The following is a 57,671-nucleotide window of genomic DNA, read 5'->3' on the forward strand; positions in this document are numbered from 1 at the left end:
GAAGTCCACGACGCTCCGCTGTGTCGCAGGGCTGGAGACGCCGTCCAGTGGCCAGATCCGATTCGACGAGACGGACGTCACCTACCGCGTCCCACAGAACCGGGACGTGGCGATGGTCTTCCAGGACTACGCGCTCTACCCGCACATGACTGTACGGGAGAACATGAAGTTCGGCTTGGAGGAGGAGCCCGATTACACGGACGAGGAGCGCGAGGAGCGCGTCGAGTCCGTCGCGGACTTACTCGACATCCCCGACCTGCTCGACCGGAAACCCGGCGAACTCTCGGGGGGCCAACAGCAACGGGTCGCACTCGGTCGTGCTATCGTCCGCGACCCCTCGGTGTTCCTGATGGACGAGCCGCTCTCGAATCTCGACGCGAAGCTCCGCGCGACAATGCGGATGGAGCTCCAACACCTGCAGGAGGACCTCGGTGTCACCACCGTCTACGTCACGCACGACCAGACCGAGGCGATGACGATGAGCGACCGGATGGCTGTGATGAACGACGGGGAACTCCAGCAGGTCGGCGAACCTCTGGATCTCTATCACGCCCCCGCGAACCTGTTCGTCGCCGAGTTTCTCGGCGAACCGAACATGAACCACCTCAACGGGACGGTCGACGACGGCCGGTTCGTCGCCGACAGCTTCACCTACCCGTTTGACGACTCGGTGCTCGACGACGTCGAGGACGCGGATGACGTCGTCCTCGGCGTCCGCCCGGAGTCGGTCGAGATCCTCGACGACGACCCGGAAGCGGTGTCACTCGGCGATCGCGAGTTCGAGATGACAGTGGATGTCGTCGAACCGATGGGGAATGAGCACGTCGTTCACCTCGATTTCGCCGCCGACGCGTCGGAGTCGCTCACCGCAATCGCCGACGGAATGCGTCGCATCGAGGAGGGCGAGTCCGTTATCGTCCACTTGCCACACGACGCCGCCCATGTGTTCGATGCGAGAACCGGCGTGGCCCTCCACAACCGGCGGGTCTCGTTCGATGGTTCGAGCGACCAGCTTGACGAGCCGCGCGTCTGAGTAGGCGATCGCCGCGGGACTCCGATGCGTCCCGGGATGCGATTTTAATTTCTCGCAGTCGCTACGACACGTATACGACGACTCGATCGGCCGGACACGTACCTTGACGTCCGCGGCCTCGCGACCGTCTGGTTCGCCCGGCCGAACGGGTTCGCCTGTCTGATCCGCGAAGAACTGTGCGTGCTGACGGCGAACATCAAGGCCGACCGGCTCGCGGAGGGGGAGATCCCAGCTGACGCCGTCGTCGATCACTATCCATGGCACGAGACGGACCTCGTGGACGCGCTCACTGATCGGGATCCGACGCCGACTCAGTGGACGCCGACGTGTCTCGGTTCGAGCGCGGCCGAAGCGGCGCTCACGGGCCAACTGGCCGAGCGCGACGTTCGTGGGCCGGTGGTCCTTGTCGGCGGTGCCGAGAGCGCGGTACGCCACCGCCACTTCACGCCAACAGACACCGAACTTGGCGCGTACGCGCTGGTGTCGGTGACGGCCCCCCGCGGCAGCTTCTTCAAGTGCGGAAATTAGAGTGCTTTCGAGGGAGAAGGTCCGGACCTTTCGGACCGTGACCCGACGCGCCGCTCCGGTCGACTACCCCGTTCGAGGGAGAAGGTCCGGACCTTTCGGACAGTTTCGATCGCGGGCGTCGAAATCGCGTACATGGTCCTCTGGGTGCTCGGTCTGGTCGTCCTCTTCGGCCTTCTCCTCCAACGGACCCGATGCGGACACCACGTCTACGCGACGGGTGACGACGAGTCAGCCGCGAACCGGAGCGGGATCGACACCGACCGCATCAAGATCACGAACTTCGTCATCACCGGAGTCGTCACGGCCGTCGCTGGCGTCCTGTCGATCACGTACTTCGGGTCGATGTTCGAGGGTTCGAGCTGTTGATCATCGCCGCGGTCGTCATCGGCGGCACGAATCTCTTCGGCGGCGAGGGCAGTATCTCCGGCATGTTCCTCGGTTCGCTCGTCATCGCCGTCATCCCCGTTCTCCTGGTTCTGAACGGGATGTCGGTCGCGTTTCAGGAGACGTTGACCGGCGCGGTTATCATCGGTGCGGTCATGATCGATATCTTCCTCCGCGACTGAGCCATCCCTCCGCTTTCGATCCGCACCCCCGGAATCGACGGACTTCCCGTCGATCCATCGGACGGCGCGCTCCCGCTACGCAGACGGCGGCGAACGACTCGCCACGCGCCGATGCCGCCATCGGTATCGATAACGACTCCGCCACGCTCCCGGTCGATCGGGTGGGGCGATCGACGCGATGGTCGGAACGGGTGTCCCACTAGGGTGAACAGACATAAGTGGGTATGCGTAGAAGACCCGGAGCATGGGAACACAGAACTCGACGGTTCAGGCGACCCGGACGAGCATCGCGATCGTAGAGGCGCTCGTTCGACTGGACGGTGCGGGCGTTACCGAGCTCGCGACCGAACTCGACCTCCCGAAGAGCACGGTTCACAACCACCTCGATACGCTCCGTGACATCGAGTACGTCGTGAAGGCGGACGGGGAGTACAACGTGGGCCTGCGGTTCTTGAAGCTGGGCGAGTACTCCCGTAACCGCCTCAAGATCTACGACATCGTGCGGCCGGAGATCGACGCGCTCGCGGAGCAGACCGGCGAGTTGGTCAACCTCTCGGTCGAGGAGTACGGCCGCGGCGTCTATCTGTACCTCGCGCGGGGCGACGAGGCGGTTCATCTCGACACGCACGCCGGGATGCAGGTGCACCTCCACTGCACGGCGCTCGGGAAGGCGATCCTCGCACACACGCCGGAGGAGCGCGTCGAGCAGATCCTCGACACGATGGGGATGCCCTCGCGCACCGAGCAGACGGTCACGGACCGCGGGGAGCTGTACGAGGAACTCGAGACGATCCGAGAACGGGGGTACGCGTACGACCGACAGGAGCGACTAGACGGCCTCCGCTGCGTCGCGGCGCCGATCACGACGTCGGAGCAGGAGATCGTCGGCGCGATCAGCGTGTCCGGGCCGACCAGCCGGATGCAGGGTGAGCGCTTCGATACCGAGATCCCGGACGCGCTTCGCGACACCGCCAACGTGGTCGAGCTCAACATGACTTACTCGTAGACGCGGCCGACGCGCCCGCCGTCAACACGGACGTTCAGACAGAGTGAACGGGGGTCGACGACGAATCGCCTCCGGTTCGGGACACGCGCTCGCCCGCATTCACTCACGGTGACGCGAAACGGCGTGGTGGGTCAGTCGTAGACGTGGCGGCTGCCGGTGCTGTTCGCTTCGATGTAGTCCCAGTCGTACGTGACGCCGAGCCCCGGCCCGTCCGGGACGGGGACGGTTCCGTCGTCGTCGACCGTCTCGAACTGATCCTCGTAGCCGTCGGCGTAGATCGGCGGGGTCGTGTTCGCCGCGTCGGGGTGGACGAGCGCCATCTCGTAGTAGTTGGCGTTGCGGGTGGCCGCGATGCAGTGACGCTGTGCGGGGCCGGGCGCGTGGAACTCCGTGTCGATCCCGAACCCTTCGGCGACGCGTGCCACCTTCATCGCGCCCGTGATGCCGCCGTCGTACTCGGGATCCGCGCGAAGGAAGTCGGTCGACTCCGAGGCGGCGAAGTCGGACTTTATCTCGAGCCCGCGGATGTGCTCGGTCTGGAGGATCGGCGTGTCGAGCTTCTGCCGGAGCTTCCGGTGGGCGTGCTGGCTGATCCCCGCGTCCCGGAAGGGATCTTCGTACCAGAAGAACCCCTCCTCGTCGAGCGCGCGCCCGAGCTTCAGCGCGTCCGCGAACGTCTCCAGCTCGCAGGCCGGGTCGTGCATCAGGTCCATCTCGTCGCCGACGGCGTCCCCGACCGCGTGGACGGCGTCGATCTCGCGCGAGAGGTCGCGCGCGGCGTCGCCGCCGCCCCAGCCGTGGATCTTGAACCCCGCGTACCCCTGTTCGCGCGCCTCCTCGGCGAACTCGGTGAACGCCGCGGGCGAGTCGAGGCCGCCGCGCTCGTCGCCGTGATACGTGGAGGCGTACGCGGGGATTCGCTCCCGATAGGTCCCGAGGAGCTCGTGAATCGGTGCGTCGTAATACTTCCCGGCGAAGTCCCACAGCGCGATGTCGACGGGACCGATTCCCATCCGGTCGTACTTCCGGAGGGCGCGTTTGATCTCGCTCCAGTGTTTCTCCCGTTCGAGGGGGTTCTTGCCGATCAGATAGTCGGCGAACATGTTCACCTGCGCCGCTCCCGGGGAGTTCCCCCCGACGTACTCGCCGGTGATTCCGGTGTCCGTGTGCACGCGGAGCGCGAACAGTTTGCGCGTCGTCGTCGACCCGGGCTCATAGACGAGATTGAACCCGTGTTCGTCCGTCCCCACGTCCGCCAGCTCGTACGCGAATTCGGTGCTGTCGATTCGGGTGATCTCGGGTGCCATACGTGAGACACCCACGGCGGCGCGATAAAGCTTGGTGGCCGAGACCCGATCCGGCGTGTGGACGCCGTATTCGAACAGGCCGACGCCCACGGGCGTGCCTGTGGCGATCACGTCTCCTTCTTCGAGCGTCATGTGTACTACGTGATTTCCGCGATCAGCTCGGGGAGAGAGAAGATGAACCCCGGGACGTGTTCAAGGTCGGCGACAGCATCAAGCGAGGATTCGAACCACGATACGGTGTCTGTCGACATGGCCGAGCCGTCCCATTGACTGTTGGCAATATCTGAACGCGTATCTGGGATCACACTGACGAACACTGGAACGCCGGAAAAAGAGCGACTGGTGACGGCTACTTCACGATGTCGATCTTCTCGCGGTCCATGGACATGGCGACGGCGAGGATGACGACGACGCCGAGGATGATCTCCTGTGTGAACGATCCGACACCAATGAGGTTCATCCCGTTGGCGAGGACCCCGATCACGAGGACGCCGATGATCGTCCGATGCGGACCTCCGACCCCACCCGTGAGTGCAGTGCCGCCCATCACGACGCCCGCGATGCTCTGGAGGAGGAGTCCGGAACCCATCCCAGCGGCGCCCGACGAGATGCGCGCCGTGAGGAGCGCGCCCGCGACCCCACAGAGCAGTCCCGAGAGCGCGAATACGCCGATCTTGTAACGGTCCACCGGGACCCCAGAGAGTTCCGTCACAGTCTCGCTCTCTCCCAGCGCGTACGTGTACCGCCCGAAGGGCGTGTAGAACGCGATGAAAACCGTTATCGCGTAGAACACGAGCCCCCAGATGACGAGATTCGGCACGTGCGGGATCACGTGGCCGATCGCGAACTCTTGGACGAACGGACTCCGGTAGGGCTGCGAACTCCCGTTCGTGATCAGGAGCGCAGCGCCCATGAAGACCGACTGCGTCCCAAGCGTCACGAGGAACGAGGGGATCTTCCCCTTTGCGAACACCACGCCGTTGACGAGGCCGACCGAGAGGCCCGCGATCGGCCCGACCAAAATTCCAACGGGACCGAACTGATTGATCGCCATCGCAGTGAGAACCCCGGAAAACCCGAGGTTCGCCGCGACGGAGAGATCAATGCTCTGCTGGAGGATCGGGAACGTCGCCGCGAGCGCCACCAACAGGAGGATCGTCGAGTTCATCATCACGCTGTTCACGAGGTTACTAAACGTAAAGAACGACGACGAAAGCACGCTGAACAACACGACCAAGATGATGAGCATCGCTATTGGACCGGCGTCGCGTGCCCAGTCCTGCACCGTTCGATCCTCGAAGAGATCAGCGAGCATGGAGTCCGACTGTGCCTCGCTCATGATTCTAGCATCGCTTCGATGAGAGTGTGTTCGTCGGGTTTGTCGTCCGCCGGTGCGGGGACTACCCTCCTCAGTTCACCGTGTCGCATAACGCCGATTCGATTTGACATACCAATGACCTCCGGTAGTTCGTCTCCAATGAGTACGATAGAAACGCCATCGTCGGCGAGCTGCCGGATGACGCGGTACACTTCTTCCTTCGCGCCGACGTCGATACCACGGGTCACGTTGTCCAAGACGAGGACGTCAACGTCGCGCTGGAGCCACTTCGCGATCACCACTTTCTGCTGGTTCCCGCCACTGAGCGTGTGCATGAGCGCCTCCGCGCCCGGGGTCTTGATGGCAAGATCCGCAATGGATGTCTCGGCCATCACCTGCTCGCGGTCAAAGTCGATCAACGGGAAGACCCGGCCAACCACCGGGAGATCACGCTGGATTTTCTCCGTGTTGATCGAGGGGAGCGTGACGTTCTCGCGGAGCGACTGATAGAGGAGGACGCCCTCACTCTTGCGCTCCTTAGGAACGTAGCCGACGCCGGCGGCGACGAACGACGAAACGGACCCCGTCTCGACGGAGTCGCCATGGACGCGAACTGTCCCTGATTCGGTTTCGATCGCTCCGGTCAGCGCCCGTCCGAGCGCCTGCTTTCCGCTGCCCTCGACGCCGACGATGCCGAATATTTCGCCCTCGCAGACGTCCAGCGAGACATCGTGAACGAAGCTATCCACGCAAACGCTCTCGACACTCAGGACGGTCGGTGTGCCCTCGTCAACGGAGCGTTGCTCGTCCGTCCGATAGTACTCTTGGGACGTGCTCCGGCCAACCATCCGCTCCTGGAGGAGTTCCTCAGTCGCTTCGGTGGATGTGAATTCGTCCACCACCATCCCATCCTTCAGGACGTAGATGCGGTCGCTGATCTCGAGGACTTCCTCGAGTTCGTGGGAGACGAAGACGAAAGACGCCTGCTCGCGCAGGTCGTTTATCCGGTCGAAGAGAACCTCGCGGCCCGACTGCTCGAGGGCCGCCGTCGGCTCATCGAGGAAGAGGATCGGGTGCTCGGCCTCTTGGGCGGTGTTGAACGCGCGGGCAATCTCGAGCATCTGGCGCTCGTTGAACTCGTACGTCCGGACGGGCGCGTCAAGGTCGAGGTCGATCCCAAGCGCCGCGAGCACGGCGTCCCCGCGCTCGCGGAGCTCACCGTGGTCGAGCATCGGGCCGTTCGTGTACTGACTGTACCGGCCGAGAAAGAGGTTTTCGTACCCGGTGAGGTTCGAGATAATGCTTTGTTCCTGCTGGACAATCGAAACCCCGTGTTCGGCGGCCTCGGCGGGACTGCCGAAGTCGACTTCCTCGCCGTCGAGGACGACCCGACCCTCGGTGGCATGGTAAACACCGGAGAGGATGTTCAACAACGTACTCTTGCCGGCGCCATTCTCACCGACGAGCCCGACGACTTCGCCCTCGTTAATGTTGAAGGTGATATCGTCCAGCGCGGTGACGTTCTTGAACTGCTTAGTGAGTCCGTCGACGTGCAGGAGCGCGCCGTCACCATCGCCGCTGACGCCGACGTCCGGAGAGGCACGTGGATGTGGTGTGCTCATTGGGAGGGGATGTTCTACTGGTACGGGTCGGTCTGGTGCTGTTTCTGGTAGAGGGTCTCGGCGTCGTCGAAAGAGCCCGAGTCGCTGTATGCGTCCGGGATCGAGTACCCGCTCGGCTTGTTTGACTCCGTCCAGTTGAGCTGGTTGAACTCTTGTTTCCGGATAGGAACGAGCTTGTTCTGCGGATCCCAGCTGTCCGGGTTGAGCGTCCGCGACGCCTTCTTCCAGTCATAGGGAGACTTCCCGTCTGAGTAGGCGACGTTGAGGTATTCATCAGGCTTCGACCAGGACGCGCTGAAGTCCGTCTTCGTCTTCCCCTGGTACTTACTGGGGTCGTCCGTGACGACGACGCCGCCACCCCACATCATCCGCTCGGGGGTCTTAGGCCGCCAGCCGTTGAGCCAGTCGAACGCCTCAACAACGGCGTAGCCGCCCTGCCAAAACGTCTTCGCGGAGAACGAGGCGACCCAATTCGGGCCGTCGCCGTCTGCGCTCGTGGACTTGATGTTGTTGACGGCGTCTTTCGGCCCGTCGTAACCGACCATCGGGACGTTCATGTCGTTGTTCTTCAGAATGGTGTACGCCCCGAGGCCCATCCCATCGTTCTGGCAGTACACGCCGTCGATCTTGTCCCCGTACTTCGATACGAAGGAGGACATGACCTGCCGGCCGGACGGCCGCGACCAATCGCCCGGCTGCATGTCTAGTTTCGTGATGTTTGGGTACTTCTCCATCGCGTTCTCGACGCCCATGTTCCGGTTGCGGCCAGTGGCCCCGTGCGGACCGGTAATATGGACGAAATTCCCCTCACCACCCATCGCCTCGAAGAGAATCTCAGCGGTAAGCTGTCCAGTCTCCGCGACGGCCGGGATCTGATACTGTATAAAGTTCTCGCCCGCGTCGAGCGGCGTGTACCACTTTGCGATGTTCCAGTAGTCGACGAACCCGGCATCGTTCTCCTTGCACTTGCGGACGACGGTTGGGACGCCGGACGCCTGATACGGCGTCCCGCAGATGGCGTTGTAACCGTTCGTGAACGCCGTCGAAAGCTGGCTCAGCATCTTCTGTTGCTGCCCCTCGTTCTGCTTGTGATCGGACGCGGGTGCACCGAGCGCATTCGCAGCTTCCTGCACTCCGCTGGCGAACGCCTTCCACTGGTCATTCTGCAGGTTGGTGACCATCCCGAACGGCTTCACGTTCGTCTGCCTGCTCCCATCTGAAGACGAGGAGGTACCCGAGCCACCGGAACCGCCGTTATCTCCGCCGCCACTGTTACCGCCACATCCCGCGAGCCCCGTGAGTGCCGCCGTGCCGGCGACACCGGAAGCCTTCAGGAAACTGCGCCTGTCGTTTTCAGTCATATAATCTAACCAAGTGGAACAACGTAAACATCATTAATAATTCTATCGTTGATGAACGACAGTGAATAACTGTACATCGAACTCAACCCATGAGACGGGCGTACGACTCGTGGGGTCGGGAGCGTACGCACGCTTCCCGACCGCCACCTCCGGTCAACACAAGATCTAAGAGCGGGAACCGAGACGTAGTTGTCATGCGCTATCAGCAGCTACGCCGGGGTGCCGACAGTCACCTCGTTGCGGAGACGAACGGAACGCACTACGACCTCACAGCCGCCAAGCCCGAACTCGAGGGGTTCCGTGATCTCGCTCGCTCCGCGTCGGTCGCCGACGCCTCGATCGACGCCCTCGCGGCCGATGTGCTCGACGACGCACCCGAGATCGACGCCGGCGACGTCGCGTCCGATCGCGACCTCCCCGTCGTCCCCGAAGAGGTGTGGGCGGCGGGCGTCACGTACCAGATCAGCGAGCAGGCGCGGCAAGCGGAGAGCGACACGCCCGACATGTACGTCGACGTCTACGACGCCGAGCGGCCGGAGGTGTTCTTCAAAGCGACGCCGTCACGGACCGTCGGCCCGAACGAGGATGTCGGCGTCCGCGCGGACTCCGAGTGGAACGTCCCCGAACCCGAACTGGGGATCGTCCTCTACCGGGGCGACGTCGTCGGATACACGATCGGCAACGACGTCTCCAGCCGCGACATCGAGGGTGAGAACCCGCTCTACCTCCCGCAGGCGAAGGTATACGACCGGTGTTGTTCGATCGGTCCCTGTATCGTCAGCACCGGCGACATCCCCGATCCACACGATCTCTCGATGTCCATGTCGGTCACGCGCGACGGTGCGGAGATCTACGCGGACGAGACGTCGACGATCGAGATGGTCCGCACCTGCGAGGAGCTCGCGGACTACTACACGCGGCACAACGCGGTTCCCGAACTCGCCGTCCTCCTCACCGGGACATCGATCGTGCCGGACGAGGGCTTCGACCTCACCGCGGGCGACGTCGTGTCGATCGACATCGAGGGGATCGGCACGCTCACGAACGGCGTCCGGACGGTCTGAAGGTCCGTTCGAGCGGCCGTCGGGTCCCTCGGGGTTCGGGACGGCACGTGGTCTCTCTCACGACGCGCTTACGACGCGCGGACGTTCACGGGACGCGTCCGCGGGCCACTACGTCTCTCGGCGGATTCAGTCGTAGAGCTCGGAGACGTCGAAGACGGGTTTGACCGTCTGGCCGTCGACGAACGCGTCGAAGGCCTCGTCGGCGTCGAGCAGCGAGAAGCGGTCGTCGATGAACGTCTGTGCGTCCACCTCCCGACTCCTGATCATGCGTAGCGCGCGTTCGAAGTCCTCGTACATCGACGCGTACGAGCACTGGAGGTCGATCTCGGAGCGGACGAGCGGCGAGTACGGCATCGTCGTCTCGCCGGTCTGGCCGACGAGCACGATCTGCCCGCCCTTCCGGACTTGCTCGACGGCGGTCGTCAGGCCGGAGGGGTGCCCGGTCGTGTCGAAGACGATGTCGTAGCCGACGCCGTCGGTGACTTCTGCGCGCTTCTCGGCCATGTCCTCGCCGACGGTCACCGTCTCGAACCCGAGTTCGCGCGCGAGCGGGAGTCGATAGTCGGTGTCCGGGCCGACGCCGGAGACGACGACGTCCCCGCCCTGCGCGCGCGCGACCTGCGCGGTCAACTGCCCGATGGGACCCGGGCCCTCGACGAGCACGCGGTCACCGGGGCCGACGCGCGAGTTCTCGATGACGGCGCGCGCGGCGATGCTCGTCGGTTCGACGACGGCGGCGTGTTTCGACCGCACGTCGTCCGGGACGGGGTGGAGGGCGTCTTCGGGGACGGCGATGTAGCGTTCGTACGCGCCGTCGTGGTCGACGCCGGTGATGACCGCGTCCTGGCAGACGTTCGACTCGCCGATGCGACACTGATAACACTCGCCACAGCCCCGGATCGGCCGCTCGACGACGCGGTCGCCGGCGGCGAACTCGGTGACGTCTTCACCGGTCTCGACGACGGTGCCGCAGTACTCGTGCCCGATGACGTTCGGGAGGTCCATGCGCTCGAACGCCGACTCGAACTCGTAAATACCGGCGTCGCTCCCGCAGAGACCGGCGTACTCCACCTCGACGAGCGCCTCGTCGGCGGCGGGCGTGGGACGCTCGCGGTCGATGAGCTCTAGCGCGCCAGCTGTCCGCTCTACTTTCGCCAATCCTCGCATACAGACAGGTCAGTAACCATCGACCATAACTCTATAGGATACGCGTCAATCTTCGGGATTCCACAACGATAATGTAGTACGTTTCCGCAGCACTGGTATGGTCGAGTACGAGCACACACCGGTGAGTGTCGCCGACAAGCGCGCGGTCGTCGTGGGCGGGACGAGCGGGATCGGACAGGCGATCGCGCTCGGCTTTGCGAGCGAGGGCGCGGACGTCGTCGCGACGAGTCGGAGCGAGGAGAAAGTCGCGGAGACGAGCGACGCGATCGAGGCGCGCGGCGCCGAGACGGTCCGCGTCACCTGTGACGTCACCGACTCGGAGTCGCTCGCCGACGTCCGCGAGGCCGCCGTCGAAGCCCTCGGCGGGATCGACATCGTCGTCGCCTCACAGGGCGCGATCTCTCGGGAGACCGTACTCGGCATCGACGACGCGGACTGGGACTTCGTGACCGACGTCGCGCTCGACGGCGTCCGCCGCGTCACGCAGGCGTTCGCGCCCGCGATCGACGACGGCGGGAGCATCGTCAACATCTCGTCGCTGGCGGCTCGGCTCTCGATGGCGAACCTCCCGGCGTACGCGGCGGCGAAGGGCGGCGTCGAGGCGTTCACGCGTGCGGCCGCGAAGGAGCTCGGTCCCGACGTCCGCGTCAACGCCATCGCACCCGGGTTCGTCATCACGCCGCAGAACGCGGAGACGTACGCCGAGGGGACGGAGAAGCGCGAACGCATCGACGAACGCGCGATACTCGGTCGCGTCGCCCGCCGCGACGAGATCGTCGGTGCGGCGGTCTATCTCGCGAGCGACGCGTCGTCGTACGTCACCGGCGAAGTCATCACCGTCGACGGCGGCTTCGCGGACAGCGCGTTCTAACGGGGCGGCCTCGCGCGTTCGGCTCCGCGACGATCGGGACGACGAAACGTCGAGGCGACGCGCGAGGTCGGTCGTTCGGTAAAAATCGAGAGAAACGGACGATGGGGGCGTCGAGAGGGCGCCTCAGTAGTTCTCGTAGACGGTCTTCGAGATCGTGTAGAAATCGAGCCCGGCGTCGCCCTGTTCGCGCCACGTCTCGCTCGAGGAGTTCTTGAAGCCACCGAAGGGCACGTGGAGTTCGAGACCGGTCGTCGCCTCGTTGATCTTCACGACGCCGGCCTCGACGTCGCGCGTGAAGCGGTTGATCTCGGAGTGGTCGTTCGATACGATGCTGGCGGCCAGCCCGTACTCGACGTCGTTACAGACCTCCAGGGCCTCCTCGTAGCTCGAAACGGAGATCACGGCGAGCACGGGACCGAAGACCTCCTCCTGGGCGATCCGCATGTCGCGATCGACGTCGGTGAAGACCGTCGGCTCGACGTAGTAGCCGTCGCCGAAGCGATCGCCGGTGGGCTGACTACCGCCCGCGGCGAGTTCGGCGCCCTCGTCGGCGGCGATGTCGATGTATTCGAGCGTCCCCTCGAGTTCGGACTCGGAGACCTGCGGGCCCATCTCGTACTCGTCGCCCGGGCCGATCTCGATGCTCTCGGCGCGCTCGACGATGGCGTCGACGAAGTCGTCGTAGACGTCCTCGTGGACGATGGCGCGCGACGTGGCCGTGCACGCCTGCCCGGTCACGCCGAACGCGCCGCCGGCGACGATGTCCGCGGCGTCGGCGACGTCGGCGCTGTCCATGACGAGGGTGGGGTTCTTGCCACCCATCTCCATCTGCACGCGCTTCTGGTCGTCCGTCGCCTGCTCGTAGACCGTGTTCCCGACCTGGCTACTCCCGGTGAAGGAGACGGCGTCGACGCGGTCGTGCGTGGCGAGCTCGGTCCCGACTTCGCTTCCGGGACCCGTGACGAGGTTGACCGCGCCGTCGGCGATGCCGGCCTCGTCGAGCGCCTCGACGATGGCGTGTGCCGGCCCGGGGGCGACGGACGCGGGCTTGATGACGACGGCGTTCCCGGCGGCGAGCGCGGGCGCCATCTTCCACGCGGGGATCGCGATGGGGTAGTTCCACGGCGTGATGAGGGAGACGACGCCGACCGGCTCGTCGACCGTGTACAGGTTCGTCCCCGTCCCGCTCGCGGACTTGACGTCGCCGCCCATGTCGCGCGTCTTGCCGGCGTAGTAGTGGAAGATGTCGATCGCCCGCTGGACCTCGCCGCCGGCCTCGGCGTGCGTCTTCCCCTCTTCGGCGGTGAGGAGTTCGGTCAGCTCTTCCTTGCGGTCGGCGAGGATGTCGCCGGCCCGTCGGAGGACGTCGCCGCGCTGGGGCGCGGGCGTAGCTTCCCACTCGTCCGCGGCGGCGGCCGCGGCGTCGACGGCGTCGGCGGCGTCGGCGGCGCTCGACTGCTGGTAGGTGTTGACGACGTCGCTCGGGTTCGCGGGATCGGTCACGTCGACGGTGTCGCCCGTGCTCGCTGCGACCCACTCCCCTCCGACGTAATTCTGGCGTGTATCTACCATACGATATCCCATTGGACGTCATTACAAAGGGGTCTTTCGGTCTCGGCATGCGTCGCCCTGCCACGAAAACCGTTCACTCAGTATGAACGAGATGTCGGTCAGACGGGATACGAGTGGGGATAGTGTCGAGTGGGGGTAGCGACGTGTTCGCGCCGTCGTGCGACGACGCGGCCAGTCCATCGCAGCGCCGGCGATCCGTAGACGGTGAACGCGCCGTCTCCCGAACGGGCGGAAATCGCCCGGTCTTACGTGTATACCCCCGTCAATAACTCAGCGGACGAGAGAGGACGGGGTTCACTCCAGTCGAACGATCGAGCCGCAACGTGACGGGGCGCGGGGGAGGCGGTCCGCGCACGCGGTAACGGACGTGCGAGTACGATCGGCGTGCTGGGAGTGCGGGGACGCCCGCGATAGGCGATCGTCGGACGCTCGGGGACGACGCGGGATCGCCGGCACGCCACCGGCCGACGGACTCGTAGTGTAAAAGGCGGCGTCGGTGGAGGGACGAGCGGCGTCAGCAAAGAGGGGGCGAACGGCCGTCTCAGGCGAGCGGGAGAATCGTGGAGTAGACGAGGACGATGATCAGGGCGGCCACGGAGAGGATCGAGGTGACCGCGGTCCACGTCTTGAACGTCTCGGACTGCGTCAGACCGCCGATCTCCTTGACGATCCAGAAGCCGGAGTCGTTGTACCACGACGTCGTGATCCCGCCGGCGCCGATGGCCATGACGAGGTAGGCGGGGTGGACGGTGAGCTCGGGCACCAGCGGTGCCATGATCCCGCCGGTCGTGATCATCGCGACGGTGGCCGAACCCTGCGCGATGCGGACGATGGCGGCGATGAGCCACGCCGTAATGAGCAGGCCGATACCGAGGCCGCTGAGCGCGTTCGCGATCACCATCCCGATGCCGGAGGCCGCGAGCATCGCACCGAACGCACCGCCGGCCGCGGTGATCGCGGCGATGTTCCCACCGTTCTGGAGCGCCTCGGTGAGCTCGTCCTGCCAGATCTGGCGCGGGAAGTCGTCCATGCGGAGGTAGGTGATGGCGGCGACCATCGCCGCGACGGTGAGTGCGAAGTTCGCGTCCCCGATGAAGTTCGTGAGCGGATCGAGGGCCTGAAGCGACGGGTAGCTACCGGAGAAGGTATCGACGAAGGTCCCGGCGGCGATGAAGAGGACGGCGACGAGGATCGGGAGCAGGGACTCGAAGAAGCCCGGCAGGCTCTCGATCGGTTTCTGGGCCTGGTTCTCGAGGTCCTCTGCGGTCGTGCCCATGGACTCTCGAAGCGGAATGTCCACGCGCTCGTTGATGAAGCGACCGTACGCGACGCCGGCGATGAGTGCAGCGGGGATGGCAGTCGCGAGACCGACCACGATCGTCATGCCGAGGATCGACTCTCCCGCGCCGAGCTTTTGTGCGACGGCGAGCGGGCCAGGAGTCGGGGGGATGAACGCGTGCGCGGCCGTGCCACCGCCGCCGACGACGGCGATGTAGAGGGCGTAGTTATCCCCGATGCGCGCACGCATCGAGCGTGCGAGCGGCGCCATGAGGTAGAACACGTTGTCGAAGAACACCGGGATGGCCAGCACGGTGCTGCTTCCCCAGAGGGCGAAGTCGGCGTTGTCATCGGAGACCAGCGACTGGAACGAGCGAACGACGCGGTTCGCCGCCCCGGATTCGGTCATCGATTTCCCGATGATCGCGGCCATCAGGATGGGGATACCGATTCCGGCCATGTTGTTCCCGAACGCGGTCGCGACATCGCCGGGTATGGATCCGAACGCGACGTCGGGCATGAGGAGAGCGTTCACCAGTCCGACGGTGAACGCCGAGATGACGAGGCCGACGAACGCCGGGAGATCCAAGACGACGAGTAGCAATACGACGACTATGACACCAATAGCCAACGCCGTGAGGGCGGGGAGTGCTGCTGGCATGGGAGTTCTACATCATCCACAATAATGAGGGTGGTATAAAAACACTATGGATATGGTAGTACGTCTTCCCCCGGCGACGGGAACACACTTATCAACCACGAAAATGATGGTGAGGGTATGCAGCGAGGACTGATCGTCGTCGAAGAGACGCCCGCACACGCGGATCTCCTCCGCGAGGCCGAAGAGCACGCACGTGGTGCCGACGCACCGCTCACAGTGATGACGTTCGCCACCGAGCGGGACGTGGGCGAGGGTGTCGAGAAGTTCGAAGCCCTCGGCGGCGTCGAAGGCATCACCTACGACGACGAGGAGGAGTTCATCGACGCCGCGGAGGACGCCCTCTCCGAGTACGTCGAACGAGTCTTGGGTGACACCGAGATCTCGTACGACGTCGTCGTCGAAGTCATCGACGGCGGCTACGGGACGGCGACACTCGCCGCCGCCGACGACCACGGCGCCGACCACGTCTTCATCACCGGCCGGCGTCGCTCCCCGACGGGGAAGGCGATCTTCGGCGATTGGATCCAGCGCGTCCTCCTCGGCTTCGGCGGGTTCGTCACCGTTCAGACGCGCGAGAAGGAGGAAACGTAACGCCGCGATCGCCGAGCTCGTTTTCGATCGCGGACGCGAGTACAGCGATTCTGCCGGCCCCGCTCCCTGCGCCGACCCCGAGGACGAGGCGTGTCGGGTAGTCGATGAGGTACCGTTTCGCTACGCCTCGTCGAGTTGGGCGACGCGAGGCATCGCTTGCCCGGCGAGTCGGGTCACTCCTCGTCGAATAGCGTCTCACCGGCGACCATGTGCTCCTCGACGACGTCGAGGTCGAGGGTGAGGCCGAGGCCGGGTTCTTCGGGGACCTCCATGCGTCCCTCCTCGATGAGGTTCGACTCCTCGACGAGGTCCTCCCACCAGCCGAGTTCGTAGGAGTGGTACTCCAGAGCGAGCGAGTTCGGGATGGCGGCGGCGACCTGCGCGGACGCCATCGTCCCGATCGGCGAGGAGACGTTGTGCATCGCGACCGGGATGTAGTACATGTCCGCGATGTCCGCGATCTTGCGGGTCTCGCGCATCCCCCCGACGCGGGGCAGGTCGGGCGCGACGATGTCGACCGCCTGCGGTTCGAGAAGCGTCCGCTGGCCGAACTTCCGGTAGACGTTCTCGCCGACGGCGATCGGCGTCGACGTCGAGTCCGTCACTTTCTGCTGGACGTCGTGGTTCTCCGGCGGGACGGGGTCTTCGAGCCACCAGACGTCGTACGGTTCGAGCTCGCGCGCGAGTCGCTTCGCGCTGCCCGCGGTGAACGACCAGTGACAGTCGAAGGCGACGTCCGCCCGGTCACCGACGGCCGCCGTCGTCGCCTCCACGATCTCGACTTTGTGGTCGATCTCGGGGTTGCGGAGGTGGCGGTTCGCGCGGTCCTTCCCGTGGCCGCTCGGGACGTCGAGATCGAACTTGATCGCGTCGTAGCCGAGGTCCTCGACGACGCGCTCGGCCTCCGCGGCGCAGGCCTGCGGGTCGGCTTCGTTCTCCGTGTGGAGGTCGCAGTAGACGCGGACCTCGTCGCGGTATTTCCCACCGACGAGCTGGTAGGCGGGGACGTCGAGGAGCTTCCCGGCGACGTCGTGGAGGGCGATCTCGATCCCGGAGATCGCCGAGATCACCTTTCCGGAGATGGATCCCTCGCCGCTCATCTTCTGGACGAGGTGTTCGTAGAGTCGGTCGATGTCGAGGGGGTTCTCGCCCTCGAGGAAGGGCGCCATCCGCTCGATGATCTCGGCGTCACCCCCGCCCCAGTACGACTCGCCGGTCCCGACGACGCCCGCGTCCGTGTACACCCGAACGAGGATCCAGGGGTAGTTGCCGTCCACCATCGTCGTCTGCACGTCCGTGATCTCGACGTCCCGGACCCCACCTCGGTCGTTCGTCACGCCCATCGTCTCCGCGGAGAGATCCCGCATCGTGTACTCCGCGTTCGGGTCGCTTAGCTGGTTGTAGTCGACCATTGCATCTACCCAGTCAGTAACGGTCATGGTAAATCTTCTGCATTGGACACCGACGCCCCATCGGGCTCCCGACGGTCCGCGCGTAGACGGACGGACATCGATCGAACGCGAGGCCGCCGTGTCGCCACCCGCAACGAGCGGGCGCGGGACGTCAACCCACGAAACTCGCGTTCAGTATGAAGGGACGAATGACCGACTCCCCGTCGATCGCTGCCCCACAGTGGACGTGCCGAGGAGCCGAGTGAGCATCTGCTACACTCTCGAACCCATTCGATTACGAAGATATAGATGTAAACCAATAGTGTTCATCTTGGGTGAACGAAGCGTCGATCGAGCGTGGTCGGGGTCGGTGGCCCGGTCGGATCATGCGTGCTGCGACGCGGATCGATTTGTGAACCGAGACGGCTATCGGACGCCCCCATTCGTCCCGTACCGCCACCGATTCGTGTCGGTGCGTACTCGGGGAGCGGCTCTGGGCCAGCGACGGCTCGACATCCGACTCACCACGCCGGTTCAAACAGATTAAATATATGCTAGCTGTACTGTTGTTTATCGTAGATGAGCGCTCGACTGGAGTCGCGTGGGGCGAGTGAAACGACGGCCCACCACCAGGCGACTTCGGGCAGCCCCGTGGTCGGACCGGGAGTCTCGAGATCGACGACAATCGGTGCTAAACGACGCGTGCGGCCCCGTCAAACCGATCGTTCGTCAGCTTCGGGATCCGATCGACGGCGTCACTCGGTGGATCGACGCTGATCACGGTACAGGCGTCGATGCACTCGACCGATACAAAATCATAAATATAAGAATGAGTCGTCTAAACGGTTAGATGGAGAATTATGTGTGGTTGACAAAATCGGGCGACGGACTGTGGGACCTCGTCCGTCGCTTCGGCGTCGCGTGTGCGCGCCGCTCGCGTGCAATGCACGCTCGCTTCGCTTGATGCGGTCCGACGTCGCCCGTCGAGTCGACGCCGTCCCCCACCCCGTGCTGTCCGCTGTAGTGTCGTCCGCGAGGACCTCACCGTGGTCACGTGCATCCGAACGTCTCGCGTCCTGACGTGGACGTCTGTCGGGGCGTCACCGACTATCTCGTCGCACTCGGACGGTGACCGCCAGTTGGGTCGCGGCTACGACCGGACAGCGAATCGTGTATCTCACGGGCGACTCACCAGTGCGTCAGCGACCGCCAGATGCACTTGAATGGTTTCCCGCAGCTCTGGCAGATGATCGTCCGAGTGCGACTCGTCTTGACGAGATCGACGCTCCAGTCCTCGTCCGTCGGGATGCACTCGTCGACTTGGGTCTGCGGGATGTTTCCGGCCGCCTGGTCCTCCCTGTGGGCCCCGCAATGCGGACACCGTAACACACCCTTCACTCGCTTGTCGTCGCTACCTCGCTCGACTCCTCCCATGGGTAATGACTCTCCAGTGTTCGCAAAAAGCTTTGTGAATTTATAAATAGTGGATTGGGGAATCCTCCTGTTCAAGCCTCGAAACCCACGCTACCGTGGTTCTATCGACTCGACACCCCAGATACCTTTCATACGTTATTCCACAAATTGTGGTTGTGTCGGCCGGGTCCACTCCGGGGGTCGTAACGGTCGTCGAGACGGACGGGTACCATCAGGGCGGGGGCCGTGAGTCGCGGGCCGCGGATTCTATCGGAGCAGTTTCTCGCGCTCGGGGTCGAAGAGTGGGCCGGAGCGAACTGTGGCGTCGTAACGCTCGCCCTCGTACTCGATCTCGACGGACCGGCCGACATCGGTGTACTCGGTTGGGAGGTAGGCGTACGCGATGCCGGCGTCGATGCTGTAGCCGTAGTCGGCGCGGCAGGCGTACGCGACGACCTCGTCGTCGACGAGTATCGGGTGGCCGGCGTCGATGACCGTCCCCTCCTCGTCGAGCGTGATGGGGACGATCTGCTCCTCGATACCGTCCTCGCGGGCGTCGAGGAGTGCGTCCTTCCCGACGAAATCGGTGTCGAGGTCGACCGCGAAGCCGATGCCGGCCTCGTAGGGATTGTACTCGGGCGTGATGTCCGTCCCCCAGAGCCGGAAGCCCTTCTCCATGCTCGTCGAGTCGAGCGCTTCCCACCCGACCGGCGCGATGTCGTAGGCTTCGCCCGCGTCGGCGATGGCCTCCCAGAGCCGACCCCCGTACTCGGTCGGCGCGTAGATCTCCCAGCCGAGCTCGCCCGCGTACGAGAGGCGCAGCATCGTCACCGGGATGCTCCCGAGGTAGGTCTCCTGGGCGGAGTAGAACGGGAACGCGTCGTTCGAGAGGTCCGCTTCCACGAGGTCCACGAGCACGTTCCGCGAGTCGGGCCCGAAGACCCCGATGCCGGTCCGACTCGAGTCGTGGACGGTGACGTCGACCGAGCCGTCGTCGGGGGCGTGCTCGGTGATCCACCGCGAGTGGAGGGTGGCGGAGCTCCCGCCGCCGGTGAACAGCACGTAGCGGTCGTCCGCAAAGCGCGCGACCGTCAGGTCCGCGAGCACGCCGCCGTCCTCGTCGAGCATCGCGGAGTAGCGCATCCGCCCCGACGTGACGTCGACGTCGTTCGTCAGGAGGCCCTGGAGGAAGGCTTCGGCACCTGACCCCTCGACCTCGATGGGGGTGAACGTCGTCATGTCCACCATTCCGACCTTCTCGCGGAGGTGCTGGTGCTCGGCGCCGTGAGCCTTCGACCAGTTGCGTGCGAGCCACTCCGGGCGGTCCGGGACGTCGTACTCCCCGAGTAACCCCTCGTTCACTTCGTACCACTGCGGCACCTCCCAGCCGTCGCTGTCGTAGAACTCCGCCCCCAACTCCGCTTGCCGGTGGTAGAACGGGCTCCGGCGGAGGTCGCGCTGGCTCCGTGGCTGCTCGCGCGGGTGGATGAGCTGGTAGACCTCCTGGTACTGCTGGGCGCCACGGCCGTAGGTGTACTCGTGGCTCCCGGTGTGTGGCTGGAAGCGCGAGATGTGCGCGCCGGTCGCGTCGACGGCGTCGCCGTCGAGACGCGGGGTGCCGTGCTCCATCCATTCAGCGACGATGCTGCCGGCGCCGCCCGACTGGGTGACCCAGATGGCGAGCGCCCACCAGAGCCCGTCGGTGCCCTCGTCGGGCCCGAGGATGGGCATCCCGTCGGGCGTGAAGGAGAACATCCCGTTTATCTGCGAGGTCCACTCGCAGTCACCGAGCGCGGGGACGAGTTCGCTCGCGGCGTCGTACGCCGTCCGGTCGTGGTCGGGGTGGGTGTTCTCGTAGAAGTGCTCCTCGGTGAACTCCCGGAGGGAGGGGTACTCGAGGCCGAGGTCGTCGAGTCTCTCCGGGCCGTAGATGTCCTCGGGTTCGACGAGGAGCGGCGCGTGGTTGTACGAACCGATGCCGTAGCGTTCGCCGTGCTGGCGGAAGTAGAGCGAGTGGTCCTGGTGGCGCAGCAGGGGCTGTTCGACCTCGCGCTCGGCGCCTTCGAGCGCATCGATCTCGTCGGAGACGAGGTACTGGTGGGCGCAGGGGACGAGCGGGATGTCGGTGTCGACCACGTCGCCGAGGAGCGGCCCCCAGATGTTGGTGGCGACGAGCACGTCGTCGGCCTCGATGCGGCCGTTCTCGGTCGCGACCGCGTCCACGCTCCCGCCCGACGTCTCGATGTCCGTGACCTCGGTGTTGCCGTAGAACTCGACGCCCCGGTCCCGCGCGTACTCGGCCATGGAGGCGGAGGCGCTGATGGCGTCCGCCTTCCCGTCCGAGGGGAGGTAGTACCCGCCGAGGATCGCGTCCTCGTCGACCTGCGGGACTTCCGCGACGACCTCCTCGGCGGAGAGGAGCTCGCCGCCTTCGAGGCCGAAGGAGCGCCCCCACTCGCGCTTGCGCTTGAGGAATGCCCAGCGGTCCTCCGTATAGGCGACTTCGACGCCGCCGCAGGTGCGAAAGTCACCGAAGCTGTCGTAGAGGTCGCGCGTGTAGGACGCCATGTTCGCCATGAGCTTGTTCCCGGTGGTCTGGAAGACAAGCCCGGGCGCGTGCGAGGTCGACCCGCCGGTCTCGAAGAGCGGCCCGCGGTCGACGACGACGACGTCCTCGCGCCCCATCTCTGCGAGGTGGTAGGCGGCGCTACAGCCGACGCATCCGGCGCCGACGATGACCGTGTCGGCGCGCTCCGGGAGCGTAGACCCTGTGTTCATGTACCATGCAGACGAGGGTCGTCTCCGGGTATATCTTTCCGGGTGTATAATCTGTGCCCTATACGTACCCCGAGCAACATCCGGGGCCCGCGAGTGGTAGAACAGAATATTCGGTGAGGTATTGGTGCTCATTCGGATAGTCTTTCGGCACAATCGTTTTACGAATGCTGTCTGAAACGCCCACGTAGCCGAGTATGTACGACGAGATGCTAATTCCGTACGACGGGAGCGACGAGGGGGAGATGGGCGCGCGACACGGTATCGAGCTCGCCGCCGAGCTCGGCTCGACCGTCCACGCGCTCTACGTCGTCGACCTCCCCGGCGTCCCGCGTTCGCTCTCCCTCCGGGAGGACGAGGAGGCGCTCCGCGAGGAGTACCGCAAGCACGGCGCCGACACGCTCGCCGAGGTCGAGGCGTTGGCCGCCGAGCACGGCGTCGACTGCGTGACCGAGATGCGCAGCGGCTCGGTCAGCGACAAGATCATCTCCTATGCCGAGGACGAGGAGATGGACGTCATCGTGATGGGGTCGGCCTACCGCGGGAAACTCGGGAACGTCCTCGGCGGCACGACCGACAAGGTCGTGCGCTCGACGACGATTCCCGTCGTCTCGAAGCGGATGGACGCCGACGCGCGCTAGTGCACGCACCGAGCTGGACTGATGATGACGCCGTCTCCCGGAGTCGAGTCCGCGCTCAGAGGCGCGATTCGCGCAGGTAGATGAGGACGCTCGCGCCGAGGAAGCTGAGCCCGGCGAACGGGAACTGTTCTCGCGTCATCAGTACGAGTCCGGCGCCGAAGAGCGCGACGACGACGGCGAGCGCGCCGGCGCGGAGGACGGTTACTGTATCGGTCATGTCGGAGCGCGGAATGATAGGTACTGCGGTGATAGTCGAGTACGGGCGCCGCGTGGCGACCCGCGTCGATGCCTGTCTGGTGCGGTCAGTCGTCGCTGACGTCGGCGCCGGTGTCGCGGATGTCCGTCACCACCTCCGTGCCGGAGGTGTTGATGTCGAACTCCTCGTCGGTCATCTCGTCGATGCGCTCCTTGAACTCCTCGGAGGCGAGGACGTCGTACTCGTTCTTGAGGCCGAGGTAGACGGTGTAGCACATCACGACGAGGATGATGGCGAACGGGAAGCCAGTGGCGATGGCGGCGGTCTGGAGGGCGTTGAGGCTCGCCTCCCCGCCGCCGTAGAGCAGGAGCGCGGCGACGCCGCCCTCGGTCATCGCCCAGAAGATGCGCTGGGCGCGCGGGACGTCGTGCTTCCCGCCGGAGGTGAGGTGGTCGACGACGAGCGACCCCGAGTCCGAGGACGTCACGAAGAACGTCACGACGAGCAGGACCGCGACCAGTCCCGATATCGCGCCGATCGGGAACTGGTCCAGCATCGCGAACATCGCGACCGTCTGCCCGACGTCATTGTACGTCGCGAGCACGGAGCCGTTCCCCATCAGGGTGTTGAAGAGGCCGCTGCCGCCGAACGCGGCGAGCCAGATGGTGGAGAACAGCGATGGGAGGACGAGCACGCCGAGGACGAACTCGCGGATCGTCCGCCCCTTCGAGATGCGCGCGACGAACATCCCGACGAACGGCGACCACGCGATCCACCACGCCCAGTAGAACACCGTCCAGGCGTGGACGGTCGTTGCGCCCTCGCCGAGCGCGCCCGTGAAGAAGGAGAGCGTGAGGAGGTCTCCGAAGTACGCGCCGAGGCCCTGCACCCACGTGCTGAAGATGAAGATTGTCGGGCCGACGATGAGGAGGAAGCCGAGCAGCGTGAACATCAGGTAGACGTTCAGCGTGCTCAGACGTCTGACACCGGCGTCGAGACCGGCGGCGACGGACGCGGTGGCGATGAGCGTGATCGCGACGATGAGCAGTATCTGTGGGATGGTTCCGGTCGGGACGTTCGCGACCCCGAGCATGCTGCTCCCGAGGATGTAGGAGAGACCGGTGTTGATCTGGGCGACGCCGAGGCCGAGCGAGGTCGCGAGGCCGAACAGCGTCGCGAACACCGAGACGAGGTCGATGACGTGGCCGGGCCAGCCGTAGATGCGTTCGCCGAGGAGCGGCCAGAAGATCGAGCGGAACGTCAGCGGGAGCCCGCGGTTGAACGAGAAGAACGCGAGGCCGAGCCCGACGAGGCCGTATATCGCCCACGGGTGGAATCCCCAGTGGAAGAACGTCTGCGTCACCGCGGCGATGCCGGCTTCGCCGGTGCCGGCTTCGGCGCTGTAGAAGCCGGGGACGTTCGAGACGTAGTAGAGCGGTTCGGAGACGCTGTAGAACATCAGTCCGATACCCATGCCGGCGCTGAACAGCATGGCCATCCACGAAAACGTGCTGAACTCCGTCTCGGCTTCGACGCCGCCGAGTCGGATCTTCCCGTACTTGCTGACGGCGAAGAAGAGGAGCGTGACGATGAAGATGTTCACCGAGAGGAGGTAGAACCACCCGAAGTTCCCCTCGAAGAAGCCGCGAATGTCGGAGTAGACGGTCGCAGCTTGCTGTCCGAGCACGAGCGTCACGACGACGAACAGCCCGATGATGAGGAGCGCGGCCGGGAAAACGACGGGGTGAACATCGAAGCCCCACTTCTGGATGTTCCCGTCGCCGGGTTCGCGCTCGGTCTCCGGGTGGAAGAGGTCCACCTGTAGTCCCTTCGAGACGCCGTCGCTCGCGTCGTCGCTGTTCGACATCGTTACGCCCTCCGCTCCTGGTCGTCGCTGTCTGCTGACTGTATCATGGGTTCGTCCCTCGTCGTGTTCACTGAGTCGTCCGGCGTGTCTCGGCGGCACTCCGTCTCGATCGAATCGTACGTGTCGGTGTCACGCGTACGGAACGCAGGTCGGTAGCATGACACATAACCCTTTGGCAGAAGATGCGAGGGTGTTTATGACATAGTGGGACAGAAAGGGACCAAATTGGATTCTAGCGTCCTAGATTGGTTGGTATATGTGGTATCTATGGACGATCAGTCGAATCTGTCGAGCGAGAACATGTCGATGTCGTGGTCGCTCTCGCCGTCGACGGCGAGGTCGGCGAGCACCTCGCCGATAGCGCTCGCGAACTTGAAGCCGTGCCCGGAGAACCCCGCGCCGACCGCGACCTGCGGGTGGTCGGGGAGCGTATCGAGGATGAAGTGCTCGTCGGGCGAGTTCGTGAACATGCACGTCGAGAGGCGCATCGTCGGTCCCGCCGCGCTCGGGAAGTACTTCTCCGTGACGTCGCGGAGCACGGCCTCGTCCGCCCGATTCGGCTCCCGATCGAAGTCGTCCGGGTCCACGGTCTCCTCGCGGTGGTGGTACTTCCCGAGTTTGAACCCGGGGACGTCGTGGATGGGGAAGCCGTAGAAGCGCCCCTCGGGGACGCTGAGGTTCCACACCGGGAACGACTCCGGCCGGTAGTCATCGAGCGCGTCCCCGTCCGGCTGGAACCACGCGAGCGCCTGGCGCTCGGGCACCGCGAGCCCGTCGAGGGCGTCCGCGAGCGTGTGGGTCCACGCGCCCGCGGCGAGCACGAGCGAGTCCGCGACGTAGACGCCGCGGTCCGTCCGGACGCGGACGCCCCCGTCGTTCGTCTCCGCCCAATCCTCGACGCGCTCGCGGGCGCGTATCTCCGCGCCGCGCGCCTGGGCGGCCTCCGTGTGGCCGACGATCGCCTGCTCGGGGACGACGAACCCGCCGTCCGCCTGGTACACGGCTCGGTAGTCCTCCGGGAGGTCGTAGCCGGGGAAGCGCTCGTTCACCGCCGCGCCCGACAACACCTCGTGTGGGATGTCATGCTCCTCGCAGGAGCGCTTCGAGCCCGCGAACACCTGATCGTCCGCGGGTCCGGCGTCGATCGAGCCCGTCCGGTGGATGACGTCGCGGCCGGTCTCCGCCGCGAGCTCGTCCCAGAGGTCGTACGCGCGCTCGATGAGCGGCACGTACGCGGGATGCTCGTAGTATGCGCGCCGGATGATTCGCGTGATACCGTGCGAGGACCCCTTTGTGTGCGGGATGTCGTAGCGTTCGAGGCCGAGGACGTCGTGGCCGCGCTCGGCGAGGTGATAGGCGGTCGCGCTCCCCATCCCGCCGACCCCGACGACGATCGTATCGTATCGGTCGGTCGTAGCCATCGTCTTCCCGAGTTCGATATCCCCGTTCTTGAGTCTTCACCCTCGGATGTGAACCGTTTATACGCTCGTCCACCGCGACGTCGCCCCCGCCGCCCTCGCGTTGGTTCTGATCCGTCCATGTTTTCAGTCCCATCTACTGCGATCGGCCGCGTATTCCGCCTTCACTTATACGGGTGCCGTATTCCCGACGAACCATTTTTACCGTTACTGTCTACCGTTCTCACATGACGCGCTGGAACGACGGCCACGACGACGTCGGTGCGGTGAGCGCCGACATCACCGAGGAGACGAACGCCCTCCCGGCAGAGTACTTCACCGACCCGGACGTCCACGAGATGGAGAAGGAGAAGGTCTTCGGCCGCTACTGGGTGTACGCCGGCCACGCGAACCACGTCCCCGAGCGCGGCGACTACTTCACGCGCACCATCGGTGACAAGCAGATAATCGTCACGCGCGACGGCGAGGGCGACGTTCGGGCGTTCTACAACGTCTGCGCGCACCGCGGCTCGAAGATGCTCGAGGACACGCCGATGACCGATCCCGGCACCCTCAGTCGCATCACCTGCCCGTACCACCTCTGGGCGTACGAGCTCGACGGCGACCTCGCGAGCACGCCGAAGAGCTTCGAGGAAGCCAGCCTCAACCCCGACCTCGACGACGACGCCGTCCGCGAACTCGACCCCGAGGAGAACGGCCTCATGGAGGTCACCACCGACTCCATCGGCCCGCTCGTCTTCGTGAACTTCGCGGACGACCCCGACCTCACGCTCGCGGAGCAGGCGGGGTCGATGAAGGACGAACTCGAAGCCCTCCCTCTCGAAGAGTACGAGCATGCGCGGCGCTACGTCTCCGAGGTCGAGTGCAACTGGAAGACGTTCAGCGGGAACTACTCGGAGTGCGATCATTGTCAGGCGAACCACCAGGACTGGGTGCAGGGCCTCGAACTCATGGAGTCCGAACTCGAAGTCAACGACTACCACTGGGTCCTCCACTACCAGCATAAGGAGGACGTCGACGACGAAATGCGCATCCACGAGGAACACGAGGCGAAGTTCTACTACTTCTGGCCGAACTTCACTGTAAACATGTACGGCACCGCCGACGGGTACGGGACGTACATCATCGATCCGATCGATGAGGGTCGCTTCCAGCTCGTCGCCGACTACTACTTCCGTGACTCCGAGCTCACCGACGAGGAGGAGAAGTTCGTCCAGACGAGCCGTCAGCTCCAAGAAGAAGACTTCGAGCTGGTCGAGCGCCAGTACGAGGGGCTGCGCTCGGGCGCGCTCGCGCAGGCCCAACTCGGCCCGAACGAGCACACCGTCCACAAGCTCCACCGGCTCGCGCAGGAATCCTACGAGGCCTGACAATGGCGTCGACAACGGACGCCGAGCGGCCGCACGCCGGCGCGATCACGTGTGCGGCCTGCGACTTCCACGCCGTCATCACGGAGCCGAACGACGCGATCGAGCGCTATCGGCGCCACCGTAGCGTCACCGGGCACGCCATCAAGTGGGAGCAGACGGCGCTCGGCGTCGGACTCGACACGAACGACATCGAGACCGCGCTTGACGCGCTCGGCGACGAGTATCCCGACGGCGTCCCTCTCGGCGTCCTCACAGCGGCACTCTCCGAACAGGGGGTCACTATCGAGACGACGCTCGATGCGATCTACGACCTCCGGATGGAGGGTGCGATCTACGAGCCGCGGGACGACCACGTCCTCGTGGTCTAAGCGACGCCGCTCCTATTCTTCGAGCAGCGTCGATTCGACGAGCTGGGCGGTCCCGCGGCGGATCCGACCGCTGACAGCGGTCGAAGAGATGCCGAGGCCGTCCGCGAGGTCGGCGAGAGAGGCCTCACGCGGCTCCTCGAAGTACCCTTCCTCGTACGCGGTGACGAGCGCGTCGCGCTGTGCGTCGGTGAGCGTACTCGGCTCGCCGTGCTCCCAGCCGTCCTGTCGGAACGTCCGCTTGAGCGTGAAATCGATCCCCTCGGACTCGCAGTACTCCCAGAGGCCGGAGAGCGACTCGCGCCCGGTGAGGAGGAGGCGAACCGTCCAGCCGCGTTCGCTGCCCTTCGCCTCGAGCATCAGCCCGCCCAAGGAGGTGACCATCGGCGACAGGAGGATGGTGTCGTCCGTGTGGCCGATCCGATAGATGCGCGTGTCCCCCTCCTCAGCGATGCGCGTCCACTCGCTAACGGTGTGGTCGGCGTCGAGCGCTTCCTCAAAGTCGCCATTGATCCCCTTCACGAGGAAGAAGAACTGGCCCGTCTCGGGGTCGGTCGCGGACTGCGAGACGACCTTGAGCTCGTCGCTCGCGTGGGACTCGATGGTCGGCGTCAACGCCAGATCGTCGTGTCTGATGTCCGCAACGGTGACGAGGCTCACCGTTCCTCCCGACGGCCGCGGCGACGCGTCCCGCGCGACGGCGACCCGAGACGATCCGCGGGCTTCCGTTCAGAAATACCCCTCTTCTCCGAACAATATTGTCTATACCCACTCACTATAGGAACGAATCGGGCGGATATATTTATAATTTAGCCCTAACGTATTATTCTGTCGTATAAACCCTCTCACTATTCCACACCGCGTTTCAGGGACGCCGGATCCGTGGTCACGACCAGTATGTCTGTGGGAGACTCACTGCAACGGATTGGGTGTTTCCTTGAGAAATGCGAACAGCGGTCGAGCATCGACGTCCGTGGCGCGGACGTCACGATCACGGACGACGAAGCGCGCGTCGACGCCGACATCGCGCTCGCGACCGACGACGGGACGCCAACGGCCGCTGTCGACGTCCGAGACGCCTCCCTCGACGCCGACGGCTCGCTCGCGGTCACGCTCGCGTTGAGCGGTCCGCTCGTTCCCTCCCACGCCGACGCCATCGATGTCGCGGTGCGTGACGTCTCCCTCACCCCCACTCCGACCGCCGTCGTCACGGCGCGAACGCCCGTCAGATCGGGATCGTCGGCGGGCAACGCACCGACGGCGACGACGCCCACGCCCGACGACGCACAGGGCGGTGGCGACGCCGACGTACCGCCGTTCCGGGACGCCGATCGGCTCGCCGAGATCTACGCGTCGTGCGAGACGTTCGCCGAGATGGCGGACGTCATCGAGATGGACGTCTCCGCCGAGACCGTGCGGCGCTACATGATCCGGAACGGGATCCACGAACCGGACAGCTACGACACCGGGGACGCGGACGACGCCGCGACACCGGAGGCCGCGCCCGCCGCGCAGTCGCCGTCCGCGACACCGGACGTCCGCGACGATACCGCGCCGCCGATCCGGACTGACGGGATGGGCCTCCCGGAGTCGGTGACGGTCGACGACCTCGTGGCGGCCGTGAACGACGCCGGCACGATCCGCGAGGTCGGGCGGTGTCTCGGCATCGAACGCATGGACGCCTTCGAGTTGCTCACCGATCTCGACCTCCTCGAGTTCGTGATGGGGCGTCTCACCCGCGACGACGACGGCCAGGTCGGCCGAGAACAGATCCTCGCTCGCCTCCGGGAGACCGCGGTCCAGTCGTGATAGCCCCCTAGCCCCCGCAGCACAGTCGCAACCGTCGCGTAGCCCCCGCGATCCGGCACCGAACGCGTCACCGTCTTGGCGTCGGTCGATCGTCCGACCGGGGCCGCCTCCGGGCGTTCAGTCGGCGTCGGCGACGACCTCGATCTCGACGGCGGCGCCCTTCGGGACGTCGGCGACGCCGACCGCGCTCCGCGCCGGCGGCTCGTCGTCGAAGAAGTCGCTGTACGCCGCGTCGAACGCGTCGAAGTCGTCGATGTCGTCGAGGAACACCGTCGTCTTCAGGACGTCGCTTGCGTCGAGTCCCTCCGCGGCGAGGACGGCCTCGACGTTCCTGAGGCACTGTGCGGTCTGCTCGTCGACCGGCGCGTCGTCGAGGAGGTCGCCGTCCGCCGTCAACGGGAGTTGCCCGGCGGTGAAGAGGAGATCGCCGTTCGTCGTCGCCTGACTGTACGCTCCGACTGCCGCTGCCGCACCGTCTGTACTGATAATTCGCGTCACACGCATTCGGTCTACCCGATCGATAGTAAAACCGCTCGACGCGGGGGGAACCACGACCACTCGGATTATTTAGGTGCCCCGGGTGACGTCGTCGACGGTGTATCCGGCGCCTTCGATCGTGGTAACGATCGAGGCGGCGTGCTCGGCGCCGTTCGTCTCCACGCGGAAGAGGAGATACGCCTCCCCGACGTCGAGCGACTCGTCGGCGCGGACGTGCCGGACATCGTGGATGTTCGCGTCGCGCTCGGCGATGAGCCCAGCGAGACGCTCCATCTCGCCGGGACGGTCGTCGATTTGCACGCGCAACCGGAGCGTCTGCTGGCGGTCGGTGAGCGCGTGTACGAGCACGGTCTGGAGCATCGTCATGTCGAGGTTCCCTCCGCAGAGCAGCGGCATCACGGTCTCGCCCGCGACGTCGAGGTCGTCGCCGAGGAGCGCCGCGACGGACGCCGCGCCCGCGCCCTCGATGACCTGCTTCGCGCGTTCGAGAAGGAGGAGGATCGCGCGCGTGATCTCGTCGTCGGTGACGGTCACGACCTCGTCGACGTGGGCGTCGATGGTGCGCAGCGTCAGCTCAGAGATGCCGCCGGTCGCGATACCGTCGGCGATCGTGTCCGTCTCGTCGAGCGTCACGGGCGCGCCCTTATCGAGGCTCGCGTGGACAGTTTCGGCACCGCGGGCCTGCACCCCGACGACACGAACGCTCGGATCGTGGTGTTTGATCGCGGTCGCGATCCCCGAGATGAGCCCCCCGCCGCCGATCGGGACGACGACGGTGTCCATCTCGGGGAGGTCCTCGTACATGTCGATGCCGAGGGTCCCCTGGCCGGCGACGATGTCTGGATCGTCGTAGGCGTGGACAAACTCGGCGTCGGCGCCCTCGACGAGCGACTGCGCGTGTGCCATCGTCTCTTGGAAGTCCTCGCCGACGAGCTCGACACTCGCACCGTAGTCGCGCGTTGCGTCGACCTTCGCCTGCGGTGCGGTCTCGGGCATCACGACCGTAGAGTCCGCACCGCACTCGGTCGCGGCGAGCGCGACGCCCTGGGCGTGGTTGCCCGCGCTCGCCGCCACGAACTCATCGACGCCGTCCGCGACGTCCTGGCTGATCTTGTTGAACGCGCCCCGCGTCTTGAACGAGCCCGTCCACTGGAGGTGTTCCATCTTCAGGTGGACGTCCGCGTCGACGAGCTCGCCGATCGACGTGCTGCGCTCGACCGGCGTGCGTTTGACGACGTCGTCGCGGAGGCGCTCGCGCGCGCGCTCGATGTCGCTGTACTGGATCGGGTGGTGGGGTGCGTCGGTCATCGTGTTTTCCTCGTCGCCCGTGCGGGCGCGACTCGCCCGCGTCGTCGCGATAGGCGGCCATGACAGCGACGGAGTATATAGCTATCGTCGCCCCGCGATCGACGCGTCGCCACGAACCGCCGACTGGAACGACGGGGGAGACGAATAGCAGTGAGACAGCCGGTATCGATGCGCGTTGGCGGATCGGCGATCTGCTCGTCGAGCGACGTCCGCGACGCGAAACACATGTGCCTCTATACCCCCAAGATTTGAGAGGTCGTGTTCTCGCGGTGCGGCGGGCGGGGGACGGCGAAGGCCTATAGGAGAGTCCCGTGACGTGCGGACGATGACGTACGAAACGGTCCGGCGGATCGACACAGCGGTGGCGTCGGCGCTGACGGGCGAGCGCGAGCGGCAGAACGGAACGCTGGCGATGATCGCGAGCGAGAACCACGTCAGTCAGGCGGTCATGGAGGCACAGAGCTCCGAGCTGACGAACAACTACGCGGAGGGCTACCCCGGCGGGCGCTACTACGGCGGCTGCGAGTACGCCGACGACGTCGAGCAGCTCGCGATCGAGCGCGCGAAGGAGCTCTGGGGGGCCGAGCACGTCAACGTCCAGCCCCACTCCGGGTCGCAGGCGAACATGGCGGTCCTCATGTCCGTCCTCGATCCGGGCGATACGATCCTCTCGCTCGACCTGATGCACGGCGGGCACCTCTCGCACGGCCATCCCGCGAACGCCGCCGGCAAGCTCTACGACGTCGTGCAGTACGAGGTCGACAGCGAGACCGGACGCCTCGACTACGCGGGCCTCGACGAGCTCGCTCGCGACGTCGAACCCGACCTCGTCATCTCCGGCTTCTCCGCGTACCCCCGCGAGGTCGACTGGGAGGCGATCCAGGAGAGCGCCGATTCGGTGGGCGCCTACCACATGGCCGACATCGCGCACATCACGGGGCTGGTCGCGGCGGGCGAGCATCCGAGTCCGGTCGGCATCGCGGACTTCGTCACCGGGAGCACGCACAAGACGATCCGCTCAGGTCGCGGCGGCCTCATCATGTGTCGCGAGGAGTACGCCGACGACGTCGACGCCGCCGTCTTCCCCGGGATACAGGGCGGTCCCCTCATGCACAACGTCGCGGGCAAGGCCGTCGGATTCGGCGAGGCCCTTGACCCCGAGTTCGACGCGTACGCCGCGCAGGTCGTAAAGAACGCCGAGGCGCTCGCGGAGACCTTCGAACTGCGCGGGCTCTCGCTCGTCTCCGGCGGGACGGATACCCACCTCGTCCTCGCCGACCTCCGGCCGTCGCATCCGGAGACGGCCGGGAAGGACGTCGAAGCGGCGCTGGAGGAGGCGGGGATCGTCCTCAACGCCAACACGGTGCCGGGGGAGTCGCGCTCGGCGTTCAACCCCTCGGGTATCCGTGCGGGGACGCCCGCGCTCACGACGCGCGGCTTTGAGGAGGCGGAGATGCGCCAGGTCGGCGACCTCATCGCGGACGTCGTCGACGCCCCGAACGACGAGGACGTGATCAAGGGCGTCAGCGCACGGGTCGACGAACTGACCGACGCGTACCCGCTCTACGACTAATCGGGCGAACGCTTGCGGTCGCGCACCGAGGCAGCGTCGTGCCCCCAAGTCCCATCGCCGACGGCGTCGAGTCCCGCCGACCGAAACACATCAGCATGTGTATGATTTGTGGTTGAATATGTGCGCCCTCGGCACGTACTACTAAGTGTCGTACCCGACTATCAGCACACGTCATGAGTGAGACAATCACGCTGACCGAAGCGACGGATCTGATCGAGGAAGCCGAGGCAGCCGCCGCCGAGATGGATCTGAAGATGGTGATCACGGTCGCAAACCCGGAGGGGAACCTCGTCGCCCAACACCGGATGGACGACGCGTGGCTGGCGAGCGTCTCCATCTCGCGGAACAAGGCGTACACGGCGGCGGCACTCCAGATGCCCACGCACGACCTCGCGGAGGCGTCGACGCCCGGGGAGTCACTTTGGGGACTCCAGACGACGGACGAGAACCGCCTCGTCGTCTTCGGCGGCGGCTATCCGATCGTACGCGACGGCGACATCATCGGCACCATCGGCGTCAGCGGCGGCGAAGTCTCGCAGGACATGGCCGTCGCCGAAGCCGCGCTCGACGCGTTCGAGGAGCACACCGCGTAAGATGGCGTTCACCGAGTCGGATCCCCAGATCGCCCAGCGCCGCACGTTCCACGCGTATCCGGAACCGTCGTGGTGCGAGTTCCTGACGACGAGCCGGCTCGTCGACGCCGTCGAGGAGATCGGCGTCGACAGCCTGCACGTCGGCTCATCGGCGCTCGACGCGGACGAGCGCGTTGGGGTGCCGGACGTCGACACGCTCGACCGGTGGCACGAGCGCGCGGCTGACCGGGGCGCACGCGCGGACGTACTTGACGCGACCGCAGGAGGGACGACCGGGCTCGTCGCGGTGCTCGATCGCGGACCCGGCCCCGTCGTCGGCCTTCGGGTCGATATCGATGCGCTCCCTGTAACGGAGGCGGACGACGACGGGCACCAGCCCGCGGCAGAGGAGTTCCGCTCGGAGAACACGGGCGTCATGCACGCCTGCGGGCACGACGCCCACATGACGATCGGCCTCGGCGTCCTCGAGGCCGTGAAGGCGAGCGACTTCGCGGGAACCTTCAAACTCTTCTTCCAGCCGGCGGAGGAGGTACTCGGTGGCGGTCGTCCGATGGCCGAGAGCGGGCACGCCGACGACATCGATGCCCTCTTCGCGGTGCACGTCGGCTTCGATCACCCGACGGGCGAAATCGTCTCCGGCGTCGAGAAACCGCTCGCGATCCGCCAGACGCACGCCCGCTTCACCGGCGAGAGCGCACACGCCGGCGCGGCACCACACGAGGGGCGAAACGCCGTCCAGGCCATGGCCACGACGGTGCAGAACGTCTACGGGATCGCGCGGCACGCTGACGCGCTCACTCGCGTGAACGTCGGACGCGTCGAGGCCGGCACCGCGTCGAACGTCGTCGCGGACGACGCCGTCCTCGAACTCGAGGCGCGTGCTGGGACGAACGATGTCCTCGACTACCTCACGGATCGCGTCGACCGCGTCCTCGAGCACGCGGGCGCGATGCACGACTGTACCCTCTCGACGGAGACCGTCGGACGGGCGCCGCGCGTCGACAGCGACGACGGCCTCGCGGACATCGTCGGCGCCGTCGCCACCAACGTTCCAGCCGTCGAGTCCGTTCGCCCGAGCGCGCCGTTCGGCGCGAGTGAGGACGCCACGTACCTCATGCGCCGGGTACAAGAGCGCGGCGGCGAAGCGACGTACGTCATCGTCGGCACCGACCACCCGAGCGGTCACCACACGCCCACGTTCGACATCGACGAAGCCAGTATCGATATCGGAATAGACGTGCTCACGCGCGCTATCCGGCGGACTCTCGGCGACGACGCATAGATCGCGACCACCGTTCGCCCCGTGGTGGACCGCGGGCCGTCTCGATGGCTTCTGTCGACACCGAACTCGGAGCGTCGCTGGCGCATCCTCGGCACTCCGCGAATTCCTCGACGCCGTACGGGCCGAGGGCTGGCACCGACTCGGGGAGCGCGGCGTCGTCGCAGCCCATCGTCGCCTAGGTATCCCGCACGGCATATTACACCGATAGGTGTGTAAATACCTCTTAGTGAATTTAGGACGCCGATCGGGGGCATACGCACCCGAGGTCGTCCGCCCGAATCCGGTCGGCGCGCACTGTCTAGTTGAGTCAGTTTGAAAAGTGAGCAGGTCTACGAGCATCTCTAGGCACGTTACTCAGCGACCTGCTCGTTCCTCAAACTGACTCAACAAGCCAGTGCACATCTGTCTAAAATTCATCTCAAAATACTATCTTTGCAACTGATACGAACCGGCACCGAGCGCTCACGGAAGGCCGTTCACGACCGAGTACGGAAGACCGATCTATATTCGTTGACGGCGTGAATTCCGCTCACATCGCGCTCGACGGAACGACGGCGTTGGCATAACGGGTCCTCCGGAATCCGTGGGAAACGCGACATCGAAGACAGCACCGGAATACGGAGTGTTCTGATCGGCGAACGAGATACATCGTGTCTCGATAAGGCGGTGTGTCTCGTCGATCACGCCGAGTATCTAGGACTGCACTCCGACGATCGGGGATCCGGTTTCAAACCGCTCGTCACGAAAATCGTAATACCGTGAAAATATAGATAGATTGATAAAAGTTCGCACGTACTCTCTAATCGATGTTTTTCAGCCACATCGGTCCGGAGATTCAAAAACGTGGTCAAAAGAATTCGTTACCTGGTGGAACACACGTAACGAACGTGGAGTCTCACCGCCTTCCGAGAGCGACGATACGACCGTGATACTGGCCGACGTGCTATCGTTCCTGAACGCGAACTTGGCCCGAATTATAGTTTCTTCCGTCTACTATTTACCCGGTCGTGGGATACAAACGAACACCTGATGTCGAAAGTAGTGCGTACACGTATTATGTATCTTAATCCCCTAATCCAGTATATGACGTCTATATCGATGTAAAACACGTCCCATCAGAGACGACGGCGTCGGTGTCGAGGATGGGGGAACTGGTATCGATGCTGTCGGCGACAATCACGACGGTCGATGCGACGGCAGATGCGATACTCTTGGTTCACGCCACTCATCGTGAAGGAGAGTCAGTCCTGTCTCGTCGGTGTACCCGAATACATCGAGGAACTTCGAGTGCTAGAACTCGGCTATCGCTCGCAGACGCGCGCAAAGTTGTCGAGGACGCGGGTCGCATTCGAATCCGCAAACCCGTATGCCCCGGGAGTAAAATCGTCCGGCTCGCCGACGACGCGCTCGGTGAACTCGGGGTGGAACTGCACCGTCCAGAGTGGCGCGTCCACGTGCCGCGAGCAGAAATAGTCGCTATACGATGTCGACGCCGTCGCGACCATGCCGTCACCCAGTTCGGTGACGACATCGGCGTGGAGCACCGGCACAATAGGAGCAACGCCGTCGAGAACGGCGTCCTCCGGATCAGTGCGTGACATCTTTACAAACGTTGCCCGTCGCTCGTCGCGCTCGACCGTCCCACCCAGCGCCTGATTCACGAGCTGGTGACCGAAGCAAATGCCGAGCAGCGGAACGTTTCGCTCGACGCACCGCTTGACGAGGCGAGACTCCGGATCTATCCAGTCGTGATCGTCGTAGACGCTCGCGGTGCTCCCGCTGAGGACGATCCCGTCGACGTCGTCGAGGTCGGGCGGCGTCGGATCGTCGGCGAAGACCCGATAGTCGGACGCCGAGAGTAGCCGCGCGATCTCGGGGCCGAGATACCGGTAATCGGGTTCGACTTCGGTGTCGAGAACGCTGATCATTGGCTCATGCTTCGTGGCGGATCGTGGTACTATAAGTGTGTTCACGGCGCGTGAGACGAAAAACCGCGGAGGCTAGTATCGATTCGCGTCATCGTGCGTCGCGTCTCTACTCACGCAGAGATCTATCCGCCGTACACATCGGGATGTAAAAGCCATGTGTGGGCAAAGATATATGACACTGGTACAAGTCCGTACGATAATGTGGCCGTCGATTACGTCGGCGGTCGAGCTGAGATATGACTGATACCCAGCAAACGATGGCGAAGCGTCTCGAGGCCGCCGACGTTCGTCACGTCTTCGTGGAGTTTGCGGACGTGAACGGGATGTCGCGTTCGAAGCAACTCACGACGGAGCGGTTCCTCGACGTCTGGGAAGACGGAATCCCGGTCAACATGCTGTTGCTCGTCCAAACGACGCGCAATGAAGTGCCGTCGAACTCGAAGTTCGGTGAGGCCATCGGGTACGGCGACGGGATCCTTCGACCCGACCCGTCGACGCTCCGCACGTTACCGTGGCGCGACGACGCGGCGCGGGTGCTCTGTGACGTGGAATATGAGGGCCAGCGCGTCGCCGCCGCTCCGCGCAGCGCGCTCCGGAACGTCCTCGACTCGGCGGACGTCGGGATAGAGTTCGGTGTCGGAAGCGAGCTCGAGTTCTACCTCCTCGAGGAGAGCGACGAGGGGTACGCGCCCGCGACCGATCACAAACACGAGTGGGTCTCAGAGGTCACTGAGCGCGTTGCACCGTTTTACGACCGCCTCTCGAAGTGGGCGCCGGCGTACGGCATCCCGATTCATTCGCTCGAACACGAGCACGGTCCGGGACAGCTCGAAGTCCTCTTCGACCACAGCGACGCGCTCACGCAGGCTGATCGGACGTTCGACTTCGTCCGACTCGTGAAGCGGACGGCGACGCTGACCGACACCGTCGGGACGTTCATGCCGAAGCCGTTTGGCGACGAGAGCGGGAGCGGCTATCACCTCCACGTCAGCGCGCAGCGCGACGGCGAGAACGCGTTTGACGACGGGGCGGACACGCTCTCCGAAGTCGGCCGGCAGTTCGTCGGCGGGCTCGTCGAACACGCGGACGCGCTGACAGCGTTCGGGATACCGACGCTCAACGGCTACAAACGCCTCGATCCGGAGGGATTCGCCCCATACGCCGCGACGTGGGGGTACGACGACCGACGAACGGCGTTCCGCGTCCCGTCCGGATACACGCGCGTCGAGAACCGTATCGGCGCGGCCGACGCGAACCCCTATCTCTTCATCGCGGCGACGCTGGCCGCGGGCCTCGACGGCATCGAACGCGGCCTCGACGCTGGACGGTCGGGCGCCGAGACGGTGGACGGCGACGCACGGACGCTCCCGCAGACGCCTATGCAAGCGTTCGAAGCGTTGGAGAACGACGACGCACTCATCGGCCGGCTCGGAAGCGACGCCGTCGAGGCGTACCTCTGTACGCGACGTCGCGACCTCGCGGCCTTCGACGCGTGCGTCACGGACTGGGAGCGTGAACGCTACGTCGACATGCGCTGACGGGAGAGAGCGACCGCGCGTCTCGCGTCCCGCTCAGCTCAGCACGAGCTCACCGTCGTCGGAATCGAACCCGATCAGGACGTCCTCTCCCTCGTCGAACCGCTCGACGCCCTGCTGGCGCTGGAACTGTACGGTCAGCACGCGTTCGCCGACGTCGACCTCGTAGAGGGTCCGAGAGCCCTTGTAAATCGCGTTCTCGACGACACCCTCCCACGCGTTGTCCGCGGCGAGATCGGCTCCCAGCCGTAGGCTCTCGGGACGCACTGTGTAGGCGGCGTTCTGCCCCTCGGTGAGGTCGACGCCGTCGTCTTGGACGAGCGTGACGTCGATATCGCCGGCAAGGACGACTCGGCCGTCGGCGCGCGAGATCCGCCCTTCGAAGAGGTTCGTCTCGCCGAGAAAGCTCGCAACGAACCGGGTGTTGGGGTGCTCGTAGAGGTCCATGGCCTCGCCCACCTGCTCGATTTGACCGTCGTTCATTACGGCAATACGATCGCTCATCGTCAGCGCCTCCTCTTGGTCGTGCGTGACGTGAACGAACGTGATGCCGAGCTCCTCCTGTATCTCCTTCAGCTCGATCTGCAGGCGCTCGCGGAGCGCGCGATCGAGGGATGCGAGCGGTTCGTCGAGGAGGAGGACGTCGGGCTCCTGAACGATGGAGCGCGCCATCGCGACGCGCTGTTTCTGGCCGCCGGAGAGCGCGTCGGCGTCGCGGTCCTGATAGCCGTCGAGCTCGACGAGTTCGAGGACGCTCTCGACGCGCTCTTCGCGTTCGGCCTTCGGAACGTCGCGCATCTCGAGGCCGAAGGAGACGTTCTCTCCGACGGTCATGTGTGGGAACAGAGCCCACTCCTGAAACACGATACTCGTATCGCGCTTGTTGGCCGGAAGCGACGTGACGCGCTGTCCGCTGATTCGGACGTCGCCGTTAGTCGGCGTCTCGAGACCGGCGATACAGCGTAGCGTCGTGCTCTTCCCGCACCCGGAGGGACCGAGGAGGGTGAAGAACTCGCCGGATTGTACTTCGAGATCGATGCCGTTCACCGCGACGGTGTCGTCGTACTCCTTCCGGAGTGCGTCGAGTCGGACGTGTCCACTTTCACTCATGGATATGGGGACGTGGCGGGTTCGCTCCGCCGAATCACTCCTGTATAGAGCGGAACCCTATTTCAAGGTACCGACCATAGGCAGATGTTACGCGTGCATCTGATAGGCCTATATCCAATCATGTAGTCAGTTATTTTCACTATTACAACCAAATCTACCCTATAATTCGCAGATAGTCCATCAAAACGATTATACTGGCGGACGTGTTTGGCAGGTACGTCAGCATGCGAGACGATACGACGACACGGCGGAAACTACTCACCGTGACGGGCGCAGCCGGAGCGGCAGCACTCGCCGGTTGCGGCGGAGGCGGCGGTGGAGGAAGCGGCTCCTCATCGGGGAACGACAGCGGGAGCGACGATAGTAGCGGGTACGGTGGCGAGTCGCTGAACGTCCTCACGTGGGCGGGGTACGGCGGCGTCGCTGAAATGCTCGAGCAGCAGACCGGCGCGACCGTGAACGTGAAACTCATCTCCTCCGACGTCGAGGGGTTCAACACCCTGAACGCCGGCGGGGTGAATCAATTCGACGTGATGGTGCTGGACAACACGTGGGCGAAGCGCAACGCCCGGGCGGACACCATCAGACCCGTTCAGGAGGGCGACTACCCCTCGCGGGAGAACTGGATGAGTCAGTTCAGCTGGCCCTACGACACCTTCGTCAACGAGGGACAGATGTACGCGGCTCCGCCGCGGTGGGGGTGGGGCGGACTCGGCTACGACGACCGCTCGGTCGACCTCTCCACGCTCGAGGAGAGGGGGTACGCGGCCGCGTGGGACGGGAGCTTCGATGGCGAGATAACGCTGCTCGACTGGCCCACGTGGACGATCCCGCTCGTCATCATGCAGCTCTTCGACCTCGACGGGCAGAACCCGATGGATATCGAGCTCTCGGATTCGAGGCTCCAGCAGGTCGAAGATACCCTCGTGAAGATGTTCGACAGCGCCGTCGCCGTCCACGGCGGCGCAGCGGGTGTCCGACAGGACATGCTGCAGGGGAACGCCACGCTCGTCATGGGGACGGGGAACTTCGGGCTGAGTCAGCTCCGCGCCGAAGGCAACGACTGGATGAAGCTCATGTATCCGAGCGACATCGGCGGCTGGTACTGGACGGAGGGTCTCACTCTCGTCAATAATCCCGACCTCAATCGCGACCTCGCGGTCGAGTTCCATAACCAAGCGCTCACGCCGGAGGGTCAGTACTCTATCTGTTGGGAAGACGCTGAATCGAAGGGGGCGCCCGTCAACACGGCCGCTTTCGATGAGTTCAGCGAGGAAGAGCAGAAGACCATCATGATGTATAAAGACCAGGGGTTCGAGGCTGCAGAGCACCTTCTTGAAGATCTCGTCCAGTACAAAATCTCCCCACAGCAGGACGAGTGGCTCGACATGTGGTCGCGCGCGAAGGCAAACTCCAGCCTCTGAGGCGGGACGCTTCCCAGCTTACCTTTTCCTTCGACGTCGCTCTCGAGCGACGCGTTCATCCGTAAGTGGGGCACCAGTCGTCACCGTCAACGCTGGATTGCATCGTACTGGCAAAAGGACGGTAGATAGAGACCGTCGGACCGATCCACGATCCCGTCAGTCTTGGAAGTACTGACTGGCCGCAATGACCGTCATCGAGATGACAAAGGCGAGCGTCGAGATGGAGTTGACGATGGGTGACGTCGCCCGGTTGATAGTAGAGAAGATGAACACGGGAAGCGTGTTCTGTACGCCGGAGGTGAAAAAGGCGATGAGGAAGTCGTCGAAGGAGAGCGAGAACGCGAACAGCGCACCGCTGATGATCCCCGGAGCGAGCAGCGGGAGTGTGATACGCCGGAAGACCGTCCATCGGGACGCACCGAGGTCTCGCGCGGCCTCCTCGAGTAGGGGGTCGAAGCCGCGGAGCCGGGAACTCACCGTCACGACGACGAACGGTACGACGAAGACGAGTTGCGCGATGATAACCGTTCGGAGCGTCCGCGTCACCTCGAGGTAGTTGAACATCATGAGGATGGCGACGCCGAGGATGAGCCCTGGAATCGTCATCGGTGCGAGGACGAGCGTCCGGTAGATGCCCTTCAGACGGAAGTTCCGACGGACCAGCGCGACGGCGCCGAGCGTCCCCAGGATCGTTCCGACGGTCGTCACGAAGAACGCCACGTACAGGCTGTTTACGATGGAGTTCATCGCCTGAGAGTTACTCAGAAGCTGTCGATACCACGTGAGCGTGAATCCGTCCCATGGCAGGTTGGAGAACGCGCCCTCCTCGAAGGAAAAGACGACAATGACGATGATGGGCGTGTAGAGGAACAGCATCACGAGGACGGTCCATCCCCCGAGCCAGTGCGCTGAGACCCAGCGGCCGACGGCGGCCAGCGCGCGCCGGTCGTCTCCCGATGCGCCCTCCGTGGTGTCTGTCTGCGTACTCATGTCAGAAGAGGTCCTCCATATTCGCGTACTTGAGCATCACACCCAGCGCGACGAGCACGATGAGCATGAGGATACTACCGAGCGCGGAACCGGCGGGCCAGTCAGCGCCAAAGCCGAACTCGTACTGAATGCGCGTTCCGACGTACGGGATACCGCCACCGAGGAGGGACGGGACGATATACGCGCCCATGCTAAAGATGAACACGAACGTCGTACCGGCGACGAGCCCCGGAACGGACAGCGGGAAGATGATACGCTTGAACACCTTCCAGCGGGACGCACCGAGGTCGTAGGCCGCTTCGACGTACTCGTCTCGGATGGTACCGAGCGTCGAGTAGAGCGGTAGAATCATAAATGGAAGCCAGAGGTAGACGAGCCCGAACCAGATGGAGAACCGGGTGTTGAGCACGAATGTCAGCGGCTCGTTGATGATGCCGGCGAACGACAGGAAGTTATTGAGAAGTCCGTCCTCCGAGAGGATGATACGCCACCCGTAGATGCGAACGACGTAGTTCGTCCAGAACGGGATGATGACGAGAGCGGCGAGTTGGTTCTGGTACTCACCGCCGAAGCGCGCGATGTAGTACGCGATCGGGTACGCGACGATCGCGGCCGTCACCGTCGTGAGCGCCGCGATGAGGACGGTGTTCTCGAAGGCGGCGATGTTCTGGACTTTCGTAACCCCGGCGACGAAGTTGTCGATGCCGTAGTGGGCCACGAGGTTGTAGTTCTCCATCTCCATCGTGGCGATCATCAACATGATGAACAGCGGCCCGAGGAAGAAGATGCCCTCGAGCAGGAGTATCGGACCGGCGGTCACCAGTAGCTGGACGTAGGAGTTCTCGGCGATCCGGTCGAGGAACGAGGACTCCGAGATTGCCTGTGTACTTGTCGTTTCTGTCATCGTATCACATCTGTTGTGTCACACGTGTTCGCTTATGGCGATACACACGCATCACGTTCGACGAGTATTCTGCGTGTACTTAACATTTTGTTCCGCATACTTAGACATCCCACCACGCGGACGCGTGCTCGACGACGGAGTCGAGGCGGCGGTGGGCCGAGTCGGCGTCCTCGTCGAGCCATGCGAACGGGTCCTCGATGCCGGTGTCGACGCCGACGGCACCTTCGAGGACGCCGAGGGTGGCGTACGGGAGGTGGCTCACCTGATAGCCCCCCTCCTGAACGAGAGCGAGAGGGGCGTCCACGGCCGTTGCCAGTGTACGGGCACGGTCGCCGAGGGTGCGGAACCCCTCTTTGGTCACCACGTTCCGCCCGAGCGGATCGACCGTTCCGGGATCCTGGCCGGCGGAAACGAGGAGGAGGTCGGGATCGAACTCTCCAACGACCGGGGCGACGACTCTATCGAACGCCGCTGTGTACCCCTCGTCGCCCGTTCCGGGGGGGAGCGGAACGTTCAAATTGTATCCGTCCCCGTCACCGATCCCGGATTCGTCGAGGTCACCCGTCTGCGGGTGCGCGTCGCGATCCCACGACCAATGATCGTTGTGCAGAGAGACGAAGAGGACGTCATCGCGGTCGTAGAAGCACTCCTGCGTCCCGTTCCCGTGATGAACGTCCCAGTCGACGACGGCGACCGAATCGACGGCACTACTCACGAGCGCGTGCTCGGCAGCGACGGCGACGTTGTTGAAGAAACAGAAGCCGTCAGCCTGCGCGGGCTGGGCGTGGTGTCCGCTCGGTCGAACGCACGCGTACGGGATACCCGCTCGCTCGGTGTCGATCGCGCAATCGACGGCCGCGATTGCGCCGCCGGCGGCGTGCCTCGCGGCCTCGAAGGAGTGCTCGTTGGCGCCCGTTTCGGCCGTGAGACGGCCGCCGCCGTCGCGGCAGAACGCCTCGAACGAGTCGACGTACGACGGGTCGTGGACACGTTCGAGTTGCGCACGCGTCGCAGCCGGCGCGGGCTCCCACGTCACGTGGTCGTCGAACTCGTAGCGGAGGATGTGCCGGATGTTCTCGACGCGCGCCGCCCTGTCCGGGTGCGGTTCCTCAACGGCGAGCCGTCCGGTCCACGCCGCCTCGAACTCGCCGGCCGGTGGTTCGTGTGCGAGAAAACTGTCGTCCCAAAACGCGGTGACGCGGGTCACGGAGGTGGGACGGCGGGTGACGACTAATACGTTTCGTCGATGGGGGCGGAACAGTGAAGTGAGTGCGCGGACAGCCTTCGGGTGGCGCGGATACGATGTCGTCCGTCGACGAACGCAGAACGCGTTATCGGAGACGGGCGACACCGTCCCGAACCCCGGGCCTGTCCGCCACACACTCATCCACCCATGCAACTCTGGAACGACGTCGAATCGACGTATCGTGATCGGACTCCGACCAGCGCCGACTTCCACGCGGAGACGAAACGACACGTCCCCAGCGGGGTCGGCTCCACGTACCGCGAGTGGGATCCCCACCCGCTTTATATCGACGAGGCTTCGGGCGTCCACTTCACGGACGTCGACGGGAACGACTACCTCGACTTCGGGTTGAACAACGGCGCGGGGATGAGCGGACACGCCCACCCGGCCATCACGGAGGCGGCGAGCCGACAGTTGGACGAGGGAACGCTGTACACGAAGCCGAGCAAGCTCCTCCACGAGGCAGCGGCGGAGCTGAAAAAGCGGTGGTCGGGGATGGACCTCGTGCGCTTCACGAACAGCGGGACCGAGAGCACGATGCACGCGATTCGCGTCGCGCGCGCACACTCGGGGAAAGACAAGGTGTTGAAGATAGAGGGATCGTACCACGGTTGTCACGACTACGTCCTCCTCAGCAAAGCGGCGGGTCGCGAGAAGCTCGGGCACGCCGACCGACCGACGCGCGTCGTCGAGAGCGAGGGCATTCCTACGAAAGTGGCCGAAACCGTCGAGATCGGACCCTGGAACGACCTCGAGGCGATCGAGAGCGTTCTCCGCGAGCACATAAACGAGATCGGGACGATCATCGTCGAGCCCATCGTGATGAACGTCGGGGTGACGCAGCCATACGGGGAGTTCCTGCAAGGCTTGCGCGAGCTCTGTGACGAGTACGGGCTCGTCTACATCTTCGACGAGGTAAAGACGGGCGTGAAAGTCGCACCCGGCGGTGCAGCGGAGTACTACGACGTCGAGCCCGACCTCGTGACGATGGCGAAGAGTATCGGCGGAAACCTACCGGTCGGTGCGTTCGGCGGGTCGGAGGCGGTGATGCGCGAGATAGAGAACGGCGCAGCCCACTACGGAACGTATAACGCGAATCCGCTCGCGCTCCGTGCCGTCATCACCCAGCTCCGCGATGTGCTGGACGATGACGCCTACAGGCACGTGAACGACCTCGGAGGGCGCCTCGTCGCGGGGTACGAGGACATTATGGCTGACCACGGTATCACCGGACACGTCGAACACGTGAACTCACAAGGTATCGTCTCGTTCACTGACGAGACCATCCGCGACTATCGGGACTGGATCGAACACGTCGATGTGGAGTTCCACGAGAACTACTGGTTCGCGATGCTGAACCGGGGCGTTATGCCCCATCCACACAGTGCCTCCCAGCAGTGGACGATCAGCGTCCAACACACCGAGGAACACGTTGAGGAACACCTAGAGGCCTTCGAGACGATCGCACCGCGACTGGCGGACGAACAGGGAGAGTGAGACGCCGAACGCACCACGTCAGATATCCGGTGCCCGGCGTGCCGTGTCCCTCTATGTCGAGGTTTATTTTCCGTCAGTTTCTATCGACCAAGGGCATGATTTTATTACTTGTGAGAGATAGACAAGACTCATGGTCAACAATGAGGAGGAGACGGACGAATACTCCGTGCTGTTCATCGGCGGAGAGACGACGCCGGCGGCAGACGGCGCGACGTACGACATCACGGACCCGGTAACCGAAAAGCGAAGAGAAGCGGTCGCGGCCGCCGACACCGAAGACGTCGACCGCGCCGTCGTACACGCTCGCGAGGCAAGTGAGACGTGGACGAGTCTGGAGGCCGCCGAACGTGGACGGCGTTTGCACGCGTTCGCGGACGCGATCCGCGAGGAGGCGGCGGCGCTCGCCCGACTCGAAGCCCGTGACGCCGGCAAGCCGCTCTCGACCGCCGAAGCAGACGTCGGGAGTCTCGCGCGCTACTTCGAGTACTACGCGGGGATCACGGACAAGATCGAGGGGGTGGCGCTCGCGACTGACGACGCCCACTTCGGCTACACACGGCGCGAACCGCTCGGCGTCACGGGTCACATCCTCCCGTGGAACTTCCCGCTCCTCCTGTTCGGGCGGAGCGTCGCGCCGTCCCTGGCCGCGGGCAATGCGGTCGTCGTGAAGCCCGCGGAGGAGACGCCACGGACGTCGATCGCAGTGGCACGCATCGCCACGGACGCGGGGATCCCCCCAGGCGTTATCAACGTCGTCCCGGGACGCGGTGCGACGGCGGGGAGCGCACTCGCGAACCACGCGGGTATCGGCTGCGTGAGCTTCACGGGATCGGTTCCGACCGGCATCGAGGTCGGAAAGGCGGCGGTCGAGAACGTCAATCCAGCGCACCTCGAACTCGGGGGGAACGGCCCGAACGTCATCTTCCCGGACGCGGACTTCGAGAACGCCGTCGACAACGCGGTCGCGGCCGTCTTCTCGAACGCCGGGCAGGTGTGTTCAGCCGGCCCCCGTCTCATCGTGCACGAAGACGTACACGACGCGTTCGTCGACGCAATCGTCGCACGCGCGGAAGCGATGTCGCTCGGCCCGGTACTCGACGACCCCGACATGGGCCCGCTCGTTTCCGAGGCCCACTACGAGAAAGTACGTGGGTATATCGAATCCGCCCGAGAGGTGATCGGTGAACCGGTCACGGGCGGACGAGCGCTCGACCGAGCGGGCTACTTCGTGGAGCCGACGGTGTTCGACGACGTGCCGAATGACGCGAGAATCGCCCGCGAAGAGGTGTTCGGGCCGGTTCTCACCGTCACGACGTTCGCGGACGAGGAAGAGGCGATCGCGCTCGCGAACGACACCGAGTACGGGCTGACGGCGGGTATCTTCACCGAGAACCACGGACGCGCACACCGGTTCTCGCGCGACGTCGAGGCGGGCGTCGTCTACGTGAACGAGTGGTTCGCACCGGGCGTCGAGGCGCCGTTCGGTGGGTACAAGAAGAGCGGGATCGGGCGCGAGGCCGGGCTAGAAGCCGTACGAGGGTACACGCAGACGAAGGCCGTCTCGGGGTGCATCGAGAAGTAGGGCGGACGCGATTAGTCGTCGAAGACGACGCCGAGCGCGTCGTCGAGTGCGTCGAGGCCGCGTTCGAGTTCGGTTGCACTCGCGATGAGCGGCGGGGAGAGGAGTATCTGGTGGGCGGGGCGGCCGCCGGCGACCAGTACGCCGTTCTCGCGGGCGTGCGCGATGACGTCGTGAACGGGGTTCTCACCCGCGTCGTTAAGCGGGTCGTGGTACGGCTCGCCGGTCTCGGGGTCGGTTATCTCGACGCCCCAGTGATAACCCCGTCCCTGTATGCGGCGCACGGCGTCGTGAGCGTCGGCGATGGCCGCCAGCCCGTCCGCGAGGACGGATTCGTTCTCACGGACGTTCGCAATGACGCCGTCCGCGTACTCGTCGATGGCGGCGAGGCTGGCGGCACAGGCAACGGGGTGGCCGGCGAAGGTCTGACCGATGTCAAATCCTTCCTCGGCGATCTGCTCACCGATCTCGGGAGCGGCTATGACGCCGGCGAGCGGGGCATACGCGCCCGTCGCTCCCTTTGCGAACGTGAGCATGTCTGGTTCGACGCGTTCGGTCTGAATACCGAACCACTCACCGCACCGACCGAATCCCGTGATGACCTCGTCCGAGATGAGAAGGACATCGTACTCGTCGCAGACGGCACGGACTCGATCGAAGTAGTCGGCGGGGCCGACGTATGCCCCACTGGCACCCGCGACGGGCTCGATGAGGACGGCGGCGACGGAGTCGGGTCCCTGGTTTCGGATGACGTACTCGAGGTGGTCGGCGGCGCGTCGAGCGAGCGCTTCGGGGTCGTCGGTATCGAACGCCTCGGGGGTCGGCGGGAGGAACTTGCCGGCGCCAGTGGTCGCGGCGTGTTCACTGAGCGTGGTACGCGTCGTCGGATCGCCGGTGAGGCTCCCGGCGCCGTACGTACTTCCGTGGTAGGAACGCCAGCGCGTGAGTACCGTCGAGGCGTCCTGATGCGTACGGGCGAACTGCACGGCGAGTTCGTTCGCTTCGCTCCCGGAGACGGCGAAGGAGGTGTACGAGACGCTCTCGGGCGAGATGTCGTCGAGGCGGGACGCGAGCTCGTCGCGAACCGGCGCGTGCTTCGCGGAGGAGACGTACGGAATAGTGCCGACCTGCTCGTCCATCGCGCGTCGAACGGCGTCATTGCTGTGACCGAGATTGCAGCAGTAAAGCTGTGAGCAGAAGTCGAGGTACGCGTGTCCATCGGTATCCCAGACGTACGAGTCAGTGCCGCGCTCGATGTTGAGGATCTCGCTATCCGGATCGTACCAGTGTGGAACGTTTAGCGAGTCGCCGTTCGGTGAGTGGTGCGACATGGTCACTCAATGGCCGCCGATCCCGATAATACTTTCTCAGCTGGAGAGTGGGAGTGGTCACTAAATAGAGACGGAGTTGGACGTAAGATGTAGTATTTTCTATACACAAACACAGAACACTACCAAAACCAATAAATATTGGATTTTATTCAATAAAGAATGTGCGTAGCTGAGCGTTTCTGTTACAGATATATTTTTGTAAACTCGGGAGTGGTCATCCGGCAGTTGACGGGGTGTGAGTGGGACGGACTTTCTCGGCGGCGTTCACGTCGTCGTGGGAACCTGTCGATTGACGGGAGAAATCCGGAAGGACGAAGACGCCAACGGCGGACGGGCCCGTGTGGCCGCGGCATGAGGACCGGCTGCGAGCGCTACTTCTCGCGTCCGGCGAGCGAGTACGCGTCGGTACGTCGGTCGGCGAGTGCGTCGGCGTACGGCGCGAGACGCTTGTCCCGCGCATTTGCGAGGTCGAGTGACGCGCGGAGCGTCTCCGCGTCCGTCACGCTCGCCGGGCCGACACGCGGCCGACCAGCCGGATCGACGACGACGCTCTGTCCCTCGAAGTCGACGCCACGCTCGGTGCCGCAGCGATCAGCACAGGCGAAGAACACCCGGTTGGTCGTCGCACGTGCGATCGCAAGGTGAACGCCGGCCGTCCACTCTGAGGGACGCTCACCTTCGTACGGCCAGTTCGTCGGGAGCGCGACGATGTCGGCGCCGTCGAGTGCCTGTAGACGCGTCGCTTCCGGGAACCAGAGGTCATGGCAGATCTGAACGCCGAGACGGCCGAACGGCGTATCGACGATCGGAAAGTCACCGTCCCCAGACTCGAAGAAGAGCTTTTCACGGTCCCAGAGGTGGGCCTTCCGGTACACGTCCTCCACCCCGTCTGGCGAGACGATAGCGGCGCTATTGTACGTTCGATTTCGATCGCGCTCCGCGAATCCGCCGACGATCCAGACGTCGGCGTCGCTCGCGGCCGCGATCCAACTGGAGACGGTCGGTCCGTTCGCGGACTCCGCGAGGTCGAAGGCCTCTGCGCGTGTCTCGAAGACGTAGCCCGTGTTCGCGAGCTCGGGAAGGACGACGAGATCGGCGCCGTCACCGGCCGCATCACGGATTCGGTCGGCGAGGGTCTGACGGTTCGCCGTAACGTCGCCAAACGTCGGGTTCGACTGGACTACGGCGACGTCGAGGGGAGCGGCGTCCGTCATCGGTCGAGTGCGATGCGGACGGACTTGGTCTGCGTATACTCATCGAGCGCATCGGAGCCGCATTCGCGACCGATCCCGGACTGCTTGAAGCCGCCGAAGGGCGTCCCGGGCACGGTGCCGAAGTAGTGGTTCACCCAAACGCTCCCGGCCTCGAGGTCGCTCGCGGCGCGATGCGCACGCGAGATGTCGCGCGTGAACACGCCCGAGGCGAGCCCATAGTCGGTGCCGTTGGCGACGTCGATGGCTTCCTCATACTCCGCGAAGGTCATCACGAACTGAACGGGACCGAACACCTCCTCGGTAGCGATACGCATGTCCGGGTCGACGTCGCCGAATACCGTCGGCTCGACGTAGTAGCCGTCCTTCGGGGCGTCGACGGGCCGCCCCCCGCCCGCCAGGAGCGTCGCGCCCTCCTCTCTGCCGAGCTCGATGTACTCCTTGACGCTCTCCCAGTGCTCACGGTGGCAGAGCGGGCCCTGCTCGACGTCGTCGAGTGGGTCGCCGACGGTGCGCGACGAGACGGCGTCGAGATAGGCGTCGAGGAACTCCTCCTCGACGTCCTCGTGGATCAGGAGTCGCGTACCGGAGTCGCAGGACTGGCCGTTGTTGTAGAGGCCAGCCGCGGCGGCCGTCTCCGCGGCATCTCCCACGTCTGCATCGGGGAAGACGAGGAAGGGGTTCTTCCCGCCGAGTTCGAGCGTCACCGGCGTGACGTCGGCGGCGGCGCTCCGCATCACCTCGCGGCCGACCGGGACGGAGCCCGTAAAGGAGACCTTTCGGACGTCGTCGTGGCCGCTGATCGCGGCCCCGGTTTCGCCGAACCCGTTGACGACGTTCAGCACGCCGTCAGGAAGGACATCGGCAGAGAGCTGCGCCGCCCGGATCGTTGCGAGCGGCGTCTGCTCGGCCGGCTTGACGACGCAGGTGTTCCCGGTCGCGAGTGCGGCACCGACTTTCCATCCCAAGAGGAGGAGCGGGTAGTTCCACGGGAGGATCTGGCCCGTGACGCCGTACGGTTCCTCTTCGACGTACGCGAGCGCGTCCGCGCCGCCGTCGGGCACTCGCCCCTCCTTCCCGGCGGCGACCGAGGCGTAGTACTCGACGAACCGAATACCGGTCTCGACGTCCGCGCGCGACGCCGCGATCGGTTTGCCGACTTCGAGCGTCGTGAGTCGCGCGAGTTCGTCGAGGTTGTCTCGGAGGACCTGCGACCACTCGCGCAACGCGTCGCCGCGATCCAGCGGCGTGAGCTCACACCACGACTCGAAGGCGTCGCTCGCGGCCGCCACCGCGTCGTCGACGTCGCCGGCATCGCTCTCCGGAACGTCCGCGATCGGCTCGGCGATCGTCGGATCCTCTGGGGCGAACAGCTTCCCAGATGCCGACGGTATCGTCTCGCCGTCCACGTAGTTCCCGAACGTCGCGCCTTCGGACACCTCCGAGATCATCGATTCGTGTCGGTGAGTTGGATTCTTGTGATCGAAAGGCATAACTACACGGATTCAATATGGACGTTTTGTCGGTTGTGCATCGGAAGTCGGATGAATGTTTACTCTTGGGGCACCTAAATGTTCGGTGACGGAAACACATCGAGGACGGTCAAGCGATTACTCCAACCGCGAGGGCTTGTAGCCCCGTTTCTGCGCTCTCCGGGTCAACGTGGACAGAAACAGTGCTGAACAGGTACGTAATTACTCTTGTGCTATTATGAACCTATTCTAAAGTAATACAGTTTCTGTAGCGGGCAGTCTGAAATCGAAGCCCAGTTATTGGAATGTGCGACGGCTGGGTTTCAGCGCTATCGGCGAGAAGCGCGGCGTTGACGGGCGTGTTGTAGCTCGGGTTCACATCTCTAATAGACCGTAGATCTACCTTTGCACCCAGCCGTGCACGGCTTTCTACGGGTGTATATGGCCAAAAGATGAATTAATATAGTAGTTTAGTGAGTAAATAAAATTGGTTCGTAAGGCCGAATGTTAAACACGACCCGGACTGGCGTGCGAAGACTGGTGAGTGCCTCGCCGGCCAGCGGAGTTTCCACGGCACCGCGATCGGGGTGGGAGTTCGGACGAGCCGACGGTGATCTCGCACTGACTCGTCGAGGTCGGACTCGACATCGGGAACGACCTCGACGGCGAGATTGCGGACAGGGACGGTGTCGAACGGGACAACGTCATCAGGACACACTCGTCACGAAACAACCGCCGCCTTTCGAGGACGTGGACGAAATCGGAGCGAGGTACGAGAGACGGAAGAATCTCACTGGGCGCGACGAGCCCACACACAGTAACGGGAACGACGTCGAGCCGACCAGCCGCGTGGTTTTCAGAGTACGCCGGTGCGTCGGTCAGACGCCGAGATGCGACGCGCCTCGCGTGACGAGTCGTTCAGTCGAGGTCGTCGAGCGCGGCGCGGAAGAAGAGGCCGAGCGCGAGGTGTTGTTCCATCGCCGCCGTGATGCGTTCGACGAGCGCGTCGGTGTGTGCGACCTGGTACTCCTTGGTGCGGACGAGTTCCTGGACGTCGAGGTACCCGTCGGATTCGAGGTCGTGGAGACGCGGATAGACGGTCCCGGGACTGAGGTGCGTGTCGAAGACGGTGACGAGGTCCGTCATCAGCCCCTTCCCATGGGTGTCGGCGGAGCGGTGGGCGACGAGGAGGAGGAGTATCTCGTCGAGGTTCTGCTTGACGAGGGACTCGCGGAACTGGAAGGCCTCGTCGTCGAACAGCACCGATTGGACCCGCGAGAGGAGCACTTCCGAGCGCTGTTCCGGCGTGAGTCGAACGTTCAACTCGGCGTCCGGGAGCGTGGCCTGTATCTCGGAGTATAGTTGATCTATTGTTACTCTATCAGTCCCGTTCTCTGATGTTTCATCTGACGCGGCGGTACCTACACGCGTCGTAACGTCGCTGACCGTTCTCTCCCCCGTAGAGTTCGATTCTTTCGGGCTCATACGATAACAATATAGTCTATTTGTCTTATAACCCCGTGTCGTTTTCCGCGTTGAATCGTCTTGGGTATCTATAATTGACTATCCTATCACTCCATCTCCTTATGTAAAATGTTGCCGCCCGACGGATCACCGACCTCCGGGGTCGACCGCGAGGTCGAGCGACGCGTTCGAGAGCAGAACGGCGAGCGCGACCTCCGGTGGCTCGTCGGGCGCGACGCGCCCCGCGTACCACCGGAGGAACGACTCGAACGCGCTCGACACGTCGTTCGTCTCCACCCGCAGCGCGTCCTCTCCCGTTTCCGTTCGGGCGTGCGCGCACAGCGCGTGCGCGCCATCGAGGTCGTCGAGCGGGTTCGTTCCGTCGGGCGTGGGCTCACGCGACTCGCGCACCGCGTCCGTCTCCGCGTCTGGGTCGTCGTCCACGCGGACGACGTAGCGGTCGTCGTCGAGGCGGCGGACGCGGTCGTCGGCCAGTTCGAGGTCCGCGGGCCGGACCGGATCGCTAGCGGCGCGCCCGGCGTCGTCGCTCATAGCCGGTCGCGTCGGGCGGTCGCACGCCGGACGCGACGGCAGTCGTTGTCGGTCGATGCGAGTCGCACGGATGACCTCAGACCTTCACGTAGCTCCCGGTGAGGACATCGGGGACGTTGACCCCGTACGTGGTGGTGGCGCCGGACTGGTCAACGATGTCCAGCGACGCGCTCGACCCCTCGTCGAGGCCGTTCGTTTCGAGGGCCGACGTGCTGATCTCGATTTCGACGCGCTCGCTGGTGTTCGAGAGCACCGTCGTCGGGCCGCCCCCGACCTGGTTGGTGGTGAACGTGGTGTCGTCGGCACCGGACGAGCCGTACGACAGCGTCTCCGACGTGTTCGCGCTCGTGTACTGGATGGTGGCCTCCGAGAGATCGATGGCCTCGGAGCCCGGCGACTTCTTCGCGACCAGCGTCACGGTGTCGAGGGCGTCGTCGTCGTTCGTGTCCTCGCCCGTCGCGGAGACGACGTCGATCTGGTTCGAAACTTGCGCCTGGGCGTCGGTACCCGTGTCGGAGGCGCGCGTCTGGAGCTGATCGGCGGTGGTGACGAGGACGCCGGCGGCGACGGCGGCGACGAGCACCAACGCGATGAAGATGATGAGCGTACCGATCCCGACCTGTCCGCGGTCAGTCCGTTCGGGGAGTATGTCGTCGAACATGGTTCAGACCTTCACGTAGCTTCCGGTGAGGACATCGGGGACGTTGACCCCGTACGTGGTGGTGGCACCGGACTGATCGACGATGTCCAGCGACGCACTCGCGCCCTCGGAGAGCGCAGTCGGTGGCGTGACGACGATCTGCTTGCGGTCGCTCGTGTCGTCGAGCACCGTATCGCTCGCCGACGTGCCGTCCGTGTTCTGTACGGTCAGATTGGTGAACGTCTGGGAGTCGCTGTCGCTCGTGTACTGGACGGTGGCTTCGGAGAGGTCGATGGACTCGGAGCCCGGCGACTTCTTCACGACGAGCGTCACGGTGTCGACCTCGTTCGAGTTCACCGCTCCGGTCGCGGAGACGACGTCGATCTGGTTCGAGACCTGCGCCTGGGCGTCAGTGCCCGTGTCGGAGGCGCGCGTCTGGAGCTGGTCGGCGGTGGTGACGAGGACGCCGGCGGCGACGGCGGCGACGAGCACCAACGCGATGAAGATGATGAGCGTGCCGATGCCGACCTGTCCGCGGTCGGCCTTCTCGGGTAGTTGGAGTTTCATGATGTCGGGTACCCCCTCGTGGCGAGGGCGGGGGGCTGCCCACTCCGCTATCAGTGAGCCCCGTTCATAATACGAAAAACGGCTTCGAGAGCGGACTCGCCGCGCGAATCGGACCCGGCGTCGCGTGCGGATTCGTCGCGCGAATCGAGCCTCGAAACTCCCCGTGAATCCGGGCGCCGACCTATGTGTCCGTCGCCGGTAGCGTGACGCGAAGACTACGACTCGCTATGTTCCAGCGCATCAAACATCTGTTCGGGACGTCCGACGCCGACACCGAGGCCGACGGTGAGGGTGACGCTGACGCTGACGATCCCCCACCGTTCGCCGACCCGCCGCCGCTCGATGATCCGGCGGAGAGCGACGCTCGCGCCGCGGACGGCGACGCCGCGGGATCGCCGGCGGGGAGCGACGCGGACGACCGGGAAACGCTCGCGACGCGCGTCGACGACCTCGAAGAGGACCTCGAATCGACGGCGGCGTCGCTGCGCGGCGTCGAGGGCGCTCAGTCCGACCTCGAGGACTCCGTGGACGAGATGCACCAGACCGTCCGCCGACTCGCCGGCGTCTACGACCGCGTCGCCGCCGCGGAGAACCCCTTCGTGGACGGCTCGCTCGAACGCACGCCCGGTGACACCGACGCCCCGGATGCCGTCGATACGGCCGCGGGCACGGGCGTGGACATCGCTTCTGACGCCGAACGCGACGTCACGGCCGACGACTCCGTCGTCTCCTTCGACGACCTCCGCGGCGACACTGATAACAACGCCGACGACGGCACCGCGGACACCGACGCCGGTGACCGGGTCACGTCCCCGTCGTTCGGCGCGCCGGACGATCCCGGTGCGGACGCGCACGCGGGCACGTCCAGAGGAGAGACGCGGACCCACGACGTCGCTAGAGGGGAGACGCGAGCCCGCGACGTCGACGAGGACGAGATGCCGGTGGTGTCGTCGCTCCCGGGCGGCTACGCGGGCGACGTCCTCGTGATGGAGTGGCTCTCCGTGCTCATGGAGCGCTCCGGGCCGGCGGGCGCGCTGCGCGCCATCAGCCACTACGAGGCGGTCGGCTGGATCTCCGCGGACGTCGAGGCGACGCTCCTCGACATCGTCGGTGGCCCCGGTCTCGACGTGTTCGTCGATCCGACGCGGCCGCGCGAGCCGTCCGCGGACGAGCACGCCCTCTCCTACGACTACCTCCGAGCGCTGCGCCACCTCCGAGAGAACTGATGGGGTTCAGTGTCAGCGGCGCGAGCGCGATCCTCCTCGTCGGCCTCCTGCTCAGCGCCGGCACCCTCTATCCCGTGCTCGAACGCACCGCCGAGGAGCGTACGGACGCGGTGACAGCGCGGGACGACCGGACGCTCCGCCAGCAGAACACGGCCGTCGGCGACCCCGGCGCGACGTACGACGCGGCGAGCGATCGCCTGACCGTCACCATCCGCAACGCCGGGACGAGCACGCTCTCCGTGGCCGCGACCGACCTCGTCGTCGACGGCCGCTACGCGTCCGTCCCGCCCGCGAACACGAGCGTCGCGGGGCGCCCGGAGAGCGACGTCTGGGCGTCGAACGAGACGCTGACGCTGACCGTCTCCCGGGCGAGCGCACCCGAGCGCGTCGTCGTCGTCACCGGGCCCGGCGTCGCCGCGAGCGCGCGGGTGGTGGTCTGAGTGGCGAGCGCGTCCGTCTCCGAGCTCGTCCTCTTCATCGCCGCGCTCAGCGTCGCCGCGGCCGTCGCGGGCACGATGGTGACGACGGTGGGCGGTATCGCGGCGTCGCTCGACGACCACGGCGCGGACGTCGCGGCGCAGATCGACACCGACGTCGAGATCATCAGCGACCCCGCGAGCGGCGCGATGTACGACGCCGACGCGGGCACCGTCCGCGTCCTCGTGAAGAACACGGGCGAGCGCACCCTCGCTACCGACGGCACCGGCGTCGAACTGCTCGTCGACGGTCGCTACGTCCCGCGCGACGACTACGACGTCACCGTCCTCGACGGATCGGAGTGGCGCGACGGCGCCGTCGTACGCGTCCTCGCGAACGACTCGCTCACCGCGGGCGACCACACCGTCACCGTCGTCGTCACCGGCGACCGGGACACCGAACGCTTCCACACGTGAACTACCGCTCCATCGGCCTCGAAGACCGCGATCGCGTCAACCACGCCATCGGCGGCGGCTTCCCCGAGGGGAGCCTCGTCCTCCTCGAAGGCGGGACGGGCGCCGGGAAGTCCGCCCTCGCCTCCCGCGTCGTCTACGGCCTCTGCGAGGAGGGATCGCGGGTCGCGCTCGCGTCCACCGAGGGGGACGTCGGGTCGTACCTCGAGCAGATGCACTCGCTCTCCTACGACGTCCTCGACCACCTGCTCGCCGGCCGCCTGCGCTACTTCCACGTCCCGCTGGAGCGCGAGCGCGCGCTCGTCGAGCGCTTCCTCCGGCCGGGCGCGCTCTGGGACGCGGACGTCGTCGTCGCCGACGGTTTCGGTGCGCTCTGTCGCAACGACCCGGCGTTCGCGGCCGCGCTCGGGACGCCCGCCGCCGACCGCGCGATGGAGCGCGTCGTCGCGCGCCTCGACGCGCCGCTCGACGCCGGACGCGTCGTCCTCCTCACCGTCGACCCGGCCGCGCTCTCCGAGGCCGCGCTCCGTCCGCTTCACGCGGCCGCGGACGTCTACCTCTCGCTTCAGACCGACGTCGTCGGCCAAGACGTCCGCAAGAAGGCAGTGGTACGGCGCTTCGCGGGCATGCGACGGCCCGTCGACGACACCATCGGTTTCTCCGTCAAGCAGGGCCGCGGCCTCGTCATCGAATCCCGGACCATCGCCTGAGATACCATGCCCGACACGCCAGACTCCCTGCGCGCCGTCGCCGCAGAACACGACCACGTCGCCGCTCACCTCGACGCGTTCGTCGCGCGCACCGGGACGCGCCCGACGCTCGTCACAGACCCGAGCGACGAGCACGCCGACGGGAAGCCAAACGTCCTCTACCCGGCCGACCCGCCGATCTACGTCCACGTCCACGGCCGCCCGGGCGCGGACACGACCTACTACTGTCTGGAGCCGACGCTGCGCGACGGCGAGCACGACCTCTACGAGCGCGTGCGCACGGAGGTGCTCGATCGCTCGGTATCGAAGCCCGCGCCCGCGGAGGACGACGACTTCCTCGCGCACCTCGGCGATCTCCTCGACGAGATACTGACCGTTCGGAGCGGTCGCGGGTCGCTCGGCGCGCGCGTCCGCGAGTCGCTGCTCGGTGACCGCTTCGTCGTCTCCGCCGAGACGGCGGCGCGCATCCGCTACGTCCTCGAACGCGACGTCGTCGGTCTCGGCCCGCTCGAACCCGTGATGAGCGACCCGCACAACGAGGACGTCCACGTCATCGGCCCGCACGCCTGCTACGTCGACCACGGCGTCTTCGGGATGGTGGAGACGACGGTGGACTTCGGCGACCCCGACGAGTTCGGGAACTGGATCCGGAACATGGGCGAGCGGATGAACACGCCCGTCTCGGACTCCGATCCCGTCATCGACGCGACGCTCCCCGACGGCTCGCGCATCAACATCATCTACTCGGACGATGTCTCGATCAAGGGCCCCTCGCTCACCATCCGGCAGGGCGAGGACGTCCCGCTCTCCGTCTTCCAGATCACGAAGTGGGGGACGCTCTCCCCGGAGCTCGCGGCGTACCTCTGGCTCTGCATGGAGAACGAACAGACGGTGTTCGTCGTCGGCGAGACGGCGTCGGGGAAGACGACGACGCTGAACTCGATGTTCTCG

The 57,671-nt window shown here is 65.1% G+C and carries 52 protein-coding genes (2 of these 52 cut by a window edge); 24 read left to right on the plus strand and 28 right to left on the minus strand.

What is annotated here, in order from left to right:
* From J2754_RS13205 to J2754_RS13220, 5 genes are all read left to right on the plus strand, one after another.
* Positions 1–1,033, plus strand: partial view of an ABC transporter ATP-binding protein gene (locus tag J2754_RS13205; RefSeq protein ID WP_188878983.1) — the 3' portion only. The gene continues 122 nt to the left of window position 1, outside the view; only the last 1,033 of its 1,155 coding nucleotides appear in the window; its start codon lies off the left edge, out of view; the stop codon is at positions 1,031–1,033.
* 180 nt (positions 1,034–1,213) lie between these two features.
* Positions 1,214–1,561, plus strand: coding sequence for a hypothetical protein (locus J2754_RS13210; RefSeq protein ID WP_211087694.1), 348 nt, complete (start codon positions 1,214–1,216; stop codon positions 1,559–1,561).
* A gap of 132 nt (positions 1,562–1,693) precedes the next feature.
* On the plus strand, positions 1,694–1,927 hold the full coding sequence (locus J2754_RS16245; protein ID WP_245333037.1) for an ABC transporter permease subunit: 234 nt from the start codon (positions 1,694–1,696) through the stop codon (positions 1,925–1,927).
* The gene (locus J2754_RS16250; protein ID WP_245333038.1) at positions 1,924–2,127 is read left to right on the plus strand and encodes a hypothetical protein; all 204 of its coding nucleotides are present in this window, start codon (positions 1,924–1,926) and stop codon (positions 2,125–2,127) included. Before J2754_RS16245 ends, J2754_RS16250 begins: the two co-directional genes overlap by 4 nt.
* A gap of 244 nt (positions 2,128–2,371) precedes the next feature.
* Positions 2,372–3,133: an IclR family transcriptional regulator gene (locus J2754_RS13220; RefSeq protein WP_211087695.1), complete on the plus strand. Its 762-nt coding sequence runs from the start codon at positions 2,372–2,374 to the stop codon at positions 3,131–3,133.
* A gap of 131 nt (positions 3,134–3,264) precedes the next feature.
* Here the strand turns inward: J2754_RS13220 and J2754_RS13225 are convergent, their stop codons facing one another.
* From J2754_RS13225 to J2754_RS13240, 4 genes are all read right to left on the minus strand, one after another.
* On the minus strand, positions 3,265–4,440 hold the full coding sequence (locus J2754_RS13225; RefSeq protein WP_211087696.1) for a mandelate racemase family protein: 1,176 nt from the start codon (positions 4,438–4,440) through the stop codon (positions 3,265–3,267).
* A 349-nt stretch (positions 4,441–4,789) separates the two neighbouring features.
* On the minus strand, positions 4,790–5,779 hold the full coding sequence (locus tag J2754_RS13230) for an ABC transporter permease (RefSeq protein WP_211087697.1): 990 nt from the start codon (positions 5,777–5,779) through the stop codon (positions 4,790–4,792).
* A complete protein-coding gene (locus tag J2754_RS13235; protein WP_211087698.1) occupies positions 5,776–7,380 on the minus strand; it encodes a sugar ABC transporter ATP-binding protein in 1,605 nt (534 codons plus the stop codon). The genes J2754_RS13230 and J2754_RS13235 overlap by 4 nt, the downstream gene beginning before the upstream one ends.
* A 14-nt stretch (positions 7,381–7,394) precedes the next feature.
* A complete protein-coding gene (locus J2754_RS13240) occupies positions 7,395–8,741 on the minus strand; it encodes a substrate-binding domain-containing protein (protein ID WP_211087699.1) in 1,347 nt (448 codons plus the stop codon).
* Between the two features lie 194 nt (positions 8,742–8,935).
* Here J2754_RS13240 and J2754_RS13245 point away from each other — a divergent pair, with 194 nt between their 5' ends.
* A complete protein-coding gene (locus tag J2754_RS13245; protein WP_211087700.1) occupies positions 8,936–9,805 on the plus strand; it encodes a fumarylacetoacetate hydrolase family protein in 870 nt (289 codons plus the stop codon).
* Positions 9,806–9,931: 126 nt separating this feature from the next.
* Here the strand turns inward: J2754_RS13245 and J2754_RS13250 are convergent, their stop codons facing one another.
* The gene (locus tag J2754_RS13250) at positions 9,932–10,972 is read right to left on the minus strand and encodes a zinc-dependent alcohol dehydrogenase (protein ID WP_211087701.1); all 1,041 of its coding nucleotides are present in this window, start codon (positions 10,970–10,972) and stop codon (positions 9,932–9,934) included.
* Positions 10,973–11,069: 97 nt separating this feature from the next.
* On the opposite strand from J2754_RS13250, the gene J2754_RS13255 reads away from it, so the two are divergent.
* Entirely contained in the window at positions 11,070–11,843 is a 774-nt protein-coding gene (locus J2754_RS13255) for an SDR family NAD(P)-dependent oxidoreductase (RefSeq protein WP_188878991.1), read from the plus strand.
* A gap of 123 nt (positions 11,844–11,966) precedes the next feature.
* Here the strand turns inward: J2754_RS13255 and xacF are convergent, their stop codons facing one another.
* A complete protein-coding gene (xacF, locus tag J2754_RS13260; RefSeq protein ID WP_211087702.1) occupies positions 11,967–13,415 on the minus strand; it encodes a 2,5-dioxovalerate dehydrogenase in 1,449 nt (482 codons plus the stop codon).
* A gap of 541 nt (positions 13,416–13,956) precedes the next feature.
* Positions 13,957–15,354 carry a GntP family permease gene (locus tag J2754_RS13265; RefSeq protein WP_188878994.1) on the minus strand — a complete coding sequence of 466 codons (1,398 nt, stop codon included), beginning with the start codon at positions 15,352–15,354 and terminating at the stop codon, positions 13,957–13,959.
* A 117-nt stretch (positions 15,355–15,471) separates the two neighbouring features.
* Between J2754_RS13265 and J2754_RS13270 the strand changes: the two genes are divergently transcribed.
* On the plus strand, positions 15,472–15,945 hold the full coding sequence (locus tag J2754_RS13270) for a universal stress protein (RefSeq protein WP_188878996.1): 474 nt from the start codon (positions 15,472–15,474) through the stop codon (positions 15,943–15,945).
* Positions 15,946–16,118: 173 nt separating this feature from the next.
* On the opposite strand, the gene J2754_RS13275 is transcribed toward J2754_RS13270, so the two are convergent.
* The 3 genes from J2754_RS13275 to J2754_RS13285 all read right to left on the minus strand — a co-directional run bounded on the left by J2754_RS13275 (position 16,119) and on the right by J2754_RS13285 (position 21,527).
* Entirely contained in the window at positions 16,119–17,357 is a 1,239-nt protein-coding gene (locus J2754_RS13275) for a mandelate racemase/muconate lactonizing enzyme family protein (protein WP_211087703.1), read from the minus strand.
* A gap of 1,167 nt (positions 17,358–18,524) precedes the next feature.
* Positions 18,525–18,770: a hypothetical protein gene (locus tag J2754_RS13280; protein ID WP_188879000.1), complete on the minus strand. Its 246-nt coding sequence runs from the start codon at positions 18,768–18,770 to the stop codon at positions 18,525–18,527.
* A 246-nt stretch (positions 18,771–19,016) separates the two neighbouring features.
* Positions 19,017–21,527, minus strand: a complete 2,511-nt coding sequence (locus J2754_RS13285) for a GcvT family protein (protein ID WP_211087704.1) — start codon at positions 21,525–21,527, stop codon at positions 19,017–19,019.
* Positions 21,528–21,721: 194 nt separating this feature from the next.
* On the opposite strand from J2754_RS13285, the gene J2754_RS13290 reads away from it, so the two are divergent.
* A complete protein-coding gene (locus J2754_RS13290) occupies positions 21,722–22,165 on the plus strand; it encodes a universal stress protein (RefSeq protein WP_188879002.1) in 444 nt (147 codons plus the stop codon).
* A 55-nt stretch (positions 22,166–22,220) separates the two neighbouring features.
* Here the strand turns inward: J2754_RS13290 and J2754_RS13295 are convergent, their stop codons facing one another.
* The 3 genes from J2754_RS13295 to solA form a co-directional block, all read right to left on the minus strand.
* Positions 22,221–22,382 carry a hypothetical protein gene (locus J2754_RS13295; RefSeq protein WP_176969903.1) on the minus strand — a complete coding sequence of 54 codons (162 nt, stop codon included), beginning with the start codon at positions 22,380–22,382 and terminating at the stop codon, positions 22,221–22,223.
* A gap of 85 nt (positions 22,383–22,467) precedes the next feature.
* Complete coding sequence (locus tag J2754_RS13300) at positions 22,468–24,228, minus strand: BCCT family transporter (RefSeq protein WP_188879003.1); 1,761 nt, start codon at positions 24,226–24,228, stop codon at positions 22,468–22,470.
* A gap of 275 nt (positions 24,229–24,503) precedes the next feature.
* Entirely contained in the window at positions 24,504–25,649 is a 1,146-nt protein-coding gene (gene solA, locus J2754_RS13305) for an N-methyl-L-tryptophan oxidase (RefSeq protein WP_211087705.1), read from the minus strand.
* Between the two features lie 224 nt (positions 25,650–25,873).
* Here solA and J2754_RS13310 point away from each other — a divergent pair, with 224 nt between their 5' ends.
* A complete protein-coding gene (locus J2754_RS13310; RefSeq protein WP_211087706.1) occupies positions 25,874–27,016 on the plus strand; it encodes an aromatic ring-hydroxylating oxygenase subunit alpha in 1,143 nt (380 codons plus the stop codon).
* A gap of 2 nt (positions 27,017–27,018) precedes the next feature.
* Positions 27,019–27,384 (plus strand): hypothetical protein, encoded by a 366-nt coding sequence (locus tag J2754_RS13315; RefSeq protein WP_211087707.1) that lies wholly within the window; start codon positions 27,019–27,021, stop codon positions 27,382–27,384.
* 12 nt (positions 27,385–27,396) lie between these two features.
* Here the strand turns inward: J2754_RS13315 and J2754_RS13320 are convergent, their stop codons facing one another.
* Positions 27,397–28,041: a helix-turn-helix domain-containing protein gene (locus J2754_RS13320; RefSeq protein WP_211087708.1), complete on the minus strand. Its 645-nt coding sequence runs from the start codon at positions 28,039–28,041 to the stop codon at positions 27,397–27,399.
* A 237-nt stretch (positions 28,042–28,278) separates the two neighbouring features.
* Here J2754_RS13320 and J2754_RS13325 point away from each other — a divergent pair, with 237 nt between their 5' ends.
* A complete protein-coding gene (locus J2754_RS13325; RefSeq protein ID WP_211087709.1) occupies positions 28,279–29,190 on the plus strand; it encodes a DUF8073 domain-containing protein in 912 nt (303 codons plus the stop codon).
* A 117-nt stretch (positions 29,191–29,307) separates the two neighbouring features.
* Here the strand turns inward: J2754_RS13325 and J2754_RS13330 are convergent, their stop codons facing one another.
* Positions 29,308–29,688 (minus strand): Rid family detoxifying hydrolase, encoded by a 381-nt coding sequence (locus J2754_RS13330; protein ID WP_211087710.1) that lies wholly within the window; start codon positions 29,686–29,688, stop codon positions 29,308–29,310.
* A gap of 69 nt (positions 29,689–29,757) precedes the next feature.
* Positions 29,758–30,996 carry a threonine ammonia-lyase gene (ilvA, locus tag J2754_RS13335; protein ID WP_211087711.1) on the minus strand — a complete coding sequence of 413 codons (1,239 nt, stop codon included), beginning with the start codon at positions 30,994–30,996 and terminating at the stop codon, positions 29,758–29,760.
* A 325-nt stretch (positions 30,997–31,321) separates the two neighbouring features.
* Between ilvA and glyA the strand changes: the two genes are divergently transcribed.
* The 3 genes from glyA to J2754_RS13350 all read left to right on the plus strand — a co-directional run bounded on the left by glyA (position 31,322) and on the right by J2754_RS13350 (position 34,444).
* Positions 31,322–32,569 (plus strand): serine hydroxymethyltransferase, encoded by a 1,248-nt coding sequence (glyA, locus tag J2754_RS13340; RefSeq protein WP_211087712.1) that lies wholly within the window; start codon positions 31,322–31,324, stop codon positions 32,567–32,569.
* Between the two features lie 173 nt (positions 32,570–32,742).
* On the plus strand, positions 32,743–33,162 hold the full coding sequence (locus J2754_RS13345; RefSeq protein ID WP_211087713.1) for a GlcG/HbpS family heme-binding protein: 420 nt from the start codon (positions 32,743–32,745) through the stop codon (positions 33,160–33,162).
* 1 nt (position 33,163) lies between these two features.
* Positions 33,164–34,444 (plus strand): amidohydrolase, encoded by a 1,281-nt coding sequence (locus J2754_RS13350; protein ID WP_211087714.1) that lies wholly within the window; start codon positions 33,164–33,166, stop codon positions 34,442–34,444.
* 1,301 nt (positions 34,445–35,745) lie between these two features.
* On the opposite strand, the gene J2754_RS13355 is transcribed toward J2754_RS13350, so the two are convergent.
* The gene (locus tag J2754_RS13355; protein WP_211087715.1) at positions 35,746–36,372 is read right to left on the minus strand and encodes a type 1 glutamine amidotransferase; all 627 of its coding nucleotides are present in this window, start codon (positions 36,370–36,372) and stop codon (positions 35,746–35,748) included.
* A 236-nt stretch (positions 36,373–36,608) separates the two neighbouring features.
* On the opposite strand from J2754_RS13355, the gene J2754_RS13360 reads away from it, so the two are divergent.
* Positions 36,609–37,910 carry a glutamine synthetase family protein gene (locus tag J2754_RS13360; protein ID WP_211087716.1) on the plus strand — a complete coding sequence of 434 codons (1,302 nt, stop codon included), beginning with the start codon at positions 36,609–36,611 and terminating at the stop codon, positions 37,908–37,910.
* A 33-nt stretch (positions 37,911–37,943) separates the two neighbouring features.
* On the opposite strand, the gene J2754_RS13365 is transcribed toward J2754_RS13360, so the two are convergent.
* Positions 37,944–39,017: an ABC transporter ATP-binding protein gene (locus tag J2754_RS13365; RefSeq protein WP_211087717.1), complete on the minus strand. Its 1,074-nt coding sequence runs from the start codon at positions 39,015–39,017 to the stop codon at positions 37,944–37,946.
* 224 nt (positions 39,018–39,241) lie between these two features.
* On the opposite strand from J2754_RS13365, the gene J2754_RS13370 reads away from it, so the two are divergent.
* The gene (locus J2754_RS13370) at positions 39,242–40,441 is read left to right on the plus strand and encodes an ABC transporter substrate-binding protein (RefSeq protein WP_211087718.1); all 1,200 of its coding nucleotides are present in this window, start codon (positions 39,242–39,244) and stop codon (positions 40,439–40,441) included.
* Positions 40,442–40,597: 156 nt separating this feature from the next.
* Here the strand turns inward: J2754_RS13370 and J2754_RS13375 are convergent, their stop codons facing one another.
* From J2754_RS13375 to J2754_RS13385, 3 genes are all read right to left on the minus strand, one after another.
* Positions 40,598–41,431 (minus strand): ABC transporter permease, encoded by an 834-nt coding sequence (locus J2754_RS13375; protein ID WP_211087719.1) that lies wholly within the window; start codon positions 41,429–41,431, stop codon positions 40,598–40,600.
* 1 nt (position 41,432) lies between these two features.
* Positions 41,433–42,335 carry an ABC transporter permease gene (locus J2754_RS13380; RefSeq protein WP_211087720.1) on the minus strand — a complete coding sequence of 301 codons (903 nt, stop codon included), beginning with the start codon at positions 42,333–42,335 and terminating at the stop codon, positions 41,433–41,435.
* 100 nt (positions 42,336–42,435) lie between these two features.
* A complete protein-coding gene (locus tag J2754_RS13385; RefSeq protein ID WP_211087721.1) occupies positions 42,436–43,542 on the minus strand; it encodes a class II histone deacetylase in 1,107 nt (368 codons plus the stop codon).
* A 186-nt stretch (positions 43,543–43,728) separates the two neighbouring features.
* Between J2754_RS13385 and J2754_RS13390 the strand changes: the two genes are divergently transcribed.
* Together J2754_RS13390 and J2754_RS13395 are read left to right on the plus strand one after the other, a co-directional pair.
* Positions 43,729–45,078, plus strand: coding sequence for an aspartate aminotransferase family protein (locus J2754_RS13390; RefSeq protein WP_211087722.1), 1,350 nt, complete (start codon positions 43,729–43,731; stop codon positions 45,076–45,078).
* A gap of 130 nt (positions 45,079–45,208) precedes the next feature.
* Positions 45,209–46,660: an aldehyde dehydrogenase family protein gene (locus J2754_RS13395; protein WP_211087723.1), complete on the plus strand. Its 1,452-nt coding sequence runs from the start codon at positions 45,209–45,211 to the stop codon at positions 46,658–46,660.
* A gap of 11 nt (positions 46,661–46,671) precedes the next feature.
* On the opposite strand, the gene J2754_RS13400 is transcribed toward J2754_RS13395, so the two are convergent.
* From J2754_RS13400 to J2754_RS13430, 7 genes are all read right to left on the minus strand, one after another.
* Positions 46,672–47,988, minus strand: a complete 1,317-nt coding sequence (locus J2754_RS13400; protein WP_211087724.1) for an aminotransferase family protein — start codon at positions 47,986–47,988, stop codon at positions 46,672–46,674.
* A gap of 371 nt (positions 47,989–48,359) precedes the next feature.
* A complete protein-coding gene (locus J2754_RS13405; protein WP_211087725.1) occupies positions 48,360–49,202 on the minus strand; it encodes a nitrilase family protein in 843 nt (280 codons plus the stop codon).
* Entirely contained in the window at positions 49,199–50,650 is a 1,452-nt protein-coding gene (locus J2754_RS13410; RefSeq protein WP_211087726.1) for an aldehyde dehydrogenase family protein, read from the minus strand. The genes J2754_RS13405 and J2754_RS13410 overlap by 4 nt, the downstream gene beginning before the upstream one ends.
* Positions 50,651–51,589: 939 nt before the next feature.
* On the minus strand, positions 51,590–51,994 hold the full coding sequence (locus J2754_RS13415; protein WP_188879033.1) for a PadR family transcriptional regulator: 405 nt from the start codon (positions 51,992–51,994) through the stop codon (positions 51,590–51,592).
* A 288-nt stretch (positions 51,995–52,282) separates the two neighbouring features.
* Entirely contained in the window at positions 52,283–52,687 is a 405-nt protein-coding gene (locus J2754_RS13420; RefSeq protein ID WP_211087727.1) for a DUF7500 family protein, read from the minus strand.
* Positions 52,688–52,763: 76 nt separating this feature from the next.
* Positions 52,764–53,348 carry an archaellin/type IV pilin N-terminal domain-containing protein gene (locus J2754_RS13425; RefSeq protein WP_211087728.1) on the minus strand — a complete coding sequence of 195 codons (585 nt, stop codon included), beginning with the start codon at positions 53,346–53,348 and terminating at the stop codon, positions 52,764–52,766.
* 3 nt (positions 53,349–53,351) lie between these two features.
* The gene (locus J2754_RS13430; protein WP_211087729.1) at positions 53,352–53,894 is read right to left on the minus strand and encodes an archaellin/type IV pilin N-terminal domain-containing protein; all 543 of its coding nucleotides are present in this window, start codon (positions 53,892–53,894) and stop codon (positions 53,352–53,354) included.
* Between the two features lie 227 nt (positions 53,895–54,121).
* Between J2754_RS13430 and J2754_RS13435 the strand changes: the two genes are divergently transcribed.
* The 5 genes in view from J2754_RS13435 to J2754_RS13455 are tightly spaced (at most 6 nt apart) and all read left to right on the plus strand, a layout consistent with a single transcriptional unit that may run on beyond the window.
* Positions 54,122–55,120: a FlaD/FlaE family flagellar protein gene (locus J2754_RS13435; protein ID WP_211087730.1), complete on the plus strand. Its 999-nt coding sequence runs from the start codon at positions 54,122–54,124 to the stop codon at positions 55,118–55,120.
* Positions 55,120–55,560 carry an archaellum stator protein ArlF gene (gene arlF, locus J2754_RS13440; protein ID WP_211087731.1) on the plus strand — a complete coding sequence of 147 codons (441 nt, stop codon included), beginning with the start codon at positions 55,120–55,122 and terminating at the stop codon, positions 55,558–55,560. Before J2754_RS13435 ends, arlF begins: the two co-directional genes overlap by 1 nt.
* Positions 55,561–56,013 (plus strand): archaellum stator protein ArlG, encoded by a 453-nt coding sequence (arlG, locus tag J2754_RS13445; RefSeq protein WP_188879044.1) that lies wholly within the window; start codon positions 55,561–55,563, stop codon positions 56,011–56,013. It begins immediately after the preceding gene.
* A complete protein-coding gene (arlH, locus tag J2754_RS13450) occupies positions 56,010–56,720 on the plus strand; it encodes an archaellum protein ArlH (protein WP_211087732.1) in 711 nt (236 codons plus the stop codon). The genes arlG and arlH overlap by 4 nt, the downstream gene beginning before the upstream one ends.
* Positions 56,721–56,726: 6 nt before the next feature.
* Positions 56,727–57,671 carry the 5' portion of a type II/IV secretion system ATPase subunit gene (locus J2754_RS13455; protein WP_211087733.1) on the plus strand. 720 nt of this gene lie beyond the right edge of the window, so the window shows 945 of its 1,665 coding nt (coding positions 1–945); the start codon lies at positions 56,727–56,729; its stop codon lies off the right edge, out of view.

The organism is Halarchaeum nitratireducens (assembly GCF_017874695.1).
Classification (GTDB): Archaea; Halobacteriota; Halobacteria; order Halobacteriales; family Halobacteriaceae; genus Halarchaeum; species Halarchaeum nitratireducens.

What these genes read in the sequence shown, in the direction of transcription:
- J2754_RS16245 (WP_245333037.1), top strand. Translation starts at nt 1,694, where the DNA reads ATGGTCCTCTGGGTGCTCGGTCTGGTCGTCCTCTTCGGCCTTCTCCTC.
- J2754_RS13220 (WP_211087695.1), top strand. Translation starts at nt 2,372, where the DNA reads ATGGGAACACAGAACTCGACGGTTCAGGCGACCCGGACGAGCATCGCG.
- J2754_RS13225 (WP_211087696.1), bottom strand. Translation starts at nt 4,440, where the DNA reads ATGGCACCCGAGATCACCCGAATCGACAGCACCGAATTCGCGTACGAG.
- J2754_RS13230 (WP_211087697.1), bottom strand. Translation starts at nt 5,779, where the DNA reads ATGAGCGAGGCACAGTCGGACTCCATGCTCGCTGATCTCTTCGAGGAT.
- J2754_RS13235 (WP_211087698.1), bottom strand. Translation starts at nt 7,380, where the DNA reads ATGAGCACACCACATCCACGTGCCTCTCCGGACGTCGGCGTCAGCGGC.
- J2754_RS13240 (WP_211087699.1), bottom strand. Translation starts at nt 8,741, where the DNA reads ATGACTGAAAACGACAGGCGCAGTTTCCTGAAGGCTTCCGGTGTCGCC.
- J2754_RS13245 (WP_211087700.1), top strand. Translation starts at nt 8,936, where the DNA reads ATGCGCTATCAGCAGCTACGCCGGGGTGCCGACAGTCACCTCGTTGCG.
- J2754_RS13250 (WP_211087701.1), bottom strand. Translation starts at nt 10,972, where the DNA reads ATGCGAGGATTGGCGAAAGTAGAGCGGACAGCTGGCGCGCTAGAGCTC.
- J2754_RS13255 (WP_188878991.1), top strand. Translation starts at nt 11,070, where the DNA reads ATGGTCGAGTACGAGCACACACCGGTGAGTGTCGCCGACAAGCGCGCG.
- xacF (WP_211087702.1), bottom strand. Translation starts at nt 13,415, where the DNA reads ATGGTAGATACACGCCAGAATTACGTCGGAGGGGAGTGGGTCGCAGCG.
- J2754_RS13265 (WP_188878994.1), bottom strand. Translation starts at nt 15,354, where the DNA reads ATGCCAGCAGCACTCCCCGCCCTCACGGCGTTGGCTATTGGTGTCATA.
- J2754_RS13270 (WP_188878996.1), top strand. Translation starts at nt 15,472, where the DNA reads ATGCAGCGAGGACTGATCGTCGTCGAAGAGACGCCCGCACACGCGGAT.
- J2754_RS13275 (WP_211087703.1), bottom strand. Translation starts at nt 17,357, where the DNA reads ATGGTCGACTACAACCAGCTAAGCGACCCGAACGCGGAGTACACGATG.
- J2754_RS13280 (WP_188879000.1), bottom strand. Translation starts at nt 18,770, where the DNA reads ATGGGAGGAGTCGAGCGAGGTAGCGACGACAAGCGAGTGAAGGGTGTG.
- J2754_RS13285 (WP_211087704.1), bottom strand. Translation starts at nt 21,527, where the DNA reads ATGAACACAGGGTCTACGCTCCCGGAGCGCGCCGACACGGTCATCGTC.
- J2754_RS13290 (WP_188879002.1), top strand. Translation starts at nt 21,722, where the DNA reads ATGTACGACGAGATGCTAATTCCGTACGACGGGAGCGACGAGGGGGAG.
- J2754_RS13295 (WP_176969903.1), bottom strand. Translation starts at nt 22,382, where the DNA reads ATGACCGATACAGTAACCGTCCTCCGCGCCGGCGCGCTCGCCGTCGTC.
- J2754_RS13300 (WP_188879003.1), bottom strand. Translation starts at nt 24,228, where the DNA reads ATGTCGAACAGCGACGACGCGAGCGACGGCGTCTCGAAGGGACTACAG.
- solA (WP_211087705.1), bottom strand. Translation starts at nt 25,649, where the DNA reads ATGGCTACGACCGACCGATACGATACGATCGTCGTCGGGGTCGGCGGG.
- J2754_RS13310 (WP_211087706.1), top strand. Translation starts at nt 25,874, where the DNA reads ATGACGCGCTGGAACGACGGCCACGACGACGTCGGTGCGGTGAGCGCC.
- J2754_RS13315 (WP_211087707.1), top strand. Translation starts at nt 27,019, where the DNA reads ATGGCGTCGACAACGGACGCCGAGCGGCCGCACGCCGGCGCGATCACG.
- J2754_RS13325 (WP_211087709.1), top strand. Translation starts at nt 28,279, where the DNA reads ATGTCTGTGGGAGACTCACTGCAACGGATTGGGTGTTTCCTTGAGAAA.
- ilvA (WP_211087711.1), bottom strand. Translation starts at nt 30,996, where the DNA reads ATGACCGACGCACCCCACCACCCGATCCAGTACAGCGACATCGAGCGC.
- glyA (WP_211087712.1), top strand. Translation starts at nt 31,322, where the DNA reads ATGACGTACGAAACGGTCCGGCGGATCGACACAGCGGTGGCGTCGGCG.
- J2754_RS13345 (WP_211087713.1), top strand. Translation starts at nt 32,743, where the DNA reads ATGAGTGAGACAATCACGCTGACCGAAGCGACGGATCTGATCGAGGAA.
- J2754_RS13350 (WP_211087714.1), top strand. Translation starts at nt 33,164, where the DNA reads ATGGCGTTCACCGAGTCGGATCCCCAGATCGCCCAGCGCCGCACGTTC.
- J2754_RS13355 (WP_211087715.1), bottom strand. Translation starts at nt 36,372, where the DNA reads ATGATCAGCGTTCTCGACACCGAAGTCGAACCCGATTACCGGTATCTC.
- J2754_RS13360 (WP_211087716.1), top strand. Translation starts at nt 36,609, where the DNA reads ATGACTGATACCCAGCAAACGATGGCGAAGCGTCTCGAGGCCGCCGAC.
- J2754_RS13365 (WP_211087717.1), bottom strand. Translation starts at nt 39,017, where the DNA reads ATGAGTGAAAGTGGACACGTCCGACTCGACGCACTCCGGAAGGAGTAC.
- J2754_RS13370 (WP_211087718.1), top strand. Translation starts at nt 39,242, where the DNA reads ATGCGAGACGATACGACGACACGGCGGAAACTACTCACCGTGACGGGC.
- J2754_RS13375 (WP_211087719.1), bottom strand. Translation starts at nt 41,431, where the DNA reads ATGAGTACGCAGACAGACACCACGGAGGGCGCATCGGGAGACGACCGG.
- J2754_RS13380 (WP_211087720.1), bottom strand. Translation starts at nt 42,335, where the DNA reads ATGACAGAAACGACAAGTACACAGGCAATCTCGGAGTCCTCGTTCCTC.
- J2754_RS13390 (WP_211087722.1), top strand. Translation starts at nt 43,729, where the DNA reads ATGCAACTCTGGAACGACGTCGAATCGACGTATCGTGATCGGACTCCG.
- J2754_RS13395 (WP_211087723.1), top strand. Translation starts at nt 45,209, where the DNA reads ATGGTCAACAATGAGGAGGAGACGGACGAATACTCCGTGCTGTTCATC.
- J2754_RS13400 (WP_211087724.1), bottom strand. Translation starts at nt 47,988, where the DNA reads ATGTCGCACCACTCACCGAACGGCGACTCGCTAAACGTTCCACACTGG.
- J2754_RS13405 (WP_211087725.1), bottom strand. Translation starts at nt 49,202, where the DNA reads ATGACGGACGCCGCTCCCCTCGACGTCGCCGTAGTCCAGTCGAACCCG.
- J2754_RS13410 (WP_211087726.1), bottom strand. Translation starts at nt 50,650, where the DNA reads ATGATCTCGGAGGTGTCCGAAGGCGCGACGTTCGGGAACTACGTGGAC.
- J2754_RS13420 (WP_211087727.1), bottom strand. Translation starts at nt 52,687, where the DNA reads ATGAGCGACGACGCCGGGCGCGCCGCTAGCGATCCGGTCCGGCCCGCG.
- J2754_RS13425 (WP_211087728.1), bottom strand. Translation starts at nt 53,348, where the DNA reads ATGTTCGACGACATACTCCCCGAACGGACTGACCGCGGACAGGTCGGG.
- J2754_RS13430 (WP_211087729.1), bottom strand. Translation starts at nt 53,894, where the DNA reads ATGAAACTCCAACTACCCGAGAAGGCCGACCGCGGACAGGTCGGCATC.
- J2754_RS13435 (WP_211087730.1), top strand. Translation starts at nt 54,122, where the DNA reads ATGTTCCAGCGCATCAAACATCTGTTCGGGACGTCCGACGCCGACACC.
- arlF (WP_211087731.1), top strand. Translation starts at nt 55,120, where the DNA reads ATGGGGTTCAGTGTCAGCGGCGCGAGCGCGATCCTCCTCGTCGGCCTC.